The 57,671-nt window shown below is 64.3% G+C and carries 51 protein-coding genes (1 of these 51 running past the window's edge); 20 read left to right on the forward strand and 31 right to left on the reverse strand.

Features of this window, described 5'->3' with window-relative positions:
* The 16 genes from ACTHNR_RS16805 to ACTHNR_RS16880 all read right to left on the reverse strand — a co-directional run.
* A partial coding sequence (locus tag ACTHNR_RS16805) for an acyl-CoA dehydrogenase family protein (RefSeq protein ID WP_440548789.1) occupies positions 1–789 on the reverse strand: 789 nt, incomplete at its 3' end.
* Positions 790–811: 22 nt separating this feature from the next.
* Positions 812–1,447 carry a TetR/AcrR family transcriptional regulator gene (locus tag ACTHNR_RS16810; protein WP_440548790.1) on the reverse strand — a complete coding sequence of 212 codons (636 nt, stop codon included), beginning with the start codon at positions 1,445–1,447 and terminating at the stop codon, positions 812–814.
* Positions 1,448–1,623: 176 nt separating this feature from the next.
* A complete protein-coding gene (locus tag ACTHNR_RS16815; RefSeq protein ID WP_440548791.1) occupies positions 1,624–2,898 on the reverse strand; it encodes a phospholipase D-like domain-containing protein in 1,275 nt (424 codons plus the stop codon).
* Positions 2,895–3,407, reverse strand: coding sequence for a dihydroneopterin triphosphate diphosphatase (gene nudB / locus ACTHNR_RS16820; RefSeq protein ID WP_440548842.1), 513 nt, complete (start codon positions 3,405–3,407; stop codon positions 2,895–2,897). Before nudB ends, ACTHNR_RS16815 begins: the two co-directional genes overlap by 4 nt.
* Before the next feature lie 265 nt (positions 3,408–3,672).
* Positions 3,673–5,475 (reverse strand): aspartate--tRNA ligase, encoded by a 1,803-nt coding sequence (gene aspS / locus ACTHNR_RS16825; protein ID WP_440548792.1) that lies wholly within the window; start codon positions 5,473–5,475, stop codon positions 3,673–3,675.
* A gap of 64 nt (positions 5,476–5,539) precedes the next feature.
* Entirely contained in the window at positions 5,540–6,187 is a 648-nt protein-coding gene (locus ACTHNR_RS16830) for a DUF502 domain-containing protein (RefSeq protein WP_440548793.1), read from the reverse strand.
* Positions 6,188–6,331: 144 nt separating this feature from the next.
* On the reverse strand, positions 6,332–6,664 hold the full coding sequence (locus ACTHNR_RS16835; RefSeq protein WP_440548794.1) for an FmdB family zinc ribbon protein: 333 nt from the start codon (positions 6,662–6,664) through the stop codon (positions 6,332–6,334).
* Between the two features lie 189 nt (positions 6,665–6,853).
* Complete coding sequence (locus ACTHNR_RS16840) at positions 6,854–7,501, reverse strand: methyltransferase domain-containing protein (RefSeq protein WP_440548795.1); 648 nt, start codon at positions 7,499–7,501, stop codon at positions 6,854–6,856.
* A 4-nt stretch (positions 7,502–7,505) separates the two neighbouring features.
* Positions 7,506–9,083 (reverse strand): ubiquinone biosynthesis regulatory protein kinase UbiB, encoded by a 1,578-nt coding sequence (gene ubiB / locus ACTHNR_RS16845; protein ID WP_440548796.1) that lies wholly within the window; start codon positions 9,081–9,083, stop codon positions 7,506–7,508.
* 13 nt (positions 9,084–9,096) lie between these two features.
* Positions 9,097–9,723 (reverse strand): ubiquinone biosynthesis accessory factor UbiJ, encoded by a 627-nt coding sequence (locus ACTHNR_RS16850; protein WP_440548797.1) that lies wholly within the window; start codon positions 9,721–9,723, stop codon positions 9,097–9,099.
* Positions 9,724–9,859: 136 nt separating this feature from the next.
* On the reverse strand, positions 9,860–10,474 hold the full coding sequence (locus tag ACTHNR_RS16855; RefSeq protein ID WP_440548798.1) for a hypothetical protein: 615 nt from the start codon (positions 10,472–10,474) through the stop codon (positions 9,860–9,862).
* A 46-nt stretch (positions 10,475–10,520) separates the two neighbouring features.
* The gene (locus ACTHNR_RS16860) at positions 10,521–11,528 is read right to left on the reverse strand and encodes a TIM44-like domain-containing protein (protein ID WP_440548799.1); all 1,008 of its coding nucleotides are present in this window, start codon (positions 11,526–11,528) and stop codon (positions 10,521–10,523) included.
* 36 nt (positions 11,529–11,564) lie between these two features.
* On the reverse strand, positions 11,565–12,296 hold the full coding sequence (gene ubiE, locus ACTHNR_RS16865) for a bifunctional demethylmenaquinone methyltransferase/2-methoxy-6-polyprenyl-1,4-benzoquinol methylase UbiE (RefSeq protein WP_440548800.1): 732 nt from the start codon (positions 12,294–12,296) through the stop codon (positions 11,565–11,567).
* Positions 12,297–12,339: 43 nt separating this feature from the next.
* A complete protein-coding gene (locus ACTHNR_RS16870) occupies positions 12,340–12,753 on the reverse strand; it encodes a gamma-butyrobetaine hydroxylase-like domain-containing protein (RefSeq protein WP_440548801.1) in 414 nt (137 codons plus the stop codon).
* A 42-nt stretch (positions 12,754–12,795) separates the two neighbouring features.
* On the reverse strand, positions 12,796–13,224 hold the full coding sequence (locus tag ACTHNR_RS16875) for an HIT family protein (protein ID WP_440548843.1): 429 nt from the start codon (positions 13,222–13,224) through the stop codon (positions 12,796–12,798).
* Between the two features lie 62 nt (positions 13,225–13,286).
* Positions 13,287–17,318: a DUF3683 domain-containing protein gene (locus ACTHNR_RS16880; RefSeq protein ID WP_440548802.1), complete on the reverse strand. Its 4,032-nt coding sequence runs from the start codon at positions 17,316–17,318 to the stop codon at positions 13,287–13,289.
* Positions 17,319–17,819: 501 nt separating this feature from the next.
* Between ACTHNR_RS16880 and ilvA the strand changes: the two genes are divergently transcribed.
* Complete coding sequence (gene ilvA, locus ACTHNR_RS16885) at positions 17,820–19,352, forward strand: threonine ammonia-lyase, biosynthetic (RefSeq protein ID WP_440548803.1); 1,533 nt, start codon at positions 17,820–17,822, stop codon at positions 19,350–19,352.
* A 5-nt stretch (positions 19,353–19,357) separates the two neighbouring features.
* Positions 19,358–20,182 (forward strand): NADPH-dependent 7-cyano-7-deazaguanine reductase QueF, encoded by an 825-nt coding sequence (gene queF, locus ACTHNR_RS16890; RefSeq protein WP_440548804.1) that lies wholly within the window; start codon positions 19,358–19,360, stop codon positions 20,180–20,182.
* Positions 20,183–20,190: 8 nt separating this feature from the next.
* On the opposite strand, the gene ACTHNR_RS16895 is transcribed toward queF, so the two are convergent.
* Positions 20,191–21,681, reverse strand: coding sequence for an N-acyl-D-amino-acid deacylase family protein (locus tag ACTHNR_RS16895; RefSeq protein WP_440548805.1), 1,491 nt, complete (start codon positions 21,679–21,681; stop codon positions 20,191–20,193).
* Between the two features lie 157 nt (positions 21,682–21,838).
* Here ACTHNR_RS16895 and ACTHNR_RS16900 point away from each other — a divergent pair, with 157 nt between their 5' ends.
* The gene (locus tag ACTHNR_RS16900) at positions 21,839–23,122 is read left to right on the forward strand and encodes an amino acid deaminase (protein ID WP_440548806.1); all 1,284 of its coding nucleotides are present in this window, start codon (positions 21,839–21,841) and stop codon (positions 23,120–23,122) included.
* A gap of 43 nt (positions 23,123–23,165) precedes the next feature.
* Here the strand turns inward: ACTHNR_RS16900 and ACTHNR_RS16905 are convergent, their stop codons facing one another.
* A complete protein-coding gene (locus ACTHNR_RS16905) occupies positions 23,166–23,684 on the reverse strand; it encodes a MarR family winged helix-turn-helix transcriptional regulator (RefSeq protein ID WP_440548807.1) in 519 nt (172 codons plus the stop codon).
* 25 nt (positions 23,685–23,709) lie between these two features.
* Complete coding sequence (locus ACTHNR_RS16910; protein WP_440548808.1) at positions 23,710–25,341, reverse strand: MFS transporter; 1,632 nt, start codon at positions 25,339–25,341, stop codon at positions 23,710–23,712.
* 105 nt (positions 25,342–25,446) lie between these two features.
* Here ACTHNR_RS16910 and ACTHNR_RS16915 point away from each other — a divergent pair, with 105 nt between their 5' ends.
* Positions 25,447–26,304: an EcsC family protein gene (locus tag ACTHNR_RS16915; protein WP_440548809.1), complete on the forward strand. Its 858-nt coding sequence runs from the start codon at positions 25,447–25,449 to the stop codon at positions 26,302–26,304.
* Here ACTHNR_RS16915 and ACTHNR_RS16920 read toward each other — a convergent pair.
* From ACTHNR_RS16920 to ACTHNR_RS16935, 4 genes are all read right to left on the reverse strand, one after another.
* Entirely contained in the window at positions 26,274–27,233 is a 960-nt protein-coding gene (locus tag ACTHNR_RS16920) for an alpha/beta hydrolase (RefSeq protein WP_440548810.1), read from the reverse strand. The two genes, ACTHNR_RS16915 and ACTHNR_RS16920, sit on opposite strands and share 31 nt — an antisense overlap.
* Before the next feature lie 71 nt (positions 27,234–27,304).
* Entirely contained in the window at positions 27,305–27,739 is a 435-nt protein-coding gene (locus ACTHNR_RS16925) for a CHRD domain-containing protein (RefSeq protein WP_440548811.1), read from the reverse strand.
* A gap of 127 nt (positions 27,740–27,866) precedes the next feature.
* Entirely contained in the window at positions 27,867–28,265 is a 399-nt protein-coding gene (locus ACTHNR_RS16930) for a surface-adhesin E family protein (RefSeq protein WP_440548812.1), read from the reverse strand.
* A 233-nt stretch (positions 28,266–28,498) separates the two neighbouring features.
* Positions 28,499–29,014 (reverse strand): lytic transglycosylase domain-containing protein, encoded by a 516-nt coding sequence (locus ACTHNR_RS16935; RefSeq protein ID WP_440548844.1) that lies wholly within the window; start codon positions 29,012–29,014, stop codon positions 28,499–28,501.
* Between the two features lie 395 nt (positions 29,015–29,409).
* Here ACTHNR_RS16935 and ACTHNR_RS16940 point away from each other — a divergent pair, with 395 nt between their 5' ends.
* From ACTHNR_RS16940 to ACTHNR_RS16955, 4 genes are all read left to right on the forward strand, one after another.
* On the forward strand, positions 29,410–30,633 hold the full coding sequence (locus ACTHNR_RS16940; RefSeq protein ID WP_440548813.1) for an amidohydrolase family protein: 1,224 nt from the start codon (positions 29,410–29,412) through the stop codon (positions 30,631–30,633).
* 538 nt (positions 30,634–31,171) lie between these two features.
* Positions 31,172–32,278: an ATP-grasp fold amidoligase family protein gene (locus ACTHNR_RS16945; protein ID WP_440548814.1), complete on the forward strand. Its 1,107-nt coding sequence runs from the start codon at positions 31,172–31,174 to the stop codon at positions 32,276–32,278.
* Positions 32,275–33,024 (forward strand): DUF6875 domain-containing protein, encoded by a 750-nt coding sequence (locus tag ACTHNR_RS16950; protein WP_440548815.1) that lies wholly within the window; start codon positions 32,275–32,277, stop codon positions 33,022–33,024. The genes ACTHNR_RS16945 and ACTHNR_RS16950 overlap by 4 nt, the downstream gene beginning before the upstream one ends.
* Before the next feature lie 48 nt (positions 33,025–33,072).
* Positions 33,073–34,107: a methyltransferase gene (locus tag ACTHNR_RS16955; protein WP_440548816.1), complete on the forward strand. Its 1,035-nt coding sequence runs from the start codon at positions 33,073–33,075 to the stop codon at positions 34,105–34,107.
* Here ACTHNR_RS16955 and ACTHNR_RS16960 read toward each other — a convergent pair.
* On the reverse strand, positions 34,083–35,048 hold the full coding sequence (locus ACTHNR_RS16960) for a LysR family transcriptional regulator (RefSeq protein WP_440548817.1): 966 nt from the start codon (positions 35,046–35,048) through the stop codon (positions 34,083–34,085). The genes ACTHNR_RS16955 and ACTHNR_RS16960 overlap by 25 nt on opposite strands.
* A 137-nt stretch (positions 35,049–35,185) precedes the next feature.
* On the opposite strand from ACTHNR_RS16960, the gene ACTHNR_RS16965 reads away from it, so the two are divergent.
* Positions 35,186–36,019: an MFS transporter gene (locus tag ACTHNR_RS16965; RefSeq protein WP_440548818.1), complete on the forward strand. Its 834-nt coding sequence runs from the start codon at positions 35,186–35,188 to the stop codon at positions 36,017–36,019.
* A 14-nt stretch (positions 36,020–36,033) separates the two neighbouring features.
* Here ACTHNR_RS16965 and ACTHNR_RS16970 read toward each other — a convergent pair whose 3' ends face one another.
* The 5 genes from ACTHNR_RS16970 to ACTHNR_RS16990 form a co-directional block, all read right to left on the reverse strand.
* Positions 36,034–37,041, reverse strand: a complete 1,008-nt coding sequence (locus ACTHNR_RS16970) for a bestrophin family protein (protein ID WP_440548845.1) — start codon at positions 37,039–37,041, stop codon at positions 36,034–36,036.
* A 42-nt stretch (positions 37,042–37,083) separates the two neighbouring features.
* On the reverse strand, positions 37,084–38,085 hold the full coding sequence (locus ACTHNR_RS16975) for a DedA family protein/thiosulfate sulfurtransferase GlpE (RefSeq protein WP_440548846.1): 1,002 nt from the start codon (positions 38,083–38,085) through the stop codon (positions 37,084–37,086).
* Between the two features lie 73 nt (positions 38,086–38,158).
* Positions 38,159–39,430 (reverse strand): DUF3734 domain-containing protein, encoded by a 1,272-nt coding sequence (locus tag ACTHNR_RS16980; protein WP_440548819.1) that lies wholly within the window; start codon positions 39,428–39,430, stop codon positions 38,159–38,161.
* A gap of 10 nt (positions 39,431–39,440) precedes the next feature.
* Positions 39,441–40,223, reverse strand: coding sequence for a 3-hydroxybutyrate dehydrogenase (locus tag ACTHNR_RS16985; protein WP_440548820.1), 783 nt, complete (start codon positions 40,221–40,223; stop codon positions 39,441–39,443).
* A gap of 40 nt (positions 40,224–40,263) precedes the next feature.
* A complete protein-coding gene (locus tag ACTHNR_RS16990) occupies positions 40,264–41,043 on the reverse strand; it encodes an acetoacetate decarboxylase (protein ID WP_440548821.1) in 780 nt (259 codons plus the stop codon).
* Between the two features lie 905 nt (positions 41,044–41,948).
* Here ACTHNR_RS16990 and ACTHNR_RS16995 point away from each other — a divergent pair.
* The 10 genes from ACTHNR_RS16995 (at position 41,949) to ACTHNR_RS17040 (ending at position 54,183) form a co-directional block, all read left to right on the forward strand.
* A complete protein-coding gene (locus tag ACTHNR_RS16995; RefSeq protein ID WP_440548822.1) occupies positions 41,949–45,521 on the forward strand; it encodes an amino acid adenylation domain-containing protein in 3,573 nt (1,190 codons plus the stop codon).
* Positions 45,522–45,573: 52 nt separating this feature from the next.
* Positions 45,574–46,557 carry an aldo/keto reductase gene (locus tag ACTHNR_RS17000; RefSeq protein ID WP_440548823.1) on the forward strand — a complete coding sequence of 328 codons (984 nt, stop codon included), beginning with the start codon at positions 45,574–45,576 and terminating at the stop codon, positions 46,555–46,557.
* 14 nt (positions 46,558–46,571) lie between these two features.
* A complete protein-coding gene (locus ACTHNR_RS17005) occupies positions 46,572–47,297 on the forward strand; it encodes a hypothetical protein (protein WP_440548824.1) in 726 nt (241 codons plus the stop codon).
* A 61-nt stretch (positions 47,298–47,358) separates the two neighbouring features.
* Positions 47,359–48,210 (forward strand): family 3 encapsulin nanocompartment shell protein, encoded by an 852-nt coding sequence (locus tag ACTHNR_RS17010; RefSeq protein ID WP_440548825.1) that lies wholly within the window; start codon positions 47,359–47,361, stop codon positions 48,208–48,210.
* Between the two features lie 85 nt (positions 48,211–48,295).
* Positions 48,296–49,501, forward strand: coding sequence for an MFS transporter (locus ACTHNR_RS17015; RefSeq protein ID WP_440548826.1), 1,206 nt, complete (start codon positions 48,296–48,298; stop codon positions 49,499–49,501).
* 28 nt (positions 49,502–49,529) lie between these two features.
* Positions 49,530–50,126, forward strand: a complete 597-nt coding sequence (gene cysC / locus ACTHNR_RS17020) for an adenylyl-sulfate kinase (protein WP_440548827.1) — start codon at positions 49,530–49,532, stop codon at positions 50,124–50,126.
* Complete coding sequence (locus ACTHNR_RS17025) at positions 50,123–51,298, forward strand: NAD(P)/FAD-dependent oxidoreductase (RefSeq protein WP_440548828.1); 1,176 nt, start codon at positions 50,123–50,125, stop codon at positions 51,296–51,298. Before cysC ends, ACTHNR_RS17025 begins: the two co-directional genes overlap by 4 nt.
* A gap of 39 nt (positions 51,299–51,337) precedes the next feature.
* The gene (locus ACTHNR_RS17030) at positions 51,338–51,946 is read left to right on the forward strand and encodes a hypothetical protein (RefSeq protein WP_440548829.1); all 609 of its coding nucleotides are present in this window, start codon (positions 51,338–51,340) and stop codon (positions 51,944–51,946) included.
* Between the two features lie 83 nt (positions 51,947–52,029).
* Entirely contained in the window at positions 52,030–52,893 is an 864-nt protein-coding gene (locus tag ACTHNR_RS17035) for a hypothetical protein (protein WP_440548830.1), read from the forward strand.
* 483 nt (positions 52,894–53,376) lie between these two features.
* Positions 53,377–54,183, forward strand: coding sequence for a DUF3800 domain-containing protein (locus tag ACTHNR_RS17040; RefSeq protein WP_440548831.1), 807 nt, complete (start codon positions 53,377–53,379; stop codon positions 54,181–54,183).
* A 278-nt stretch (positions 54,184–54,461) separates the two neighbouring features.
* Here ACTHNR_RS17040 and ACTHNR_RS17045 read toward each other — a convergent pair whose 3' ends face one another.
* Together ACTHNR_RS17045 and ACTHNR_RS17050 are read right to left on the reverse strand one after the other, a co-directional pair.
* Positions 54,462–56,432, reverse strand: coding sequence for a sensor histidine kinase (locus ACTHNR_RS17045; RefSeq protein ID WP_440548832.1), 1,971 nt, complete (start codon positions 56,430–56,432; stop codon positions 54,462–54,464).
* A 76-nt stretch (positions 56,433–56,508) separates the two neighbouring features.
* Positions 56,509–57,186, reverse strand: coding sequence for a LuxR C-terminal-related transcriptional regulator (locus tag ACTHNR_RS17050; protein ID WP_440548833.1), 678 nt, complete (start codon positions 57,184–57,186; stop codon positions 56,509–56,511).
* 222 nt (positions 57,187–57,408) lie between these two features.
* Here ACTHNR_RS17050 and ACTHNR_RS17055 point away from each other — a divergent pair, with 222 nt between their 5' ends.
* Positions 57,409–57,671, forward strand: partial view of a hypothetical protein gene (locus ACTHNR_RS17055; protein ID WP_440548834.1) — the 5' portion only. The gene runs 2,242 nt beyond the window's last position; 263 of the gene's 2,505 nt are visible here — the first part of the coding sequence; it begins with the start codon at positions 57,409–57,411; the stop codon falls past the right edge of the window.

A 57,671-nucleotide genomic window follows, 5' to 3' on the forward strand; every position in this document is an offset into this window, starting at 1 on the left:
CGCGTGGATGCCCATCTTGTGCTCGATCGAACCGCACTTGATGCCGTTGCGCTCGCCCGGCTCGCCGGCCTCGTTGGGAATGAACTTCGGCACGACGAACAGGGAAATGCCCTTGGTGCCCGGAGGCGCGTCCGGCAGGCGCGCGAGCACCAGATGGACGATGTTCTCGGCAAGATCGTGCTCGCCGCTGGAGATGAAGATCTTCGTGCCGGTGATCAGGTACGAACCGTCGCCGTTCGACTCGGCCTTCGTGCGCAAGATGCCAAGATCGGTGCCGCAGTGCGGCTCGGTCAGGCACATCGTACCGGTCCATTCGCCCGCCACCAGCTTGGGCAGATAGACGCGCTGCTGATCGGGCATGCCGTGCGCGTGCAGGCACTCGTAGGCGCCGTGAGACAGGCCCGGATACATCGTCCATGCCTGGTTGGCGGAGTTCAGCATTTCGTAAAGCGCATTGTTCACGAACGCGGGCAGACCTTGGCCGCCGTACTCGGGATCGCAGCCGAGCGCCGGCCAGCCGGCCTCGACGTACTGGCGGTATGCCTCTTTGAAACCCTTCGGGGTCGTGACGACGCCATCGCCCGCATACGTACAACCTTCCTGGTCGCCGCTCTGGTTGAGCGGGAAGAGCACCTCGGCGCAGAACTTGCCGGCTTCCTCGAGCACTTGGTTGATCGTGTCGGCATCGAGATCGGCGTGCTTGGGCATGCCCTTGACTTCGTTTTCGACGTTCAGCAGTTCGTGCAGCACGAATTGCATGTCGCGCAGCGGCGCGGCGTACTGACCCATGACTTCCTCCAATGGTTTGCTGCTATGCGATCGAGCCGTCGGCATCCGTGCGTTGGGAGCGACTCGGCGCGCACTGATATGAATCGATCGTTTTTTCGAGCGCGGCCCACGTCAGACGCTCGGCATCGGGCAGATGCAGAAACCGCGCGTCATGATGCAAGCCGAGCGTGAAGCTATACAGTTCGAACAGCATCAGATCCGGATCCGTGTCCGAACGCAGATGCCCTTCTTCGACCGCCTGCGCGATGGCTCGCAGCAGCGCCGCGCGCCATGTCGAGACGCTCAGCACGAGCTGTTCGCGAACCGGGTTGTCGCCGCGGTCGTCGTACTCGACGGCGCCGCTGATGTAGATGCAGCCCGTCATGACTTCTTGGATGCGCCGCTCCATCCAGCGGCCCAGCATCGCGCGCAAGCGCGGCAGGCCGCGCGGCTCGCGCAGGCTCGGGAAAAACACCTCTTCCTCGAACCGCCGGTGGTACTCGCGCACGACTTCCACCTGCAAATCCTCGCGGGACCCGAAATGCGCGAATACGCCGCTCTTGCTCATCTGCATGCGCTCGGCGAGCAGCCCGATCGTCAAACCTTCGAGGCCGTCTCGACTCGCCAAATCGAGCGCCGCATCTAGAATCGCGGCTCGCGTTTGTTCACCTTTTCGCATAGCGTCTCTATACCGTTCTTATGACAGTCCCACCAAAATCGAACGGCCGTACTATTATTGAGCGCGGCCGCCCCTGAAACAAGGACTTTATTAGAAACCGGAATCTAACCGTGCGGGAGAAGGCGCGGCTGCGGCCCGTCGCGGTCCATTTCCCGTTTTTGTTCCGGGGCTTGGCGCTAGTCGTAGCCGCCGACCGTCAACAGCTTCATGAGCGCGCGGTAGGCCGCGTAGGCGAACCAGTTGATCAGCCGCTCGGGGAGCGGCCGCGCCGCGTAGCGCGCCGGGTCGATCGGGCGGCCTTCGTCGAACGCCGCGAGCATCGCCTCGCGCAGTTCGCCGATCTCCGGATGCTCGATCAATACCACGTTCGCTTCGTTGTTCAGCACGAGACTGAGCGCGTCCAAGTTCGACGACCCCACGGTCGCCCAATCCGAATCGATGACGGCCACCTTGCCGTGCAGCATTGTCTTTTCGTACTCGGCGATACGAACGCCTGCTCTCAAGAACGTTCGATAAAGGTGGGGCACGGCCCGGTCGAGCGCCGCGAATTCTTTTCGGCCGATCAGCACGCGCACGTCCACGCCGCGGCGCGCGGCGCGCACGAGGGCTCGGCGCAGCTTACGGCCCGGCATGAAGTAGGGATTGGCGAGCAGGATTTCGGCTCTAGCTCGGCCGATCGCGACGAGATACGCCTTTTCGATCGCGCGGCGATTCACGAAATTGTCGCGTGCGACGAATGCAATGCTCGGCGCCTTGAGCGGACGATCGGGTGCGCTTGACGCAGACCGCCCGCGCCACAGGCCGTGCCCGGACATCGCCCTCGCCAAGGGGACGAGGGCCCGCGAGACCGACGCCCCGTAGGCGCGGTGACCGAGCGTCAAGCGGCGCCACTGCGTCTCCAAGGCGGCTGCAACGTGGGCGACGACCGGCCCCGTCAGTTCCACCGCGAAATCCCAGCGCGGGTGCGCGAGGCGCCCGCTCGCCATTGCGTAGTCGTCGACGATGTTGATGCCGCCGCAAAACGCGATGCGACTGTCGACCAGGGCAAGCTTGCGGTGGGTGCGCGACAAGCCGAATCGCCCGAACACGCCGAGCCAGCCCGGATTGTAGATGCGGTGTTCGACGCCCGCCTCGACCCACTCTTCGAAGAGCGAGAGCCGCCCCGTTCCCAAGCCGTCGGTGATCACGCGTACACGCACGCCGCGTTGCGCCGCGCGCACGAGTGCGTCGGAGACGGGCCGCCCGGCCTCATCGTCGCAAAAAATATAGGTTTCCAGCGAAACGCTCTCGGTGGCCGCGTCGACGTGGGCAATGAGCGCGTCGAAATAATCGGCGCCGCCGCCGAACAGCCGCACGCCGTTGCCGGCCGTGAATGCGAGCCGCGATGCGCGGCGCCGCGAAACGAGCGCTCTGCCGATGCGCGCGAGGCGACGCGCGCCTTGTCCGCTCATGCGCCCTCGGGCCGGCGCGGCGAAGGGCCGAAAGCCGACGTCTTAGCGCGCAGGCGACGCGGCAATTGCAGAATCGCGTCGCGATTGGACGAGGAAAAGCAGCGTGCCGCGGCTTGCTCGTACGGCAGCCACGAATAGGCCGTGTGCTCCCGCGGCGCGAGCCTCACGTCTAGCCGGTGCGGCACTTCGAGCCCGAACCAGTGCTCGACGTTGCGCGTGACTCCTTCGGCGTAGCGATGTCGCCAGACGGGGTAGATCTCGTATTCGATCTGCTCGCCCCAGTCGATGAGCGCATCGCTCGGCACGAGGGGACCGCCAACGACGATCCCGGTTTCTTCCGCGACCTCGCGAACCGCCGTTTCTTCGAGCGGTTCGTCGAGGCGATCCTTCGAGCCCGTGACCGACTGCCAGAATCCTGGGCGATCCGCCCGTTCGATGATGAGGACATCGAGCTCGCTCGTGTAGATGACGACGAGCACCGATTCGGGAATTTTCGGCGGTTTGAGCATGGTGGTTCTATCGAATTCGTGCTTGCCCGTCAGCATAGCGCGCGCCGCGGCAATGCGCGACAGTGAACGACATCAAGGCGGAGCGCGACGGTCACGGCGGGAAGCGGCGACCCGGCCCCGGCCGAACGCGCAGCCACCGATGCGCCGGCCCGGCGCCGCTCCACACAGAAAAAAAACCCCACGCTCCGAAAAAGAACGTGGGGTTTGACGTCAAGGACGCGAAGGCGCGCGCGTTGTATCGCCGACGCCCGGTGCTGGGCATCCGTTACGCTTTTGGCTGCTCCGGCTGGCGCAGGCGAATATGCAGTTCGCGCAGCTGGCGCTCGTCGACGGCGCTCGGCGCCTGCGTCAGCAGACACTGCGCGCGCTGGGTCTTCGGGAACGCGATCACATCGCGAATCGAATCGGCGCCGGCCATCATCGTGACGATACGGTCGAGGCCGAACGCGATCCCGCCATGCGGCGGCGCGCCGTATTGCAGCGCGTCCAGCAGGAAGCCGAACTTCGCACGCGCCTCGTCGTCGTTGATCTTGAGCGCGCGGAACACCTTGCTCTGCACGTCCTCCTGATAGATCCGCACCGAACCGCCGCCGATTTCCCAGCCGTTCAACACCATGTCGTAGGCCTTGGCCAGGCACCGGCCGGGATCGGTTTCCAGGTATTCGAGATGCTCGTCCTTCGGGCTCGTGAACGGGTGGTGCGCGGCCACGTAGCGCGCTTCCTCTTCGTCGTATTCGAACATCGGGAAATCGATGACCCACAGCGGCTTCCAGCCCGCTTCGACGAGGCCGTTGGCCTTGCCGAAATCGGAGTGGCCGATCTTCAAGCGCAGCGCGCCGAGGCTGTCGTTGACGACCTTCGCGCGGTCGGCGGCGAAGAAAATGATGTCGCCGTCTTGCGCGCCCGTGCGCTCCAAGATCGCGGCGATAGCCGCATCGTGCAGGTTCTTCACGATCGGGCTTTGCAAGCCGTCGCGGCCCTTCGCTGCTTCGTTGACCTTGATCCAGGCAAGGCCCTTCGCGCCGTAGATGCGCACGAATTCGGTGTAGCCGTCGATATCCCCGCGCGAGAGCTCGCCGCCCTTGGGCACGCGCAGTGCCGCGACGCGGCCGTCCTTCGTGTTGGCGGGCGCGCTGAACACCTTGAAGTCGACATCCTTCATGGCGTCGGTGAGTTCGGTGAACTCGAGCTTCACGCGCATGTCGGGCTTGTCCGAGCCGAAGCGCGCCATCGCTTCCGAGTACTGCATGACGGGGAACGACTCGTCGAGCGCGACGCCGATCGTCTCCTTGAAGACGTGACGGATCATCTGCTCGAACAGGTCGCGGATCTCCTGTTCGCTCAGGAACGACGTTTCGCAGTCGATCTGCGTGAATTCGGGCTGGCGATCGGCGCGCAAATCTTCATCGCGGAAGCACTTGACGATCTGATAGTAGCGATCGAAGTTCGCCACCATCAAGAGCTGCTTGAACAGCTGCGGCGACTGCGGCAGCGCGAAAAACTGACCCGCGTTCACGCGCGAGGGCACGAGGTAGTCGCGCGCGCCTTCCGGCGTGCTCTTCGTGAGCATCGGCGTTTCGATGTCGATGAAACCTTGCGCATCCAAGTACTTGCGCACTTCCATCGCCACGCGGTAACGCAAACGCAGGTTGTTCTGCATCTGCGGGCGGCGCAGATCGAGCACGCGGTGCGTGAGGCGCGTGGTTTCCGACAGGTTGTCGTCGTCTAGCTGGAACGGCGGCGTGATCGACGCGTTGAGCACGGTCAACTCGTGGCACAGCACTTCGATCTTGCCGCTCTTGAGACCGGCGTTGACGGTGCCTTCGGGACGATTGCGCACGACGCCCGTTACACGCACGCAGAATTCGTTGCGCACGCCCTCGGCCACCTTGAACATCTCGGCGCGATCCGGGTCGCACACGACTTGGACGAGCCCTTCGCGATCGCGCAAGTCGATGAAGATGACGCCGCCGTGGTCGCGCCGACGATGCACCCATCCGCACAGCGACACGGTTTGGCCCAGTAGGTGTTCGGTCACCAGACCGCAGTATTCAGATCTCATCGACATGGTATTCGTCTTTCGTTTGGCATGAGGGAGCAGCGCGTCGCGGTTCTTCGCGACAAGCGCGGCGTTAAAGGGGCGGCTCGACGGGCCGGCGCACGGGCAGGCTTGCGGGCGCTTGCGGGGCGACCACGCCCATCGAAACGATGTACTTGAGCGCGGCATCGACCGTCATGTCGAGCTCGACGACTTCGGCTTTGGGCACCATCAGAAAAAAGCCCGACGTGGGGTTCGGCGTCGTCGGCACGTAGACGCTCACGTGCTCGTCCCGCAGGTGATTGACGACGTCGCCGCCCGGCGCGCCCGTCAGGAATGCGATCGTGTACGAACCGCGACGCGGGTATTCGATCAGCAGCGCCTTGCGAAACGCGTTTCCGCTGCTCGAGAGCAGCGTGTCCGACACCTGCTTCACGCTCGTATAGAGCGGGCCGACGATCGGAATGTGGCGCAAGATCGCGTCCCACCACGTGACGAGCTTTTGCCCGACGAAATTCTGCGTGAACAGCCCGACGATGAAGATGAACGCGAGCGTGAGCAGCGCGCCGACGCCGGGCAGATGGAAGCCGAACAGCTTTTCGGGCTGCCAGGACGCAGGTAGCAGCAGCAGCGTTTGGTCCATCGTGCCGATGATGAGGCCCAGCACCCAAAGCGTGATCGCCAAGGGCACGAGGACCAGCAAACCGGTCAGGAACACGGATTTCAGCGTCGTCTTTTTCATATCTACCGCCAGGGAACCGCTTGGAAAATAATCGGTGCGTGCGCTCGTGCCTCCGCATGTCGGGGGCCGATACGTGCGGCGGCGCCCGGTCGCATGTCGCGACCGGCGTGAAGCTGGAGGCGGCGGCGCGTGCTAGCGGAGCGCTTACGCGTCGGTCGCGGCCGGCGCGCTGCTCGCTGCCGGCGGCGCGCCGGCGCTTTCCGACTTCGTTTCGGCCTTCGTCTCGGACGTTGCCTCCGGCTTGGCGGCGCCCGTGCCGTTCGACGACGCATTCGCGCCGTTCGAGCTGCCGGAGCCGCCGCGGAAATCGGTGACGTACCAGCCCGAGCCCTTCAGCTGGAAGCCGGCAGCCGTCACTTGTTTCCGGAACGCGTCTTTCTCGCATTGCGGACACTGCGTCAGCGGCGCATCGCTCATTTTCTGGAGCACGTCTTTCTCGAAGCCGCACGATTCGCAACGGTAGGCGTAGATCGGCATGATTCTCTTCCCGACTATTTCCGACAAAAAAACGGTTGATCGCTTGCAAAGCGTTGAATTATAGCCGCAATTGGCCGCGCCCCGGCTCGCGGGACGCGCGGCGTTGCGCGGCCGTAGATGGGGGCGGCGCCGTAAAAATTCAACTGCGAGGCTGGACCGGCGCCGACACACGCGCCGCACCCGCCGCCGTTAGCGCCTGCGCCAGCCCATCCAGCGTTCGCGTCCCGCGAACACGGGCAGCGAATCGGTCACGGGTTCGTCCTCGATCAACTCGAACGCGTCGCCCAGCAGCGCCTCGAGTTCGGTGCGCGCGATGCCGAACGGCGGGCCCTTGCGCGATTCGCCGAAGAAAAACAGGCCCGCGAGCACCCCGCCCGGCGCGAGCAATTGCGCCATGCGCCGCGCATAGTCGGCGCGGCGCGCCGGGGGTAATGCGCAAAGAAACGCGCGTTCGTAGACCCACCCCGGAGCGAACGGCGGCTGATACGTGAAGAAATCGGCCTGCTCGACGACCGCGGCATGAGGCCCGAGCTGTTTGCGCGCCGCGGCCACGGCGTCGGCCGCGAAATCGATCGCCCGCACCGTCCAGCCAGCCTGGGCAAGCCAGGCGGCTTCGTACGCACTGCCGCACCCGGGGATCAGGACGGGCTGGCGCGCGAGACGCCCCGCAAATGCGGCGAAAGCCGCCGGTACGCCCGCTTGGTCCCAGGGTGTGAACCCCTGGCGGAACCGCTCGTCCCAAAACTGCGCCGTGTTCGGATCGCGTGTCGAAAACGCCGGCGCTTCGCCGGCAGGCGGCGAGGACGGGGCCGGCGGCGGCGAGGACGGTTTGTTCATCGCATCATGCTCCATAAGCGAAGGCGAGCCACGCTCGCGCGGCAACGGCGCCGACGCCGACGGCCACGCCGAACAAGAGGAGCGCCTGCAGCAACCGGTTCGTGCGCCTTTGCTCGAGCAGCATCAGCCGGATCGCGGCATCTTGCGTCATGCGTGTGCTGTCGTGGCGTTCGGACAGCAGATGATGCACGAGGCGCGGCAGCTGCGGCAGCGTCTTGCTCCATTGCGGCGCCTCGACTTTCAGTCGCTCATACCAGCCGCGCCAGCCGATCTGCTCGTTCATCCAGCGCTCCAGGTACGGCTTCGCGGTCTTCCAAAGGTCGAGTTCCGGATCGAGCGAACGGCCAAGCCCCTCGACGTTGAGCATCGTCTTTTGCAGCAGGACGAGCTGCGGCTGGATTTCGACGTTGAACCGGCGCGAGGTGGAGAACAAGCGCAGCAGAACCTGCCCGAGCGAGATGTCTTTGAGCGCGCGATCGAAGTACGGTTCGCACACCGCGCGGATCGCGCTCTCGAGTTCCTCGACGCGCGTGGTGGGCGGCACCCAGCCGGATTCGAGGTGAAGCGTGGCGACGCGGTGATAGTCACGCTTGAAAAACGCCAGGAAGTTTTGCGCGAGGTAATTCTTGTCGAAATCGGACAACGCGCCGATGATCCCGAAATCGAGCGCGATATAGCGGCCGAAGTGCGCGGGATCGAGACTGACCTGAATATTGCCCGGGTGCATGTCCGCGTGAAAGAAGCCGTCGCGGAACACCTGGGTGAAAAAGATTTCGACGCCCTCGCGCGCGAGCTTCGGAATGTCGACGCCCGCGGCCCGGAGCGTCTCCACTTGGCTGATCGGCACGCCCACCATGCGTTCCATCACGAGCACGTTCTGCGTGCAGAACTCCCAGTACATTTCGGGCACGAGCAGCAGGTCGAGGCCGGCGAAATTGCGCCGCAGCTGGCTGCCGTTCGCCGCCTCGCGCATCAGGTCGAGTTCGTCGTGCAGATACTTGTCGAACTCGGCCACGACTTCGCGAGGCTTGAGGCGCTTGCCGTCGGCCCAGAGCCGCTCTGCCCAGGTCGCCAAATCGCGCAGCAGCGCCAGGTCCGAATCGATTACCGGCAGCATGTTCGGCCGCAGGACTTTGATCGCGACGTCCTTGCCCGCGTGCTGGCCCGATTTCACCTTGGCGAAATGCACCTGCGCGATGGACGCGCTCGCCACCGGGACGCGTTCGAACTCGTCGAACAGCACGTCGACCTTCGCGCCGAGCGATGTCTCGATGATGTCGATGGCGACGGCCGAGTCGAACGGCGGCACCTGATCTTGCAGCTTGGCGAGTTCGACGGCCACGTCCGCCGAGAGCAGATCGCGGCGAGTGGAGAGCACTTGACCGAACTTGACGAATATCGGCCCCAGGCTTTCGAGCGCCAGCCGCAGGCGCACGGCCGGCGGCGACTTGAACCGGCGGCCGACCGTACCGATGCGCACGAGAAACCGCACGCGACGGTCGCTGATACGGCTCAGCATCATTTCGTCGAGCCCGAATCGCACGACCGTGTACACGATCTTGAAGAAACGCAGAAGACGCATGGCGGGCCCCGGGCTAGCGCACGCGACGCAACGCGCCGGCCTGGCGCGAGGACGATGCCTGCTCGAGCCGCTCGATGCGTTTTTCGACGCGCGCGAGCGCGTCCCGCGCGCGGGCGAGTTCTCCGTTGAAAACGTCGAGCGCGCCCCTGCGGACAAGCTGCGGTCTCTCATCGAGCAAATACTCGGCGATCGAATCGCGCAGGCTGCGGCCCGCCCGGCGCGCCTGTTCGCCCGCGGTGCGCACGAGCTGCGCGGCACGATAGGCCGGTGCATCGCCGATCAGCTTGGCCAAATCCTCCTCGGGCTCCCAGCGAAGATGCTCCGCGAGCTTCGCCAGTTGCGTGGCGAATTCGGCATCGCCTTCGATCTTGACGTGCTTCATGACCGCTGCCTGCCCCCCCTGCATGAAAGCCGGCAACGCATCGGGCCCGATGGCGAGCGAGACGTCGGCCACTTTCGCATCGATTTCATCGACGGCGTTCAGGTAGCCGTCGGACTCGACGGAGAAGGTCAAGACGATCGAGGAGAAGGCAAGGCGGGCTGTCTTGCCGGCGTACGGGGCAAGACGTTCGCGCGCCCACGCTTCGCGGGCGAGCAAGTGATTGACGGCGGCGGCAAAGGGCTTGGCGGCAAGAGTCATCGGGTAGCAATAAAAAGCCCGCGCCGACGGTCGCCGACGCGGGTCTCTATTGTAGCGCCCGATGCAAGGGCGCCAACGCCGGCCGAACGGCCTAGGGCGAGCACCCCATGACGTACGGTGGGCTGCGCCTTCCGATCTAGCTCGACGCACGCCCGGTCAGCGGATTGATTTGCTCCGACGCGGGAACGACCGGCAGCGGCGGACCGCCGAACTTGATTTTGATCTTGCCGTTGTACTCGCTGTCTCGATTGAGGCAGTCCCCTCGGCCAAACTCTTGCGTATCGGATATCTCGCAGGTAGCCGACTTGAAAAGCGTGCCGTTGGTGCAAAGATCCGGCGAGCCCGGTGCGACAGGCTGCGCCGCTTCCGTCTCGATGCGCGTCACGAACTCTTCCTGTGCCTGGTCGTAGCGTCTGAGCAACCGCACGCGGCATTGCCACTTCAGGCCGTCTTGCGGGCGGGACGCTTTGACGAGCCAGTGCAATTCCTTGGTTTCGTACATGCAATCGTCCTCGAACAGCTTGTCGTAATACGAGTAGGCCGGGTTCCAGCCTTGCGCCACGACGAAGTGCTCCACGCCCCCCATGGGCCGCGCGCACGAAGCCTTTTCCTGCTCGAATTCGAAGCGTGGATTATTTGGATCGTAGTTGTCCCAGGTCACCGTGTTGAAGCGTCTTTTCGGTTCGGCGCCGGCTTGTGTCGCGCCGACGAGCACAGCGCCCATCAACATGAGCAGTGTCAATCTACGCATGGGATGTCGTTGAGCGAAGGTGCCCGACATGGCGCGGCCCGGCGGGCTAGTGCAAATGCGACGCGCTTTGTTCGATGCCTGCGAGCAGCCATCCCTCGCCCGGCCGCGCCGACTTCGACAAATTCCAGATTTCCTCGAACGGCTGCGCCGGCCCATCGATCGACTCGCGGATCAAGCCGCTGAAGCGCACGCTCGCGAAGTATTCGGCGCCGGCGTCTTCTAGGCCGATCAGTTCGCCATCCAGCTGAACGACGTCCGTCCGGGCCGATTCGCCGCGGCGCGCATCGATCTCGCTTTTCAACTCGGTGAACATGTCCGGCGTGGTGAACGCGCGAATATCGGCCAGATTGCCGGCGTCGTTGGCCGCCTGCAACCGCACGAAATTGGCCTTGGCATGCTTCAAGAAGGCGTCGACGTCGAAATCGGCGGGCAGCGATAAGGCCGCCGCTTGGGACTGCGGCGACCCCACGCCGGCGCCGGTGGCCATGCCGCTCGCGCTGCTGCGCATGCCGTTCGCGCTCCATGGGGAGGCATCGACCCGCCCGCCTCCCGCCGCATTCGCGCCATAAGCCAGGCCCGGATCGCGCCGAGTGCGCGAGAGCAGCTTGCGAACGAGCCAGATGCCGACCATCGCCAGCACCGCCACGATGATGATGTTCGCCATGGCGCTGGCGAACGCCGCGCCAAGCCCGAAATGCGACAAGAGCGCCGCGATGCCTAGGCCGGCGGCGAGCCCGGCGATGGGCCCGAGCCAGCGCGAGCGGGAAGGCGCGGCCGGCGCGGGCTGCGCGCTGCGCTGCGCTTGCGCGGCGGCCGGCGCTTGCGAACCTGACTGCGCGGAGCGCGTCGACGGCTGCGCCGAGGGCGCGGCGTCGCGCTGCATGGTCGACTGCGATGTGCGCCCGATGCTGCGCCCGCCGCCCATCCGCTTGGCCTCGGCATCGAGCGTCGCGAGCGTGCCGAGCGCGACCATCGTCGCCACAGCGAAGAGCCGGATTCGCTTCGTCAAATGCCTTGAAAGGTGTTTGGAAGAATCTGAATGCGAACCGGACATTTCGGTATTCCTTATGAAAACAATGGGTTAGGGGCCCTAGTACTTCACCCCCACGTGCAAGGCTACCACGCCAGCTGACAAATTGTAATATTTCACGCTGTCGAGGCCCGCTTGCTCCATCATCGTTTTCAACGTGTCTTGGTCCGGGTGCATCCGAATCGATTCGGCAAGATACCGATAACTGTCGGCATCTTTGGCGAACTTGTCGCCGAGCCACGGCAAGACCTTGAACGAGTAGACGTCGTAGGCCTTTTTCATCGGGGCCCACACTTTGGAGAATTCGAGCACGAGCAACCGGCCGCCAGGCTTGAGCACGCGCCGCATCTCGGAAAGGGCGACCTCCTTTCGCGTCATGTTGCGCAGCCCGAATGCGACGGTCGCCACGTCGAAGTAGTTGTCGGGGAACGGGATCTTTTCCGCGTCGCACAGGAGCGCCGGGGTGATCACGCCGCGATCGAGGAGGCGGTCGCGCCCCACGCGCAGCATCGATTCGTTGATGTCGGTCAGCCAAACTTCTCCGCTCGGCCCCGCCTGCTTCGCAAAGGCCTTCGACAGATCGCCCGTGCCGCCCGCGATGTCGAGCACCTTGTAGCCCGGACGCACGTTCGCCTGCGCGATCGTGAATTGCTTCCATACGCGGTGCAGGCCGCCCGACATCAGGTCGTTCATCAGGTCGTAATTGGTCGCGACCGAATGGAATACGCCGGCCACCTTCTTCGCCTTGTCCTGCTCGTCGACGGTCTCGAAGCCGAAGTGGGTCTTGCTCATCGCGTTTATCCTCCGCGTTTTCTTAAATTGGGGCCGATTCGTTTCAATGACACTGCCCGCGCGGCGCGCCGGGGGCCGCCATCGGGGCATCGCGATCGACCCCGGCCTGCGCGAGCTTGTCGAAATAAGCACGCCACAGCGCGTCTTGCTGCGTCGCCAGTTCGTGCAGCAAGTCCCAGGAATAGATGCCAGTGGCGTGACCGTCGGAAAACGTCGGCTGCAGCGCGTAGTTGCCGACGCCTTCGATCGACACGATCGTCACGTCCCGCTTGCCCGTCTGCAGCGTCTCTTGGCCGGGGCCGTGTCCGCGTACTTCGGCCGAAGGCGAGTACACGCGCATCAGTTCGAACGGAATGCGGTAGCTCGAGCCGTCCGCGTACTGCACTTCCAACGCGCGCGATTTTGCATGAACGACGATGCCCGTCGGCACCGGAGTCTGCGAAGTCAATCCGCTCATGGGTAGGTTGCCTCTTGTTCGTATTGCGGTGTTGCGTGGCCTTTAGCCGCCCGCCTGCGCCATTTCCTGCCGAAGCGCCTCGGCGATGAGCGTTGCCTGCGCCCGCCGCTGCGACAGCAGCGCTTCCGAGACGGAGCGCTGCCGCGGCGCCCAGATCGGCAGAGGGAAATGCGCGTCGTTCGAGAACCGCGGAATCACGTGCCAGTGAACGTGCGGCACCTGATTGCCGAGGCTGGCGAGATTCACCTTCACCGGGGCGAGCACGCGCCGTACCGCGCGCTCGGTCGCGTAGACGGCCAGCATGACGCGCTGCCGCTCCGCCGGCTGCAAGTCCGAAAACTCGGCCACGTGCGCGTTCCAGACTACGCGGCAAAAGCCCGGGTAATCGTGCTCGTCGGCGAGGACGACGCGCAGGACATCGTCCTGCCAAAGTACGACTCCGCCCTCTTCACGGCAAAATACGCAATCCATCATCGTCCCTTGGCGTCGACAAACGTCGGTGAGCACCGGCAGCGCGCCGGCGGCGACCCGTATTACACCAGCACGCGCTCGATCCCGCCATTATTCGCGCGCTCGACGTACTCGGCCATCCAATTCTCGCCCAGTACGTGGCGCGCCATCTCGACGACGATGTAGTCGGCTTCGACGCCCGCATCTTCGTTGTAGCGCGAGAGCCCCTGCAGGCACGACGGACAGCTCGTGAGAATCTTGACGTCAGCCGCGCCGTCGACGGCCGCGGCGGCGTCGCCGCCGCTCGCCCCAGCCGAGGCGATCGGGATCTCGCGCAGCTTGGCCGCGCCCTTGCGGATTTCTTCTTCCTTACGGAAACGCACCTGCGTCGAAATGTCGGGGCGCGCTACGGCGAACGTGCCCGACTCGCCGCAGCAACGCTCGTTCTTCGCGATCTGGTAGCCGTCGTTGCTCGAGCCCATCAGTTCGTTGACGAGCTTGACCGGGTCGATCGTCTTGATCGGCGTATGGCACGGGTCGTGATACATGTACCGCGTGCCGGTGACGCCGTCGAGCTTGATCCCTTTTTCGAGCAGGAACTCGTGGATGTCGATGATGCGGCAACCCGGGAAAATCTTCTCGAATTCGTAGCCCGCCAGCTGGTCGTAGCAGGTGCCGCACGATACGACGACGGTCTTGATGTCGAGGTAGTTCAGCGTATTCGCCACACGGTGGAACAGGACGCGGTTGTCCGTCACCGTTTGCTCGGCCTTGTCGTACTGGCCCGCGCCGCGCTGCGGATAGCCGCAGCACAGATACCCCGGCGGCAGCACCGTCTGAACGCCCGCCTCCCACAACATGGCCTGCGTCGCGAGCCCGACTTGCGAAAAAAGCCGCTCGGAGCCGCAGCCCGGGAAGTAGAACACCGCTTCCGAGTCGACCGTGGTCGTCTTCGGATTGCGGATGATCGGCACGATCTTGTTGTCCTCGATGTCGAGTAGCGCGCGCGCCGTCTTCTTCGGCAAGTTGCCCGGCATCTTCTTGTTGACGAAGTGGATCACCTGCTCGACCACGGGCGGCCTGCCCGTCGTTGCCGGCGGGTGCGCCGTCTGCTTCCTCGCGAAGTTCTTCAGCAAGTCGTTGCCCAGCCGCTGCGCCTTGTAGCCGATGCCCATCATCGCCGTGCGCGCGAGATTGATGGTTTGCGGGTTGGTGGCGTTCAGGAAGAACATGCCCGCGGCCGAGCCGGCGTTGAACTTTTTCTTGCCCATCTTGCGCAGCAGGTTGCGCATGTTCATCGACACGTCGCCGAAGTCGATCTTGACCGGGCACGGCGTCACGCACTTGTGGCAAACCGTGCAGTGGTCGGCCACGTCGTTGAACTCGTCCCAGTGCTTGATCGACACGCCGCGCCGCGTCTGCTCTTCGTACAAGAACGCTTCGATCAGCAGCGACGTGGCCAAGATCTTGTTGCGCGGGCTGTAGAGCAAATTCGCGCGCGGCACGTGGGTCGCGCAGACGGGTTTGCACTTGCCGCAACGCAGGCAGTCCTTGACGGAATCGGCGATCGCGCCGATGTCGGACTGCTGCATGATCAGCGATTCGTAGCCCATGAGCCCGAAGCTCGGCGTGTACGCATTGCGCAGGTCCGCGCCCGGCAGCAGCTTGCCCTTGTTGAACCGGCCCTGCGGGTCGATCCGTTCCTTGTACGCGCGGAAATCGGCAATCTCGGCATCGGTCAGGAATTCGAGCTTCGTAATGCCGATGCCGTGCTCGCCGGAAATCACGCCGTCGAGCGAGCGCGCGAGCTTCATGATGCGCTCGACCGCCTTGTGCGCGTCCTGCAGCATCTCGTAGTTGTCGGAATTGACGGGGATGTTCGTATGAACGTTGCCGTCGCCCGCATGCATGTGCAGCGCGACGAACACGCGCCCGCGCAGGACGCGCTTATGGATCGCCTGCGCCTCGTCGAGGATCGGCTTGAATTCGCCGCCATTGAAGATTTGCCGCAGTTCGGCGCGGATCTCCTGCTTCCACGACGCCCGGATCGTGCGGTCTTGGGTGACGTGGAACACCGTCGCGCCGGGCTGAACGTCCACGCGGTCGGCGAATTTTTCCGCGAGCGCTTCGTAGCCGAGCCGAACGAGGTAGTGCTGCGCCTCGCGCAGCGACAAGTCGAGCTTCTCGAGCAGGAAGCTCCAGCGCGCCCGGACGCGCTGCAAGAGGTCGAGCGCTTGCTGGACGCGGTCTTCGAGCAATTCCGCGCTCGGGATTTCGTTGGCGTCGTCGGTCTTGCCGAGCGGCAGATTGCCGCCCTTGAAGAAGGCTTCGAGCGCATCGACGAGCTGCAGCTTGTTCTTGATCGACAGCTCGATGTTGATGCGCTCGATGCCGTCCGTGTATTCGCCCATTCGATTGAGCGGAATCACCACGTCTTCGTTGATCTTGAACGCGTTCGTATGCTTGGCGATCGCGGCCGTGCGGCTGCGATCGAGCCAGAACCGCTTGCGGGCCTCGGCGCTCACGGCGACGAACCCCTCGCCGCTCTTGCCGTTGGCCATGCGCACGACTTCGGACGTGGCGGCGGCCACGGCGTCGGCGTCGTCGCCGACGATGTCGCCGATCAGCACCATCTTAGGAAACGCGTTGCGCTTCGATTTGGTGGCGTATCCGACGGCGCGCAGATAGCGCTCGTCCAGGTGCTCCAGACCGGCGAGGATCGCCCCGCCCTGCTTCGACGTTTCGAAGAGGTAATCCTTGATTTCGACGATGCTCGGAATGGCGTCGCGCGCCTGGCCGAAGAATTCGAGGCACACGGTGCGCGTATGCGCCGGCATCTTGTGCAGCACCCAGCGCGCCGACGTGATGAGGCCGTCGCAGCCTTCTTTCTGCACGCCGGGCAGCCCCGCGAGAAACTTGTCGGTGACGTCCTTGCCGAGGCCTTCCTTACGGAAGCGCCGGCCTTCGATCGACAGACTCTCGGTGCGCAGCAAGCGCTCGCCCGGCGCACAATCGCCGTCGAACCATTTCAGCTCGAAGCGCGCCACGTCTACATCGTGAATCTTGCCCCGATTGTGCTCGAGCCGCGTGACTTCGAGCCAGTTGCCCTCGGGGTCGACCATCCGCCACCAGGCGAGGTTGTCGAGCGCGGTGCCCCACAGCACGGCTTTCTTGCCGCCCGCGTTCATCGCGACGTTGCCGCCGATGCACGAGGCGTCGAGGGAGGTGGGATCCACGGCGAACACGTAGCCGGCGGCCTCGGCGGCTTCCGTCACGCGGCGCGTCACCACGCCGGCACCCGAGAAGATCGTCGGCGTCTTGGCCGGCACGCCCGGCAGTTCGGTCAACTCGACCGCGCCCAGCTGCTCCAGCTTTTCGGTATTGACGATGGCCGAAAACGGCGTGAGCGGCACGGCGCCGCCCGTGTAGCCGGTGCCGCCTCCGCGCGGAATGACCGTCAGCCCGAGTTCGAAACACGCCTTCACGAGACGCGCGATTTCGGCTTCCGTATCGGGCGTGAGCACGACGAATGGGTACTCCACGCGCCAGTCGGTTGCGTCGGTCACGTGCGAGACGCGCGACAGGCCGTCGAAGCGAATGTTGTCCTTCTGCGTGCAGCGGCCCAGCACTTTCGTCGCGCGGCGACGCAGATCGGCCATGGCGCCGAATTCGGCCGCGAAGGCCTCGACTGCGCCGCGCGCCGCCACGACCAGCGCTTCGACGCGCGAGGCGCGCTCGAGCCCTGCCTCGTCGCCGTGCTCGATCATGTCCGCGCGGCGGCGCTTCTCGATCTCGTTCAAGCGGTGGTTCAGCGCCTCGATCAACAACGCACGGCGCTTCGGGTTGTCGAGCAGGTCGTCCTGCAGGTAGGGGTTGCGGCGCACGACCCAAATGTCGCCGAGCACTTCGTACAGCATCCGCGCCGAGCGGCCCGTGCGGCGCTCGGCCCTCAGCTCGTCCAGCACCTTCCAGGCTTCGTCCCCTAGCAGGCGGATCACGATCTCGCGGTCGGAGAACGAGGTGTAGTTGTACGGAATTTCACGCAAGCGCGGTTCGGGCTCGGCCGCGACAACGGCCGCGGCGCCATGCGGATCGAAAACTTGAGGTGCGTTCATGGTCGGACGGATCGATAGGCCGGGCACAGCGTCGATCGACGATGGCGGCCGGCAGTGCGCGTCACGCGCAATGATTTTTGGAAACTGGGCGTTGGGAGCGAGAGCGCGCAGCGCCGGTAGGCGCGCATCAGCCTGCTCGAATCAGAAGGGCGCTAGCCGCACGATCGTGCGTGACGGGCATGCCGCTGCGCCGCGGGACGCGCTTCCCGCGGGGCTGGGGTCGGTGGGGCGGTCCGTGGCTGCCAGCGCATTATCCGGTCCTGGTCGTAAAACGGAATTCTACCGCATCATCTCGATACGCGTTGAGGGCCGATCGAGCGTGTGCGCGCGCGCAACGCGGCTTCGGGCGCGGCTTCGCCGACCGTCCGTCCGGTCAATGAGCAATCGGCCGCCCACGACGACGAGACGGCCCACTCGTGCATCAAAAGCGCCCCCCGATGGCGCTATCATTGACGTTTTCGCATCACGAACGCCACGCTTGACGCCGCGCGCACCACGTCCATGTCCTCGACCTCCCACGACTACCTGAAGAAAATCCTGACTGCCCGCGTCTACGACGTGGCCCGCGAAACGGAGCTCGAACCGGCGCGCAACCTCTCGGCGCGGCTCGCCAACCGCGTATTCCTGAAACGCGAAGACAACCAGCCCGTCTTCTCGTTCAAGCTGCGCGGCGCCTACAACAAGATGATCCATGTCGACGCCCAGGCGCTCGCACGCGGCGTCATCACGGCCTCCGCCGGCAATCATGCGCAAGGGGTCGCCTATTCGGCGGCGCGGCTCGGCGTCAAAGCCGTCATCGTCGTGCCCATCACCACGCCGCAAGTGAAAGTCGACGCCGTGCGGGCGCACGGCGGGCCCACCGTGGAAGTCGTGCAAGCCGGCGAGTCCTACAGCGACGCCTACGCGCATGCGCTCGAAATCCAGAAGGCGCGGGACTTGACGTTCGTGCACCCGTTCGACGATCCCCACGTGATCGCCGGCCAGGGCACCGTGGCCATGGAGATCCTAAGCCAGCACCAAGCGCCCATTCATGCGATCTTCGTGCCGATCGGCGGCGGCGGTCTCGCGGCAGGCGTGGGCGCCTACGTGAAAGCGGTTCGCCCGGACATCAAAGTGATCGGCGTGCAAACCGAGGATTCGTGCGCGATGGCGCAGTCGGTGCGCGCGGGCGAACGCGTCACGCTGCCCGAGGTAGGCCTGTTCTCCGACGGCACCGCGGTCAAGCTCGTGGGCGAGGAAACGTTCCGGCTGTGCCGCCAGTATCTGGACGAGATTCTCACCGTCAATACCGACGCGCTGTGCGCGGCGATCAAGGACGTGTTCCAAGACACGCGCAGCCTGCTCGAGCCGGCCGGCGCGCTGTCGGTGGCCGGTGCGAAACAGTATGCGGAGCGCACGGGCGTGACGGGGCAAACGCTCGTGGCGATCACCTCGGGCGCGAACATGAACTTCGACCGGATGCGCTTCGTGGCCGAGCGGGCCGAGGTGGGCGAGGCGCGCGAAGCCGTCTTCGCCGTGACGATCCCCGAGGAACGCGGCAGCTTCAAGCGCTTTTGCGAACTCGTGGGCGGCGAGCGCAGCGTCACCGAGTTCAACTACCGGATCGCCGACGCCAGCGCGGCGCATATCTTCGTCGGCGTGCAGATCAAGAGCCGGGGAGAATCCGCAGACATTGCGCGCACGTTCGAGGAACACGGCTTTCCGACCGTCGATCTCACCGGGGACGAACTCTCCAAGCAGCACATTCGCTACATGGTGGGCGGACGCTCGCCGCTCGCGCATCACGAGCGCCTGTTCCGCTTCGAATTCCCCGAGCGGCCCGGCGCGCTGATGAAGTTCCTATCGTCCATGGCGCCCGATTGGAACATCAGCCTCTTCCACTATCGAAATCAAGGCGCCGACTACAGCTCGATCCTCGTCGGCGTCCAAGTTCCGCAGGCGGACGACGCGGCCTTCGCGCAATTCTTGTCGACGCTCGGCTACCCGCACTGGGACGAGACCCGCAACCCCGTCTATCGGCTCTTTCTTGCGTGATGGCGATGACACCCGAACACTCCCCGCTCGGCAAGGGCACGACCTACACCGAGCAGTACGATCCCACGCTGCTGTTTCCGATCGCCCGCAGCCTTGCGCGTGAAGCGATCGGCATCGGCGCGGCCCTGCCGTTCTTCGGCACCGACATCTGGAATGCTTACGAGCTGTCCTGGCTCAACGCGCGCGGCAAACCGCAAATCGCGATCGCGACGTTCTTCGTGCCGGCCGAATCGCCGAACATCGTCGAATCGAAGTCGTTCAAGCTGTATCTAGGATCGTTCGCGCAGACGCGCATCGATTCGATCGACGCGCTGCGCGATACGATCAAGCGCGACGTATCGGCGGCTTGCGGGGCGACGGTCTCGGTTCGACTGACGGCGCCGACCGAGTTTTCCAAGCTGCAATTCGAGGAATTCGAAGGGCTCTCGCTCGACCGGCTCGATCTCGACGCCGACATATACGAGCCCGATCCGTCGCTGCTCAAGGCCGCCGTCGATGAGGCGCCCGTCGAGGAGACGCTGTACTCGAATCTACTGAAATCGAATTGCCCGGTAACCGGGCAACCCGATTGGGGCAGCGTGCAGATCCATTACGTCGGGCCGCAGATCGATCACGCGGGGCTCTTGCGGTACATCGTCTCCTACCGCTCGCATACGGGCTTTCACGAGCAATGCGTCGAGCGCATCTTCGTCGACATCTTGCGCGAGTGCCGCCCCGTCAAGCTCGCCGTCTACGCCCGTTATACGCGCCGCGGCGGGCTCGACATCAATCCGTTCCGCACGAACTACAATTTGCCGATGCCCGACAACGCGCGCACGGCGCGGCAATGAGCGCGGCGTCAGAACGCGCCGGGCTCGCCCGGCCGGTCGCCGGCCGCATTGCCGGCGCGCGGCACGAAGCGGCCCGCACGCTCGCCCGAGGGCGCGCGGTCGCGGTACGAGAGCACGCCGTTGACCCACACGGCATCGATCCCATCGGCCACTTGGCGCGGGTTTTCGAACGTGGCGACGTCGCGCACGCGGGCCGGGTCGAACAGGACGAGATCGGCGTGAAAGCCGACGTGAATCTCGCCCCGGCGCTCGAGCCCGAAGCGCCGCGCGGATAGCCCGGTCATCTTGCGCACGGCCTCCTCCAGCGGGATGAGCGCCACGTCGCGCGCGTAATGCCCCAGCACCCGCGGAAACGTGCCCCATAGGCGCGGGTGCGGCAGCGGGTCGTTCGGCAGGCCGTCCGAGCCCACCATCGTGGCCGGATGGGCCAAAATCCGGCGCACATCGTCCTCCGACATGTTGTGATAAACCGCGCCGGCCGGCTGCAGGCGCTGAGCCGCTTCCTGCTGCGACACGCCCCATTCGCTCGCGATCGCCGAAAGCCGCTTGCCCGACGCTTCAGGGTGCGGCGTCGACCACGTCACCGTAATTTCGATATCGCCGGTGACCTGCTTCAGATCGAGCGTCGTGGAACTCCGATCGTACGGATAGCAATCGCAGCCCACGCGCTGCGTCGCCCGCGCGCGTTCGAGCGAGGCGAGCACTTCCAGACTACGTCCCCAATTGCTGGGGCCCGCGCATTTCAGATGCGAGACGACGACGGGCACGCGCGCGTGCCGGCCGATCCGGCATGCTTCGTCGAACGCATCGAGAATCGCATCGAACTCGCTGCGCATGTGCGTCGTATACACCGCTCCCGCTTGCGCGAGCGGCTCCGCCAGCGCCATGACTTCCTCGGTCGGCGCGCTGAACGCCGACGCGTAAGCTAGGCCCGAACTGAGCCCGAGCGCGCCGTGCTCCAGCGCCTCGGTCAACTGAGCGCGCATGGCGTCGATTTCGTCGGGCGAAGCGGCGCGATCGAGCCGGTCCATATGGTTGCTGCGCAGGGCCGTATGGCCGACGAGGGCCGCCACATTGACGGCCGGATGCGCGTGGTTGACGGCCTCCACATAGGCGCCGAACGTGGGGAAGCGAAAGGCGTCGCGCTCGCCGAGCAGGTTCATCGGATCGGGCGGATCGCCGCGCAGCGCAACGGGCGACGCGCTGATGCCGCAATTGCCGACGATCACGGTCGTCACGCCCTGCGAGAGTTTGGGCAGCATTTGCGGCTCGCGAATCACGTGCGTGTCGTCGTGCGTATGCACGTCGATGAAGCCGGGCGCCAAGGCGCGGCCGTCGGCCTCGACGATCTCCTCGGCGATCCAGTTCGACAGATTGCCGACGGCGGCGATTTTATCGCCGCGAATGGCGACGTCGCGCACGACGGGCGGTTTGCCCGTGCCGTCGTAGAGCGTTGCACCGTAGATCAGCGTATCGGCGGCTTCGGGATGAGAATGCATGGGATCGTCTCCGGGGGCGGGTGCGTGCACGGGCAACAACGACCGCAAGAAAACGCGGCGGCGCCGACGTTGCGAAGAATCCTACTCGGTCTTTATGTACCATGGGAACCTTGACGTCGGCTTTGGCGCCGGCGCCCGCTCTCACCAGGACACCCCGATGACATTGACGATCACGAGCTACTCGAGCGCCGCTATCGACCCGCTCGGCAAGGGCCTCGGCACGGTGCCGAGCGCGAGTGTGCCGCTCGACGCCGCCGCGAATCTCGAATGGAACCTGCTCGCCGAAGACGTGAGCCTGCCCGCCGCCGTGCTCTACGCAGACCGGATCGCGCACAACTTGAAATGGATGCAGGATTTCGTCGCCGAATACGGCGTCAAGCTTGCGCCGCATGGCAAGACGACGATGGCGCCGCAGCTTTTCCGGCGCCAGATCGAAACGGGCGCCTGGGGCATCACGCTCGCTACGGCGCATCAAACGCGCGCCGCCTACCACGGCGGCGTCGAGCGCGTGCTGATGGCGAACCAGCTCGTCGGCAAGCACAACATGGCGATGATCGCCGAGTTGTTGTCCGACCCGGATTTCGAGTTCTTCTGTCTCGTCGATTCCGTGGACGGCGTGGAGCAGCTCGGTGCGTTCTTCCACGCGGCAGGCCGCCGGCTGCAGGTGCTGGTCGAACTCGGCGTGGCGGGCGGGCGCACGGGCGTGCGCGATGACGCGCAACTCGAACAGGTCGTGTCGGCAATCGGTCGCTACGACGGCACGCTCGTCCTCGCGGGCGTCGAGATTTACGAAGGGGTGCTCGGCGACGAGCAGGCCGTGCGCGCCTTCTTGCGCCGAGCCGTTCAGACGACGCGTTCGCTCGCGGCCGCAGGCCGCTTCGGCCGCGCCCCGGCCGTGCTGTCGGGCGCGGGCTCGGCCTGGTACGACGTCGTGGCCGAAGAGTTCGCCGCGGAATCGAAAGCGGGCGAGATCGAGGTCGTGCTGCGTCCGGGCTGTTATCTGACGCACGACGTCGGCGTGTACAAGAAGGCGCAAACGGACATCCTGGCGCGCAATCCCATCGCCAAAAAGATGGGCGAGGCGCTGCTGCCGGCGTTGCAGCTTTGGGCGTACGTGCAATCGATTCCCGAAGCGGACCGGGCGATCGTCGGGTTCGGCAAACGCGATGCGGCCTTCGACGCCGGCATGCCGGTCCCGGCGCGCCACTATCGCCCCGGCGCGAGCGAACCGCGCGCGGTCGAGCCCGGCGAGGGTTGGGAAGTCACCGGCATGATGGACCAGCACGCCTATCTGCGTATCGCGCCGGGCGCCGATTTGAAGGTCGGCGATATGCTTGCGTTCGACATCTCTCACCCGTGCCTGACGTTCGACAAGTGGCGTCAGTTGCTAATCGTCGATTCGAGCTACCGTGTCACGGAAGTCGTCGAAACGTTCTTCTGAGGGCTGAGCGGCGTGCCGCCATGGCGGCAGCGCGCCGCGCGTCTCAACGCAGGCGGCTTGGCATTGCAGCGTGGCCGCCGTCCGCCATGGCCGGCTCCTTCCCGTCCGCGCTGCCGGCCGTCTCCACGGATAAAGCCGAACCGGCCACGTCGCCGATGCGCGCTTCGAGCTTGGCCAGCGCATCGGACAAGGCCGCAAGCGCCTCGTCCGGCAGCGAGCCCATCGTCTCGAGCAGAAACGCGTTGCGCTGAGGCAGGCTCGCCTCGACGGCGCGACGCCCCTCCTCGGTCAACTTCACATTGGTGATCCGATTGTCGCGCGCATCGACGCTCCGCTCGATCCAGCCCAGGGCCTCGAGCGTTTTCAGTTGACGGGTGAGCGCTCCCGGATCGACGCGCAACCGTTCGACAAGCCGCTTTTGCGACCATTCGCCGCCGGGCTCCGTCAATGCGAGCAGGATGCGCCAGCGCGGCATCGCATGCCCCACTCGGGCCTCGAAGCCGGACAGGAACGCCCGGTATGTGCGGCCGAACTGCTGAACGATGCCTACGTAGTCTTCCATGATGCAACCCTGATTTTCTGTGACGCTATTCGGCCGCGGGCGCGCTAACCGCCTCGGCCCTGCGCCTGATGCTCACGTGCGGCACGCGCCGGCATTGCCACAGCGCGATGAGCGCGACCACGGCCGCGACGGCGATCCCCGCGTGAATGGCGGCGACGAGCGCCTCCCGCGCGAGTTCGAGCAACGCCGCGCCGTCATGCCCCGAACGGGCCAGCGTATCGAGCAGCGTCTTTTGCGCCGCGTGATTCACGAGAATCTGCGGATCGCGCATCGTCGGCCACCACTCGTTGGCATGATCGGCAGCGAGCGCATCACGCACGCCGCGCGCGTAAAGATGCGTGATCAGCGTGCCGGTCACGGCCGTCCCGAACATGCCGCCGATCATCCGCAGCGATTGCAGCAGCGCGGTGGCGATGCCCAGGTGTTCGCGGCCCGCCGTTTCCTGCGCGAACACGGTCAGGTTCGGCAGCACGAAGCCCAGGCCCACCCCGCCCAGCATCATGAGTCCCATCAGCAGCCAATGCGGCGTGGAACGCGTGGCCAGCGCCACGCCGGCGCAGGCAAGCGCGAGCAGCGCGCTGCCCGCATACAGCATGGCGTTCGGACGCGGGATGCGCGTGACGATCCGGCCGTTCAGAATGCTTCCGATCGTGATGAAAACGACGAGCGGCGTCACGAGAACGCCGGCATCCTTCGGCGAAAGCCCGAACCCGCCTTGAAGCAGCAACGGCGCGAAGAAAATCAGCGAGAACATCGAAAATCCGCCGAGCAGCGACAGCGTGAACAGCGCGGAGAGGCTGCGGTTGGCGAACATGTCGAGCGGCAGGATCGGCTGTTGCGCGCGCGCCTCCCACTTCCAGAGCGCCACGGCTGAGACGACCGAGGCAACGGCCAACGCCGCGACGCCGACAGAGAAGCCGTGCTGCGACAACGATTCGACGAGCAGTTGCAGCGAACCGAGCGCGATGGCGATCAACAGCGAGCCGGGCCAGTCGAGCCGAATCTTGGCGCGCGATTCGATATGCCGCATATGCGGCAGGTAGCGCCAGACGAAAATCAGCGACAGCAGCCCGACGGGCAAATTGACATAGAACGCGGAACGCCAGCCGTAGTACTGCGTCAGAAAGCCGCCCAGCGACGGTCCGATCGCATTGGCGATACCGAATGCCGAACTCATGAGCACCTGCCAGCGCAGGCGCACGACCGAATCGGGAAACAGATCGGGAATACAGGCGAACGCGGTGCCGACCAGCATACCGCCGCCAATTCCCTGCAATGCGCGGGCGACAACGAGAAACAGCATGCTGTTGGCGGCCCCGCACAGCACGGACGCGCCGGTGAAGACGACGATCGAAGCGATGACGAACGGTTTGCGCCCGAAGTAATCGCCAAGCCGCCCGAAAATGGGCACGGTGATGACCGAGGTCAGCAAATAAGATGTCGCGACCCAGGCATACAGCTCGAAGCCGCGCAGTTCGGCGACGATCGTCGGCAGCGCGGTGCCGACCACGGTCTGATCGAACGCGACGAGCATCGTGACGAAGGAGATGCCGAGCATCGCGAGCAGCGACTCTCGGAAAGGCAGCAATTGCCCACGCGAATGGTGAGCTGCGGTGTGAACGGCCATTTTTTGCAACCGCAATCGTTGACGTGTCAAAGAATGCGAAATGATAGCATGACCGTATGTATTACGCAGCCGGCCATTGGGCCGCCGCCTTGCTCGGCAAGCATAAACGTCGCGCTTCTTCACCGAATTTCTGATATGGAACCGATCCCGTTCGTCGAGCCAAGTCTGTCGCCGGAAGACATGGCGACGCTTGCGCTCGCCAAGCGCACCCTGGAAACGCAGCCGCTGGCGATGAAGCTCGCGGGGGCTGTCGGCGCCCCGATCGAACGGCTGATGTCGAAACTTCCGGCTGCCGCGCACGATACGATCGCGCAGGCGACACGGCGCGCACTCGACAAGAGCCTTCAGGCCGCCGTCGCAACGCTCGGCGCACCCTATCTGATTGCCGATGAAAGCGCGGCGGTCTCGGGCCGAGCCTTGGGCGCCGCACCGCGCGACTGGCTCCACAAGGTCGCGGTGGCCACGACGGGCGCGGCCGGCGGCGCCTTTGGCTTGCTCGCGCTGCCCGCCGAATTGCCGGTCACGACAACGCTCATGTTCCGCTCGATTTGCGACATCGCGCGCAGCGAAGGCGAGGATCTGCGCGGGGTCGAGGCGCGGCTACAGTGCCTCGCGGTCTTCGGTATGGGCCGGGGCGTGCAAGACGAGGACGCCGATCTCGGCTATTTCATTGCTCGCGGCGCACTTGCGCAGGCCATCTCCAAGGCGTCGTCGGAACTCGCGAGCAAGGGCGTCGCCGCGCACGGCACGCCGGCGCTCATGCGGCTGATGAACACGATCGCCGCGCGCTTCTCGGCCCAAGTGAGCGAGCAAGTCGCGGCGAAATCGATTCCCGCGATCGGCGCCGTGCTGGGCGCGGTCGTCAACACCGTTTTCATCGATCACTTTCAACAAACGGCGCACGGACACTTCACTGTACGCCGCCTCGAACGGCGCTACGGCAGCGAGGCCGTCCAAGCCGCCTACCGCGCCGCGGCGTCGAGCGCGACCTGAGGGGTGCGCTCGCGCGCGTGAGCTCGGACGAACTGGGCGGCGCGCTCGAGCGCTTTCGTCGACTCCGGGACGAACGGCGCCCAAAGATGCCAGACATGAGGCATGTTTGGCCAAACCTCGAATTGCACCGGCACGCCGCACGCGCGTGCACGCTCCGCCACGCGACGGGCATCATCGAGCAGCACTTCGGTGCTGCTCGCTTGAATGAGCAGCGGCGGCAGCCCCGCGAAGTCGGCGTAAAGCGGGGAGAGATAAGGGTGAGTCGGGTCCGCGTCGGCTACATAGAACTTTGCCGCGCGAGCGATCGCCGCGCCGCAGAACATCGGGTCGAGGCCGTCGTTCGACACGATCGTGCCGCCCGTGGCCGCGAGGTCAGTCCAAGGAGAAAACAGCACGCCCGCCGCCGGCAATGGGTCGCCCGCATCGCGCAGCGCGACGAGGGTCGCCAAAGCGAGGCCGCCCCCGGCCGAATCGCCGGCGACGACAATCGAATCGGGCGCCGTGCCGTCCGCGAGCAAACGCCGATAGGCCGCCAGCGCGTCGTCGAGCGCGGCGGGGAAAGGATGTTCGGGGGCGAGGCGATAGTCGAGCGAAAACGTGTGCGCGCCGCAGCGGGCGGCTAGCCCGAAAACGAGCGGGCGATGAGACGACGGCGAGCAAAAATAATAGCCGCCGCCGTGGCAATAGAACAGCGTCCGCACGGGCGCGCCGCGCTCGCGGTCACCCTTGCGCTCGAGCCATTCGCCGCGCAGCGGCGCGTCGGATGCCCGATCTCGCACGACGAGCCGCCAACCGGCCGGCACCCTGGCTCGGCGAAAGCTCGACGCGGCATGCGCGCGAGCCCGCTCGACGCTCACGTGCGGCTTGAGCGTCTCGGGACGAAACTGCTTTTTGAGCAGCCAACAGGCGACGGCGCTTTGCCAGCTCATCGCGGGACATTTCCCATGGAACGCTAGATCGAGGCATGCCCGGCGCAAAGCCGGGCGTCACCGTGCACCCTTCAGTTCGCGGGAAGCACCTGCCCGCGGATTTCACCGGTCTTGTTCTGAGCGGTATGGACGTTGAAATACCACTTGCCGCTCATGAGTTCGGTTTCCTGCGGTCCCGTGAGCGTCGCCTCGCCTTCGATCGGGCTCGCGAGCTTTGCCGGCGGAATGGTCACGACAGGCGCGGCGTTCACCCCGACGGGCGCGGGACCATGGAAGTGAGCCATCGTAGCCGGTCCCGTGAGGCCCGCGTAATCGATCGTCCATTTGAGCACCTTCGTCGACGTATCAAAGGTCGCTTTCAGGTCGCCGTGGCCTTTCGAGGTATTGGGCGGCACTTCGCTGGAAGGCTCGAGGTCTGCCTTCAGCATCACCGTGTCCGCGAACGCGGCACCGGTCGCCATTGCCCACATGAGAACGGCGACGTTCAGCTTACGCAATACATGCATCGTGCACTCCTGTTTGTTGGCCGCCCCTTTTCAACGAGGTCCGCACCCCGAACAAGGCGGTCCCACATACTAGAGCAAGTCGCGCACGGGCGTATGTCGCGCTCGCCGATGCGTACGTGCTCTCGCCTCAGCAGACCTTGCGGAACATGGTGTCGACGACGGTGCCCGGGCTGACGGCCACCCAAGGCGAATCGGGCGAACGCACAATGCCTGCGGGCGCACCGTCCGCACCGAGATAGCGCGTATCGAGTGTGCGCCACTGTTTGCCGGCGCAATCGATCTGGTAGCGCGTGACCGAGACGGCGACGGGCGCACTCGCGCCGGGCATCATCGCCGGAGCAGTCCAGTTCGTTTTCGCGGTGTATTCGATGTAACCGTTGGAATCGGTTACAACACTGTCGGTGTCGACCGAATAGGCCAAGTCGCTCGCGCTCTTGAGGGCGGTCCATTGCGTGGCGTCGGCTTCGGCATAGGCCATCGCGCCGAGTGCGACCGAAACGATAATTAATGGGCGGAGCCAATTCATATTCTGTTCCCTGACTGTTCGAAATTGGCCCGGCTTTGCGTATTCGCTAATTATTTTGGTGTCCTACATATCCCACTTGCACGACGGTCAGATTCTAGCAGAGCATGCGAAAGAAACGCGACGCAACATGTCGTGAATTGCGCTGCAATGGCGCAAAGTGCCGGGGTGGGCCGCTGCCTCGGTCGAAGCGATGATGTCCGCTGCTTACGACATCTGCGCGTCGACCGCCGACGTCATTGCGGCGAAGGCGCCTCGGCCGCATCGGCATCGCTGGCCGCATCAGCCGTTTGGAAATCCTTGGCCCGCGTGCTGACTTTGCGCGCGTACGCCGTGGAACCGCCATAGCTCTTGAGCGCGGCGCTCACGTCGCCACGCGCCGACTCCAAATAGCCGTGCAAGATGGCCGAACCGGCTTCGATATTGGCGGCGGGTTCGGTCAAGTCGATATTCTTGACGAGCCGCTTGTGCGCCGCCGGCACGACTTGCATGAGGCCCGTCGCTCCGTGGGCGCCGCGGGCATGTTCTTGAAAACGCGATTCGATCGAAATGATCGCGAGCACGAGCGCGGGCGGCAGCGAATACTTTGACGCCGAGGACATGACCGCCGAGGAGATTTGCTCCGCTTTCGCGCGCGCAAGGCCGAATTTTTGCGTCAGCAAATCGCGAATTCGATGCATTTGCCCCTGCACGACGCCGCTCTCGACAGCGGGTACGTCGACCGCCGACGCGGCCACGGCTGCCATCGGCATCGATGGCGACGGCGACGATTTGGCGGCGGATACAGGCTGGATCCCCGGCCCTTGTGCACCGACCGACGATGCCTCGCCCTGCCCGAGCGCTCGGGCGCCGATCGCGCTCGCGGGCGTGTGCCCCGCCTGCGGCTGTTGCGCAAACGCGGTTGCGGATGCAAGCAGGCCGAGCGAGACAAGCGAAGCGGAAAAGAATCGGGGCATGAACAGTCGAAGTAGCGCAATGCGCCGCATTATAGCGATCCAAATTGCGGCCTTCAGGGGCCCGATCGAATTCGTCTGTCGATTGGTTTCCTGCGTCCATCGCTTTGGGTCGGCCGGCCTGCCATGACCGGCGTTCGGCACGATCCGTGCGAAGCATCCGTCACACGCGCAAGACAAAAACGGAGGAGGGCATGCGCATCGCCGGTCAACATTGCCCGCGGTGGGTTATCGCCGGCGCCATCTACTTCAATCACGAGGCGCATCGATTCATAGCCGCGGACATCGAGATCGAAGGCGACCGGATCGCCGCAATCAAGGCGGCGGGCTCGTCCAGGGTGGCGCGGACCATGGACGCCCGCGGCTGCGTCTGCACGCCGGGCTTGATCCGCGCCGGAACCGGCCAGCCGGCGCCGCGGCGGTTGGACGACCACTTACTCAGAGCGGGCATCACGACGCTCGGGTACGTGTGCGCCACAGCGCGCGAATGCATTCGCGCCGCGCACGCGACGCGCGGCCGAATCGTCGCCGGCTTGACGCTCAACGCGTTTTCCAGCGAACGCAATGCGCAGCGACACGCGGATGCGCGCGAGTCGGTGCACGAGCTTCGGATTTTCGAGCGCATCGCCGCACACGTGGCGAGTGCAGGCGCGCACCTTACTCCGGCCGTGCGTTGTGCCGCCATTCGATCCGCGCATGAACTCGTCTACGCCCACCGCTTCGCCGCAGCCCTGGGACGCAAGCTCGCGATCGCCCTGTCCGATTCGCCGTCGGCCGCGCAAGCCTTTCGGGAACGCTTTTTTTGCAGCGAAATGGAACTGCTCGCCTATCTGCACTTGCTGGGACCGGAGGTAACGGTATGGGGTTTGTCGCAACTGACGCGCCGCGATGTCGACATTCTGCGCGCGTCGGGCGCCGCCGCATTCGGCGCCGGGGGGCAGTTGCCGAGCACGCGGCGACAGCGTGCACCCGGCGCGTCGGAGCCCCATGCGACGCGCCTGTGCGCGTTCGGCTCGGGCCTCGCCGTCATCGGCGGCTCGAACTGCGCGGGCGGATTCGGTCCGTCGCCGGGTTTGAGCGCTCCCCGCGGCGCCGAGCGGGTAAGCGCCGCCGACGCCCGAGTCGATGCGTTGACGGTCTGCGCCGCGGCAGCGTTGGGCGACCCGACCTGCGGCCGCATAGCGCCGGGAATGCGTGCCGATCTCTGTCTGTTTTCAGGAGCGGCAACCGCTGTGCGCAGCCTCGGCAGCGAGGCTTTCCTGCGGTTGTTCGCGCGCGGTGAACCCGAGGCCGTCGTGGTGGGCGGGGTTCTCGTGGCGGGCGCCGCCCGTGCCTCGGTCGATGAGACCGCCGTTTCGCCGCGCCGCTCGGACTCGCGCGCCCTACGTCGCGTTGCGCATACGCCCGCCTCGTCTTGACCGTCGCGCCCGCTCGCACCACGCCTAACATAGGCGCGGCAGCCTAATTTTAGTTAATCCGAATGCTCGCACGGTCTCGCGAAACGATAAATCGACCACGCAAATGCGCAATGCGTGCAAGGTTGGCTCGGATGTTTATTGCTCGAACGCATCCGCTTCAACCTGCGGGCGATTTAGCATTCATCCGATATATATCGAGCCGGCCCCGCCAATTCTCCCGGCCGGGCACGCAGCTGCCCCCAAGGGGCAAGCCCACCGCGGGCGACGCTCCGCTCGACGGAACCGTCTTTGAACCGATTTAGCGGGCATGCCGAGGTGGTTCCGTGATAACCGCGCCCTTATGAGTAACAAGGCTAAACAATTTCCTAATTCTGTAAGTAAAGATTGCTTTGTAACAAACCGGCGAATAACCACGGCATAAAGCGCCAAACGTTCCCGACTTCCGGCTCGACTTATTGCTCGCCCTCTGCCGCGATGGTTCTATCTGTCTGCAACACAGCGACCTCAAAACATACGATTCAACGCGAAGGGACAGACCATGCCGAACGTAGCCGAACCCGGTGCGCAGCCGACGAGCCCGATCGAACGGCCCCGCTGCGACGGCGCAGCGCTCGCCGTGCCTGGGCCCGTCCTCGCCGTCCGGACGGAGCACTTCTCCGAACCGGCAAGCAGGGCGCAGGCCGGCGGTCTCCTCGGCGCACAGCAAAAACGCGGCGATACGCCGAACGCCGCGCTGCGCGCGCTATGGCGCGGCGCCAAGCGCGTCATGCCCGACGCGCTGTTTCTCTGCCTTTCGCATTGGCGCCACGTCGGCCGTTTGCCGAATCTCATCGCGCCGAAGACGTTCAACGAATTCATCTTGCACCGCTGCCTGCATCCCGAGCCGCAATGGAGCTGGCTCGCCGATAAGCTGGCGGTGCGCGAATTCGTCAAGGAGCGGATCGGCGAGGAGCATCTCATCCCGCTGATCGCGGCGCCCGATGTCTTCACCGAAGAGGTTTTCGAATCGCTGCCGAGCGCGTTCGTCATGAAGACGAATCACGGCTGCGGTTACGTCAAGATCGTTCAAGACAAGCGACACACGTCCTTCGCCGAATTGAACGGCCTCGCTCGAAAGTGGCTGGCCGAGGATTTCTACCGCGCATCGCGCGAACGGCATTACCGGCCGATCAAGCCGCGGCTCTACTTCGAGCAATTGCTGCAGGATCGCGCCGGCCATATTCCGAACGACCTGAAGATCAATATGTTCGGCAGCGATGCGGCCGGACCCATCGTCTACGCAGGCATCGTCTCCGATCGGTTCGGCACGCCGCACGGCGACGTCTTCGACGCCCATTGGAATCGCGTCGACCTGGCCATTGGACATTACCCCCAAAGCGCCGTCCCGCCCGCGCCGCCGCCGCACTGGGACGAAATTCTTCGCCTTGCGACTCGCTTGGCGGACGGGCTCGGCTATGTGCGCGTGGACCTTTACGTGCCGGACGGCAAGGTGTTTTTCGGCGAACTGACGTTCACGCCCGGCGCGGGCGTCTTTCCATTTCATCCGCACCGATTCGATCACGAATGGGGGCGCCTTTTCAAAAACATGCTCGAGGACGACCGACGCGTCGGCCGCAATGACTTCAAACAAGGAAGCGCCGCATGAACGAGCAGAACACAGGCACATCGATGCCGGAACCGGTTTCTCTTGCGCTGGCCGACATGGAGCGATCGCTGCGCGTCTCGACCGAGATCGACGCCATCGCCGACACGCCGTTGCGCGATCTCTACGCCACGGGTCTCGCGTGGATGCAGCGCTTCATCATGCGGCCGCATGCCGATCTCGGCCGCAAGGGCGCGGTATGCCCTTTCGCAAAGCCCGCGCATGAAGAACGCGCACTGCTGTTTTGCTCGTTCGATGCGGCCGAGATGCCGTTCGATACTTACATCGACACCTTGATGCGTCTGCCGCGCCTGTTCGAGCGCTTGGCCAAGGAGCGCAGCGAGCCCTCCGAGCTGCTGTCGCTCGCCGTGTTTCCGATCGGCTTGCAGGCCGGTGCGCACTACAAGTTCATCGACTGCGCGCACGCGATCTTGAAGCCGTTTTTCATGGAATGCGGGTTGATGCTCGGCGAGTTCCATCCCGCGAGCACGGTGCGCGGCGCGCACAGCGATACGTTTCGGCCCATGCGCGCCGATGTGCCGCTGTTCGTGATCCGCGCCATGGCGCTGCACGACATCTTGTTCATCGACGGCGAATCGACGTCGACCGTGATGCGCGTGCATGAACTCGAATGCTACCTGCGCTGGAACGCCGGACGCTTATCGCCCACGGAAGCGCAGCGGATCGCCGATCGGCTCGCGCAGCGCAAGAGCCAATTGGTCGGCGACGAGATCGCCCTGCCGGCTTGACGAATGGATGGAGGATGGATTGACGACGATGATGGGAGGAGAAGCGTGATGGACGAGCTGTCGTGGGAAGAATGGCAATCGCTGTGCGAAATGATGAACGGTTTCATCAAGACGCAGGTGTTGTCGAGCGCATGCGATCTCGCGGTATTCGACGTGATCGAGCGCGGCGCGACGGTCGCGTCATTGCCAAGCCAACTCGAAATCAACGAGCACGGATGCCGCGTCCTGCTGCTCGGCCTGAAGCAATTGAAGCTCGTCGAAGTGGACGAAGCGGGCGTCATCAAGAACGCCCCGCTCGCGCGCCGTTGTCTGCTGCGCGGCTCGGCGCAGTCGATGGTTCCGTTCGTTCGCCTGAACGACAAGATTCAGCATCGCGCTTGTTTGCATTTCACACAGGCCTTGCGGGAAGGACGCAACGCGGGGCTCGACGAATTCCCTGGCGACGCGCCCACGCTGTACGGCCGGCTCGCCAAAGACCCCTCGCTCGAGCGCTTGTTTCATGAAGGCATGGGCGCCTATACGCGGCTGTCGCCGAGGATGATGGCCGTCAAGGAGTTCGCCGACGTATCGAATTTGCTCGATGTGGGCGGCGGCGACGGCACCAACGCGATTCGGCTCTGCGAACGCTATCCGTCGCTGAAAGTAACGCTGATCGATTTGCCTTCGGTGATCGAGAAAGCGCGCGCGAACATCGAAGCGCACGGTCTATCCGATCGCGTGACGTGCCAAGCCGTCGACATGTTCGCGGACCCCTGGCCGCACGGGTGCGACGGCGTCATCTTCTCGCATGTGCTCGAGATCTTTTCGCCGGAGACAATCGGCCTCCTCTACAAGAAGACGCGCGCCTACCTCGATAGCCAGCGCGGCGGACAGCTCTTCGTGTGGTCGCTGATGTGCGATCCGGACGAGGCCGGAGGCTTGCAGTCGGTCAAATCGTCGCTGTACTTCGTGACGGTGGCGAGCGGCCAAGGCATGGCCTACCCGCTGCGCGATCACGAGGCCTGGCTGAGGGATGCCGGCTTCGACGTGGTCGCCACGTACGACGCCCGCACCATCGATCATTGCGCGCTGGTCGCCCGCTGAGCCGGAGCACCACGCCCGAGCGCGTCTTGCTCGGCCCGATATTGTTTGACGTGATCGATGAACGCCCGCAGCTTGGGCATGATCTGTCGCCGGCTCGGGTAGTACAGGCAAACGCCTGGCATCGTCGGCGCGAACGGCGCGAGCACCTGTGCCAGCCCGGAGCTTTTCAACGCCGGCGCCACGACGGCCTCGGGCAGCTGAGCGAGGCCAATGCCTTCCAATGCCGCCCCGAGCAGGGTCGGAAAATCATGAGCGATGAGCGGGCCGGCCACGGCAATCTCCAACGCCTGCCCGCCGTCGTTGAATGACCACGGTTCGATGACGCCGCTTGCGCGCCGCCACCGCAGGCAGGCGTGCTTGCGCAGATCGCCCAACGTGCCCGGACGGCCGCGACCTTCGAAGTAAGCAGGACTTCCCACGACGACGAAGCGCAATGGCGGCGTCAGCGGCACGGCCACCATGTCGGCCGCCAGAAACCGTCCCATTCGGATGCCCGCATCGAAACCGCCCTGGGCGAGATCGACCAACTCCTCGCTGGCGGCAACCTCTACCTCGATTTCCGGATAAGCCTTGCAGAACGACGCGATCAGCGGTTCGAGCAGGATCGGCACCACCGCGCGCGGCACCGACAGCCGCAGCAAGCCGGCCGGCCGCTGACCGAGGCCACGCGCCACTTCGCTCGCCGCCACGAGTTCCTCGAAGGCGGGCTTGGCGCGCGAAAGAAACCGCTCCCCGGCTTCGGTCAAGCCGACGCTACGCGTCGTGCGCGTGAAAAGCGCCGCACCGATGCGCGCCTCGAGCACGCGCACGGCCTGGCTGATGGCCGACGGCGTCACGCCGAGCGCGGCGGCCGCCCGCCGAAAACTTCGGTGCTGAGCCACGCTCAGAAACGCCTCCACCCCGTCGAGGGCGCCCTGCCTGACTGTGAAGTTTTGCTTCATGGCCCGTCAACATTGTGAGGAATATTCGCCCGCGAGCGGCCATGGTACACCTATGCCCATCCGCTGAAACGCCCGGCGGATGCTCGCTCGAGCGAGCCGGAAATCGACCCGCCCCGGCTGTCCATGGAGAACCGAAGATGACCGCTGCCCCGCTTTCAATCGACACCGCCTCGCCTCGTTCACCGTGGCGTTCCGTCCTGTGGCTCGTCCTTGGGACGGCAGTGTGGACCGCGCTGATCTATCGGCTGCCGATCATCCCCATGAGCGGCGTGCCGACCACCACGCACCAGCTGAGCGTGCACCTCGTTGTCGCGCTCGGCGCGTGGCTCGGCCTATCGCGAACCGATTTGAGCGCGAGTGAGCGCCGTACGCTCTGGTTGGCGCTGATGATTCCGTACACGCTCTGGTTCGCGCTTGTCTGGAGCGCCTCGATCAACGGCGTCTTTCACGCCGACCTGCCCTCGCGTGTGCCCCTGCTGCCGCTCGCGATCTTCCTGCCGGTCGCGATCGGCGCACCGCTGCTGCTGCGCTCGTCGCGCGTGGGACGCGTGCTCGACGCCATGCCCGCGACCTGGCTCGTTGCGCTTCAGGTCTATCGCGTGTTCGGCAGCTTCGCGCTCGCCGCGTGGCTGCGCGGCGCGATGGCCGGCGCATTCGCGCTGCCGGCCGGGGTGGGCGACGTGCTGACCGGTCTCCTCGCCCTGCCGGCGGCCTTCGCCGTTGCGGCCGGCACGGCGCAAGGCCGCAAAACCGCGATCGCATGGAATGTTCTCGGCCTCGTGGATTTCGCCGTTGCGATCACCATGGGGATGATCACGTCGCCGGGTCCGCTCCAATTGATCGTGCCCAGCGTGCCCAGCATCGGCGCGGGCGTCTATCCGGACGTGCTGACACCGGCGCTCGTCGTGCCCAGTTCGATCTTGCTGCACGCGTTGTCGTTGCGTCAGCTGCTTCGGCGTTCGAACGGGTGACTTCGGCAGCAAGATCACAGCACGACGCAGGCATCGGGCTCCGGCGTCGACAGCGCCATGTCGTCGCCTAGCATTTCCTTCATCTCGCGTTCGATATTTCGGCAGAGCATCGAAATGGGCACGTCGTTGGCGCCGCCTTCGAACGGGTTCTCCGTACTGCCTCCCACTTGCTCGAGCGACGTGTACATCCACGAAACCATCACGCTGAAAGGCACGACGAGCCAAATCATGTTGCCGTGCATGAGCCCTGTCACGCTGCGATTGAGCGCGTCGAATTCCTGCAGCAGTCCGAACGGAAACACCAAGCAGAAGAAGCGCACGAACAAGGTATTCACCGTCGCATACTGGCGTGGGTAAGGGAAATTCTTCAGGCGCTCGGCCTTGGCTTGCTGGTCGATCAGATCCCGCAGCGCGCGCTCCATTTCCATGTAGAAGTTACTGCCGATCTGCCCCGACGCGTGCAGCCTTCGTATCGCCGCGCACTGCAAGCTCATCACCTTAGTGGCCTTGCTGGCGCTCGACAAAACCGGCATGAGTTCGGCTTTCGGCAAGTACTCGGGCATTAGTGCGTCGATGGCTATTTCGCGTTCGGGAATGCGGTAAAAGCGCAGGTATTCGATGTTGAACGACTGATTCATGCTCTCCCAGACACGCGGCTGCCGCAGTTCGTAGCGCAACGCAGTCATCCACGCCAAATGACGATTGACGAGCTCCTTCGAGCGTTCGACATCGCCGAGAAAATCCCTGGCGATCATGCCCCAGAGGCGGCTCCCGCTCTGGATCGAGGTCCAGACCGCTTGCGCTTCCATGGCGCGGTTATAGGTCTGGACGTTCTTGAAGCCGACGATGAACGACGTGGCCGTGCCGAGCAGCGCGACGACCGGCATCGGCACGGAAAGCCAGGTCAAGCCCAGGCATTGATACAGTACGACGGGCACACTCGCCCATACCAAGAGCCAGTAGATCTGCCGTCTGGTCCAGATCACGAACTCGGAGAACTTGTACGCTTTTCCCAAATGCATGGTGAATGGGGCAAGCACGCCCCCCCCGATAAATCGCCGGCCTCATTGCGCGACGAGCTTGCGCACGTCTTCGCCGGCCACGGCGTCGTTGATGGTTCGCATCGGATCGAGTTCGAAACCCGCCAAGCGCCACGCATCGATACCGCCCGCAAGCGGCAGCGCGAGCTTGACGCCGGCCAGCCTCAAGCGCTTGGCCATCCACGCAGCCGAGATCTCGTTCGGGCAGGAGCAATAGATGACCAGCGTTCGATTCGCACCGTATCGCGGCACGATGTCCTGCAGTTGCCGTTCATCGGCCAGCACCGCACCCGGTATGACAAACGGATCGAGCGAGCGCCGCTCGGGCGAACGAATGTCGAACACGACCGGCCGCGGATGTCTCGCCAACAACGCATGCAGTTCGCTCGCGCTGATGCGCGCTTTTTCGAGGGCCTTCGCAAGCAGAATGCGCCGGCAGTACCGATACAGCACGTACGATGCGAGCGCCACGCCGATCACGCCGAACGCTTGCCAGCCCAGATGCGCGACGTGCTGAAAGAGCACGTCGATCTGCGAGGCGAACACCGCGCCTACCGCCAAGCCGACGAGCGACCACAGCGCCACCCCCAAACAATCGTGCACGATGAATGAGAGTAACTTCACCGCCATCGCCCCGCATAACGGCACCGCGACGAGCGACAGCCCAGGCACGAATCGCGCCACGACCAAGACGCGAACGCCCCATCGTCCAAAGAAGCGCTCCGTCTTTTTCACGCAGGTGTCCCGCGACAGCGAGAGCTTGCAGACCGTGTGCAGCGTGCGTTCGCCATAGCGCTTTCCGCCTTGGAACCAAACGAGGTCTCCGATCACGCCGCCTAACACGGCCGCGCCTAAGAGCAGCATGAAATGCAGCGCGGTCGAGGAAAATCCCCCCGCCGCCACGGCGATGCTGGCGCCGATCGTGATCAAGGTCGGCATCGCGGGCAACGGCAGGCCGACCGAAGCCCCCAACACGTTCAGGAACACGACCGCAACGGCGTACCTAGCGATCAACTCATGGGTCAACATGATGCGGGTGCTCCTTCGTGCTCGTTCATTCGATCCGCAAAGCGCTGCTTCGCGGCACTCGCTCGCGGCGCTACTTCGCGGCCGACATCTCCTCTTGCGGCGAAGCGTCGGTCCTCGGCGAAGCCTGTTCCACGGGCTCTTTGGCTTCGGCCTCCTCGGGCTTGAAGCGATGCACGTCGCGCGTGACGAAGCCGACGTCGCGACTGGGAATCTCGAACCACTCGGGGTGGCCGAACGAGCGTCGAATATCTTCCAAGCCGCTCGCCCAGTGCTCGCGCATCGTGCTGGCACTGAATTCGTAGTCCTTGTAATGCCCCTCGAACGTCTTGTTCTTGTAGATCAGGTGCACGACGTTCACCGCGCTTCCGTTCGCCGTTTTTTGCGCCTCGCGAAGCAGCGGATGTGCAAGTCGCGTCTTTTCCGGGATATGCTCGAGCAGCGCCCGGATCATCTGTCCATACTTCTGGTGCTGCGACATGAACGCGGTGATGGCTCGGGTTCGGCTTGAATACTGAATGTCCTTCGTGCGCTCGCTCACGTCCAAGAAATTGCCGGGCAGCTTGCCCCGCGAACTCCATAGGTCGACCTGAAAGACGAGCGTGTCCTTGTGCTGACACTCCCTGACGATCTCGGTCAGCGGCGTGTTCGAGACGAGCCCGCCGTCCCAATAGAATTCGCCGTCGATTTCCACCGCCGGAAAACCGGGCGGCAGCGCGCCCGATGCGATGAAATGTTCCGGAGCGAGCCGCATCAGCGAATTGTCGAAGTAGACGAGATTGCCGGTGCGGACATTGACGGCGCCGACCGACACGCGAATGTTGCCGTCGTTGATACGATCGAAGTCGGCGAATTTCAGCAGCGTCTCGCGCAGCGCGGCGGTGTCGTAATAGCTCACTTCATCGGGACGCTTGCCCACAAGAGCCGCGAACGGCTCATGCATGCGCGGAGAAAAGAATCCCTGCTGACCTTCGAACAGGGTGCGCGTCGCGGCCCACGCGCTCGACCAGCGACGCGTCATGTCCTCGAAGCCCGGCCATGCCGGAAGGCGCGCGCTCAGATGCGCGAATATATCCGCGCGCTGACTGATGGTGCGCCAAAACCCGCTCAGTGCCTCGACCCGGTCGGCCGGCGCGTTGCCGGCAATGATGGCGGTATTCAATGCTCCGATGGAGATGCCCGATATTCGGCTAGGTTCGACACCGACTTCCGCCAAGCCTTCATAGACGCCGGCTTGATAGGCGCCTAACGCCCCGCCTCCTTGCAGAACGAGTCCGATCTCGTCATAAGCGGGAAGCGTCACACGGTTCGGCTGTTCGAGCTTGTTGCGTCGACTCGTCTGCATGGTCGTCTCCTTATTGCATGAACCAGCCGTGACTGACCACGATCGACTGGCCGGTCAGCGCGTTCGATTCGAAGCCGGCGAGGAATGCGACGGTGTCGGCGACATCGGCGACCGACGTGAATTCGCCGTCGACGGTGTCCTTCAACATCACGTCGCGCACGACTTGCTGCTCGGAGATGCCGAGGGCCTTCGCCTGCTCGGGAATTTGCTTATCGACGAGCGGCGTTCGAACGAAGCCCGGACACACGACGTTCGCGCGCACGCGACGCGGCCCGCCTTCCTTCGCCACGACGCGCGCGAGGCCGAGCAAGCCATGCTTGGCGGTCACATACGCCGATTTGAGTTGCGACGCCTCGTGCGAGTGGACCGATCCCATATAGATCACGGCGCCGCCTTTGCCCGATGCGTACATATGCTTGATCGCAGCCTTGGTCGTTAAAAACGCGCCGTCGAGATGGATCGCCAGCATCTTTTTCCAGTCGGCGAACGCGTAGTCTTCGATCCGGTTGACGATTTGAATGCCGGCATTCGACACGAGCACGTCGAGACTGCCCAGGCGGCTCACCGTTTCGGCCACGCCGGCCTCCACCGCTTCTTCGCTCGTCACGTCCATTGCAACGGCCATCGCCTTGCCGCCCTGTTCGGCGATGCTCTCGGCCACCTTGCGTGCGTTGTCGATATTCAAATCCGCGATGACGACCGTCGCGCCATCCGCCGCGAGCTTGCGCGCGCATTGTTCTCCGATACCGCTTGCCGCGCCCGTCACGAGCGCAACTTTGTCTTTGAGTGACATACGTCCTCCTTTAAGAGGTAATGAGGGGGTAACCGTGGCGCTATTGGTTCACCGCGAGTTTCACGGGTTCGGCGGGCGCGAGATAGTCATAGGCGACCTCGCCCACGTCGAGCGTCAGATTTGCGACGATGTGACGCGCGCCGACGATCCTGCGCACGGGCAGATCGGCAACCGATGCCAGCGCATGCGGGTGCAATTCGAGCGCCGCGGGCCCTTCCCACGCGCCGATGACGTCGACGTCGCGCAAATAGAAGCGCACGAGTTCGCACACGCGCGTCGAGCCGTCGACGTGCGGAATGACCTTGAGCAGATAGTTCGGCGTATCGGCGAGCTTGCCGCGCTCGGCCGCCGTATCGATCTCGCGATACTTGTAGCCCATCGTTCCGGTGGCGATACGCTGGCTGCCGTAATCGAGCGTGCCGAGCAGCGTGTCCTTGCCGTCGATGCAGAGCTTCGGAGAAGCGAGCTTCTTCGGAAAGCCCCAGATTTCGCGGCCGCCAGCGATGGGGCCTTCGTCGTCCAAATACATGGCGTGCGTGAAGTTGGCGCGATTGCCGTCTTCGTCGCGGACCGAGATGACTTGACCGCTCTCGGTGTAGTCGCCGAAGCCCGACGAGTCCGGCATGCGAATGAACTCGTAGTGAACGATCGCCTTGTCGACCGTCAAAGGCTCGGGCACGACGGCCCTGACGGCGTCCATGTCGCTTTCGTAAGAAATGATGAAGTACTCGCGATGCATGAAGCGAAACGGCGGACGCGGATACGCCGGATTGAGCACCGGCATCGCAAACGCGTTTTCTCGGATGTCTTGTTCTTTCATGGGGCGGCCCTCGGTATGGAAGCGATGCGTGTCGAACATCGCAATGGCGGGTACGTCGGGACGAATCGTAGGCGGGCCGCTCGGTCGGCGGTAGCCATTGGCGCGAGCGCACAGTGTTGTGCGGGCAACAACAATCGACGCGGGCCGTCGCGAACCCGCGCGCGAGAACGCTTTTGGCGCGCACTTCTTTAATCGCTCAATGAACGAACGTTCGCATAGGCCAATGTCATGTTCGGATTTTTGAAGCGGCTGCTGACTTTTCACCGAGGCGCGTCGTTTGGCTCGGGCGTATTTAGAAGCACGAGGTCGTAACCGGTTTCAAAGGTCGTCCCCGCTTTCAATCATCGGCTCCCCAGCCCGTCACTACGACAACTCGTGGCCTCGGGATATCGCAACCGCTGCGTTTCAGGTGCATCGGCAGGGCGAAAAACCAAGCCAGCATCCGCTGTTACTAAGCTGCACTATTGCCAAATAAAAAATGGCATGATCCAATCCGCCCAGCCATTCCTATGCACATTAAATAAAAGGACGACCTAGCGGTTCGAAAAGGTGCAGTACGTGAGCTTCATACCTGGGCCGGATGAAGCAATGCGGCGTTGACACGCCCCTGACATGAAAGAGCAGTCTCGCAGTGGAAAGATTCGACCTCCGGATTCGACCGGGGCGTTGAAGGTATTGGCACGTCTCGAGGCCGCGACCGATTGGCACCCACAAGGGCCATAACGGTCGCGTTAATCAGCAGCGTCATTCTTTTGCGTCGCCAACATAAAATGGCCAAAGCGCACTTTTTACCTGTAGAGAATGAGGATGTAAATGTTTCCATTGCCGCTGACGAAGCGGTAATTGCATCCTCCGTACAAATGCTGGGCCATTACGCGAGATCGATGCGACGGGTCGATCGGGTAGTGGAACGCGATTCCCTTATTTTGATTGCTGCATTAGCCGCGATCGAAACGAGCGCGCGACTGGGCCGCTATTTGCCGATCAACGTCGATAGTCGGCATTGGCGCGGCGCCGTGGGCGCGCGTCTCGCGCACTCGGGCGCGAAAAGCGCCGCCGGCTACGAGCTCGCGCATTGGACGCAATGGCCCGACGACGCCATGAGTCGCCTGCCCGTGGCCCAAGCACTCTCGGTGCTCGACGCCGCGCGCGCGGCCGAACCCTCCGCTCGCGCGTTGCAAATAGACCTGATCGATCGGCCCGTCGAACTCAATGCCGGCTCCGCGGCCATGCGCATTCTTTGTCGACTCGGCGACGAGATGCTCTCGGTCATCGCCGTCTGCGCCGAAGACGACACTTGGGCGCAAGCCTGTGACGCCGTCGCCGAACTCTATGCGGAAATCTTCCACGCGTTGCTGACCGATCCGGACACCGCCGCGGGTCAAGCGCGCGGTCTCGGCCCGTCGTCGCGCCAAATGGTGCTGGGCGAATTGGCCGGCAGCGCCCATGACTACGGGCCTTGGTGCGCCATTCCGCGGATGATCGAGCGCAATGCCCTGCGCCACCCGGATCGCGTCGCGTTCTCGTTCGAGGAGCGCGCGCTCGGCTATCGTGAGTTCGACGGCTTGGCCAATGCCTATGCCGCGCAGCTGGCGGCGCGCGGCGTGGGCAAAGGCGCGATCGTCCCCGTGCTGCTCGCCAACAGCCTGGAGATGCCCGTGGCCTACCAAGCGCTCATGAAGCTCGGCGCCGCCTTCGTTCCGCTCGATCACGCCTGGCCGGACGAACGTTTGCTGCAGGCGCTCGAGGTGCTGGACAGCGAGGTCGTGGTCTGCACCGGGGCGCACGAACTGCCCGCCGCCTTCCGTCGTTGCGCCGCCGCAATCGATATCGACGCGCTGACGCCGCAACCGGCCGGGCCGTGCGTGGACGTCGAACCGAACGATGCGATCTACGGCATCTTCACCTCGGGCACGACGGGCAAGGCCAAATGCGCGCTCAATCTTCACGGCGGGCTCGCGAATCGCTTTCACTTCATGTCGCGCTACTTCAACCGTGACGAGGGCGAGCGGCGCATCTTGCAGAACAGCCGCCACACGTTCGATTCGTCGGTGTGGCAGCTGTTTTGGCCGCTGACGCTCGGCGCGCACGTGGTGATCCCCAAGCAAGGCGCCTTCCTCGATCTCGAAGCGACGATCGACACGATCGCGCGGCATCGCATCACGATGACCGACTTCGTGCCGAGCGTGTTCAATCAGATCGTGGCGCTGGCCGAACGCGATCCCGCTGTCGGCGCCAAGCTCGCCACGCTGACGGAACTGATCGTGGGCGGCGAGGAAATCACGCCGCCGATGGTGCACAAGCTGCGCGCACTGCTGCCTCAGTTGCGGATCACCAACGCCTATGGCCCGACCGAGACATCCATCGGCATGGTGTTTCATCCTGTCGAAGCGGCCGACGGCATGGCGATTCCGATCGGCCGGCCGATCGACAACTGCTATGTCGTGATCGTCGACGACGCGCTGCGGCCGCTGCCGCTCGGCGCCAGCGGAGAAATCCTCGTCGGCGGGGTGTGCGTGGGTGCGGGCTACGTCAAGCAACCCGAGATCACCTCGCGCGCCTTCATCGAGAACCCGTTTCCGACGATTCCGGGCAACCGCCTCTATCGCACGGGCGACCTCGGCTATTTCGATAGCCGCGGCAATCTTCGCTTCGTCGGCCGCAAGGATTTTCAAGTGAAGGTGGGCGGGGTGCGGATCGAACTGGGCGAGCTCGAGGCTGCCGCCGAGCGCTGCCCGCAGGTTCACCATGCCAAGGCGCTCGTCGCCACCCACGCCGGCGCGAAGACGATTGCACTGTTCGTCGCGGGCGAGCGCGAACTCGATCGTGCGACGCTCGAACGGCATCTGCGCGGCGTGCTGCCGCGGGCCAGCCTGCCGCGTCACTATTTCGTGCTCGCGTCGATGCCGGTCACCGATAACGGCAAAGTGGATCGCAGAATGCTGCAAGCGCAACTCGACGCGTATCTCGCCAAGCAAGACGAGACACACGCGCGCACGGCGCCTTCGTCGCGCGAAAGCGTGACTGAGCGCGTACTGGCCGTGTTGCGCAAGCTGCTCGCGCAGCCTGACCTTACCGCGCACGACGATTTCTTCCAAGCCGGCGGCGATTCGCTGCAAGCGCTCGCCGCCACGCTGGAGCTCGAACGGCTTTTCTCGGTGCGCTTGCCCATTCACGACTTTCTCGCTCACGCGACGGCGGCGAAGGCCGCCGCGCGAATCGAGAGCCTGCTTGCGGGCAACGAATCCGGCGAAACCGAAGAGGCCGCGATCGAGCGCGATGCGCGCTACGTTCGCGCCGCACGCGCCGAACTCTTCGGTTCGGCTTGGCATGCGAGCCGTGCGCTGTCTGCCCGCTCGCACGCAGGCGCTGCGCCGCGTGCCGTGCTGCTAACGGGCGGCACGGGCTTCGTCGGCAGTTATCTCGCCAAGGCGCTGTTGGATCGACGCGACGATCTGGAAATTTACGTGCTGATGCGGGCGGAAGGCGATGCCCAGCGCGCGCTCGTCGAGGTGTTCGAACGCAAGCGTCTTTGGAGCGATCGGTACGCCGGCCGCCTGCACGCGGTTAAAGGCGACCTCGCCGCACCGGGGCTGGGCCTTCACGCCAGCGACTACGACAAACTGGCTTCGCGCTGCGACACCATTCTGCACTGCGGCGCCCTCGTCAACTTCGTCTACGACTACCGAGCGCACCGCGCGGCGAATGTGCTGGCGACGCAATCGTTGCTGCGTCTGGCCTGCGCGGGGCCCGCGAAGCCGTTCTTCTTCATCTCGACGCTAGGCGCCCTCGAGGCGCAAGCCGAACGCCACGGCGCCCCGCTCGATGAAGCATTCGATCCCGAGCTGGCGGCGCGGCCCAAGTCGGGTTACAGCCGCTCCAAATGGGCGGCCGAGCGCATGCTGCTCGATGCACGCCGGGAAGGTGCGCCCGTCACCGTATTTCGGCTCGGCGAAGTCATGCCCGCCGCGCGCGAGGGACTGCCGAACGGCAGGGCGCTAACGCATTTCCTGATGACGGCGTTCGCGTTGCTCGAAGCGCGCCCGGCCACGGAAATTCGTTCGGATTGGTCCCCGGTCGACTATGTGGCGGCACGCGTCGTCTCGGCGATGTTCGATGCGGACGCCTGGAACCGGACCTACCACGTGTTCCATCCGCAAAGCGTCTGCTTCGCGGGCGCGCTCGGGCAAGCAGGCATCGAACTCGAGACGCTGAGCTGCGAGCAATGGCTAAGCGTGTTGGACGCGCGCATCGCACAAGGCGGCCCACGCGAGCTGAGCTATCTGCGCAACCTGCTGCCGCGCGAGCGCCGCGACGAAGCGGCCTTAGCGAGGGCGTTCGCTAACGTTTTGACGAACAACCCGGCGCTCTTTGCCCGCACGCAATGCGAAGCGCTCGAGCGTGTGCACGCGCTGGCGGACGTCGATCTCTCCGATGCGATCGGCGCATACGGCCGTCATCTCTCGCGGGCAGGTTGAACAGCGTTTGTTTTGTCGAGCAGCACTAGTCGTCAATGACGAAGGAGCATGTATGCACTACCGGAGAATGGGACGCCTCGGCTGGGAAGTCAGCGAGATCGGCTACGGGATGTGGGGCATCGCCGGCGGCCCGGGCAATTTCACAGGGGCCGACTACGACACCGCGCCGCTTTGCCTGAACGCCGCCGTCGAGGCCGGCTGCAACTTCTTCGATACGGCATGGGTGTACGGCCGCGGCATCAGCGAGCGCATGCTCGGTGAGCTGCTGCGCGCGCATTCGGACAAGCGCCTCTATGTCGCGACGAAGATCCCGCCGAAGAACCGCGAATGGCCGCCGCGCCCGAGCGATCGGCTCGAAGACGTCTTTCCCGCCGATCACATTCGCGAATATACCGAGCGCAGCCTCGAGAACCTCGGCGTCGCCAAGATCGATCTGATGCAGTTTCATGTTTGGGAAGACCGCTGGGCCGAAGACGAAACATGGCAGCGCACGATGAGCAGCCTGCGCTCGCAGGGGCTCGTCGACGGCATCGGAATCAGCGTGAACCGCTGGGAGCCCGCGAACTGCCTGAAGGCGATCGAGACAGGCCTCATCGACGTCATTCAAGTCATCTACAACATCTTCGATCAAGCGCCCGAGGACGAGCTTTTTCGCGTCGCGCAAGAGAAGGACATCGGCATCATCGCGCGCGTGCCGTTCGACGAAGGCGGCCTTACCGGCACGCTGACGAAGGCGACGACGTTCCCCTCGGAAGACTGGCGCAGCACGTACTTCGGGCCTGAGAACCTCGGGCCGACCGTCGAGCGCGCCGATGCACTCAAGCGCATCGTGCCCGCCGGTTCCACGCTGCCCGAACTCGCGCTTCGCTTCATCCTCGATCACCCGGCCGTCTCGACGGTCATTCCGGGTATGCGCAAGATGGCCCACGTGCACGCCAACATGGCCGTCAGCGATGCGCCAGCCTTGCCGCGCGAACTCGTCGCTGAGTTGCGCAATCACCGCTGGGACCGCAAGCCGACCGCCTGGTCGCAATAAGCAAGGGGACGACGTTGAACAAGATCATTGCGATGTGGGCGCATCAACGGGCGATGTCGACGGCATTCTTGCGTATGGTGATCGAGCGCGGCGATGTGACCGTCATTCACGAACCGCTCGTCACGCTCATCGACGAAGGCCGCGTGAGCGTGCCCGACGGCGCCGGCGGCACGGTGGAAGTCGATTCCGAGGCCGCGCTGTTTCAGCACATGCGCGAGCTTGCGCGTACGCGCACCGTGTTCTTCAAAGACACCGTCGAGCATCGGTACGAGCACCTCTTCGCCCACCCCGAGGAGATCGCCGATTTCGAGCACACGTTCATCGTGCGCGAGCCGCATCGAACCATCGCCTCGCTTTACCACATGAAGCCGACGATCACCTGCCCCGAGGTCGGCTACGAGCATCTGTTCGAAATTTTCGAACTCGTCCGCGGGCTCGAGCGCCGGCAACCGATCGTCATCGACGCCGAGCGTCTGCTGTCGAGCCCGCGCGAGGTGATTAGCCGCTGGTGCGAGCAAGTGGGTCTGCCGTTCCTCGAACATGCGCTGACCTGGGCGCCCGAGGATCGCCCCGAATGGCAACGCACGAAACAGTGGCATGCGGCGGTCGCGCAAAGCTCGGGGTTTTCCGCGCCGACCCGCGAGTACGACGCGACGGCCGACAACCATCCGATGCTCAAGCAGTACTTCGACTATCACCTGCCGTTCTACGAAAAGCTGATTCGTCATGCCGTTCGTTGATCGCGCGAGCCCTCTTCGTTTCTCTCCTCTCCTTCGTTTCTTTGCATAGCGAGGCCTTTTCATGTCCGACACCCTCCGCGCCGCGGCGCACGACGAGCGCTCCTCCGGCGAAGTTTTCGCCAAAGCCTTCATGGCGCAGGGCGCGAAAACGGAAGTCCATTTCGACTACACGATCACGGAAGCTTTCAAGCCCACGCAAGACCGGCCTCGGCTGATGGTGAGCCAGCTGTTCAAGAAGCGGCTCATCGAGGAGCCGACGAGCCGCTTCTGGTCGGAAAGCCGGCCGCCCAAGGACGAGGCGAGCGGCATCTTCGAAGGCGGCCTGCGCCAGGAAGCCACGTTCCGCTTCGGCACGAGCGAGGCGAGCGTGCGGCCCATCAACGCGTGGGTGCAGATCCCGCAAGCGTTGTTCGGCGATGAGCGTGCGATCGCCGAGTTCATCGATTATCGGTTGCTGGTGCGGCTCGCCACGGCCGAGAACCAGGCGCTCACGCTCGGGCCTCACGGTCTCTTGAATTGCGAGGGCGTGACGAAGCTGCGCTATGCGGGCAGCTACACCGAAGGCGTCATGGCCGCGTGCAACGAGATCGAGCAAAACGGTGCGACGGCCCACGCCATGATCGTCAACCCCGTGGACTACTACCACAAGATGATGGCCAACGGCGGCCTGCTGGCCGATCTGAAAGCGAACGGCACGCTGATCGTGCGTACGCGGATGGTCGCGCCTGGGTGCGCCCTCGTCGGCGATTTCGCCGTGGCCGCGCGCCTGCTGCATCGGGGCAAGTCGGTGATCCGGGTGGGCACGCCGCCCGAAGGCACGTTCGCTTCGGAAGGGCTCGCCGTCTGCGCGGAAATCTACGAAGGGCTGGCCGTGCATCTGCCGACGCACTTCTTCCATGCCATGCCGGGCTGACCTTTTTGCGCTCGAGCTCACGCGCGAGCGCTTCCCGCGGGCATCGAACACGGCCGACGACGGCGCAAGGAAATAGGAGGCAACGATGAATAGGAGCGCGCAAGGGGCGTCGAACAACGGCGCGAGCGCGGCCGCGAACACGGGGCTGCGGTTCTATCGGCCGTATATGCCGCTGTTTCTCGGCCTGTTTTGCTGCCACTTCGGGATCGGCGCGACGCTCGGCGCCCTGCCCTTCTATGTCAAGGGCGTGCTGGGCGGCAGCGATGTCGAAGTCGGCACGGTGGTAGCGGCGATCGCCGTCGCGGTCGTGCTGACGCGGCCGGTGGCTGGGCGCCTGTCCGATCGCATCGGGCACAAGGTGCTGATGCTCGCCGGCGCGCTGCTTTGCGCGCTCGCGGGCGCCGCCTACGCGCTCGCGGCCGGCGTACCTTCGTTGATCGCCGTACGCGTGCTGCACGGCATCGGCGAGGGCGCCGTGTTCACGGCGGGCGCGACTTGGCTCGTGGCCATTGCCCCGCCCGAGCGGCGCGGCAAGATCGTCGGCTTGTATGGCGTGAGCATGTGGACCGGCTTGACGCTGGGTGCGCTCGCCGGCGCCGCGCTCTCGAAAGCGGTGGGTTTCGGGCCCGTGTGGACCGTCTGCGCGGCCGCGGCGCTCGTCGGTCTGCTGCTGATCGCGACCAAGGCCGGGCCGGCCCGATCGCATTCGACGAAGAAATCCGCCCTCTTTCCGAGCACGGCCATGGTGCCCGGCGTCGCGCTCGCGCTCGCGTCGATGGGATACGCGGCGCTCGCCTCGTTCGTCGCGCTCTACATGGCGAAGAAGGGCGTGAGCAATGGCATTCTCGCCTTCAACGTGTTCGGCTTCGCTTATGTCGGCTCGCGGCTCTTTCTCGGCCATTGGCCCGACAAGCTGGGCCCCTATCGCGTCGCATTCGGCGCCGCGCTCGTCGAGGCGCTCGGGCTCGCGCTCGTCGGCATCGCGCCGAACCTCGCGGTTGCCGTGGCGGGCGGCTTCGCGATGGGCATGGGCCTGTCGTTGCTGTACCCCTCGCTCGCCCTTGCCGTGATCCGCGCAACCGATGCATCGCAGCACGGTGCGGCCCTCGGCATGTTCACGTCGTTCTGGGATCTGGGCGTGGCCGCCGGCGGCGTGGTGGCCGGATTCATCGCCAACCGGCTCGGCTATTCGGCGATCTACGTCGTCATGCTTGCACCGGCGCTCGCCTCGGCGGCGCTCGTCCTCTCGCTATGGGCGCCGCGCAGAACCGCGACCGCCTCACAGTCTTGAAATTCGCGTCGACACACAAGGACTCGCCATGAGCGGAACCCACGTCGTCTGGCAAGAAGTCACGATCAACAAAGCGGCGCGCGCCGCGCAAAAGAAACAGCGGCCCTTCGTGCTCTGGTTCACCGGGATTTCCGGCGCGGGCAAATCGACGATCGCCAATCTCGTCGATGAGCGGCTCTTCGAACACGGTCGCCACGCGTTCGTGCTCGACGGCGACAATCTACGCCATCGGCTCAACCGCGACCTCGGCTTTTCCGACGCCGATCGCAGCGAGAACGTGCGGCGCGCGAGCGAAGTCGCGCGGCTCATGGTGGATGCGGGGCTCATCGTGCTCGTCACCTTCATCTCGCCGTTTCGCGACGTGCGGCTCGCCGCGCGGCAGCTGTTCGGCGAACACGAATTCGTCGAGATTCACGTCGATACGCCCATCGACGTGGCGCAAGCGCGCGATCCGAAAGGACTCTATCGGCAAGCGCTCGGCGGTGCGATCAAGCAGTTTACGGGCATCGATTCGCGTTATGAAGCGCCCGAGGCTCCGGAAATACGCATCGATACGACACGCCTCACCGCCGACGCATCGGCCGATGCCGTGATCGACTACCTACGCGCCGAGGGATTGATTTGAACGTCGAGGTCGTGGTGGTGGGAGGCGGCATCGCGGGCGCCGCCTGTGCCTATTTTTTGGCGGAGCATACGAGCGTCGTCTTACTCGAAGGCGAGGAGGCCTACGGGTATCACACCACAGGACGTTCGGCCGCCTTGTTTTCGGAGTACTTCGGCAACCGGGCGGTCCGATTGCTGACCGCGGCGAGCCGTGCGTTCTTCGATACACCGCCCTCGGGCTTCACCGCCGAGCCGCTGCTGTCGCCGCGCGGTGTCATCGCGCTGGCCAGCGCGGAGGACGTGGAGACGGGCCGCTTTGACGAAGCGCTCGATTCCGGGCGCGATGCGCGGATCGCCGCGTATGAAATTTCGCTCGACGATGCGCGGGCGATGTGCCCGATCCTTGCACCGCATGACTATGTCCGCGCGATCGCGCGCCCTTCGGTCAGGGACATCGATGTCGACGCGTTGCATCAAGGCTTCCTGCGCGGTGTGCGGGCCCGCGGCGGAAAAACGATTGTCGGGCGGCGCGTCAACGCATTGCAACGCGAGGCCGGGGGCTGGCGCGTGACCACGGGCGACGGCGCGCAATACCTTGCCCGCCGTATCGTCAATGCGGCGGGCGCATGGGCCGATGAATTGGCGACGCTCGCCGGGGCCGCGCCGATCGGGCTCGTACCGAAGCGACGTACCCTTGCACTCGTCGAAGCCGCCGCCCATGCGCCCAACCGCGAAGTCGCATCGAGCTGGCCGATGGTGACGGACATCGTCGATTCGTTTTATTTCAAACCGGAAAGCGGCAAGCTGATGGTGAGCCCTTCCGACGAAACGCCCAGCACGCCCTGCGACGCCCAGCCCGAGGAGCTCGATGTCGCGACGGCCATCGATCGCCTCGAGTCGGTGACGACATGGCGTGTGGGCCGGGTAAGCCACAAGTGGGCGGGCCTGCGCAGCGTGGTGGCCGACGAAACGCCCGTGCTGGGCGAAGCGCCGGACGCGCCCGGATTCTTTTGGGCCGCCGCGCTGGGCGGGTTCGGCATTCAAACGGCGCCGGCAGTGGGCCGCGCGGTCGCGGCGATCGTCACTGGCGGTAAGCTGCCCGACGACCTATGCTCGAACGGCGGCGAGGCATTGTGCGAAGCGGCGTTCTCTCCCGCACGTCTCATGCACATGAGCGACGAGAATCTGAATTGAAGCTCTGAAATCCGAAATCTAACGAGGACCCACAGCAAGATGAGCGCAAAAAGAGCGATGCAAGTGAAGCGCCTGATGTGCAGGGCTGCATGGCCGATCGCGGTCGCCTTGGCCAGCCACGCAGCGCTGGCCGACAGCGCGGACCGATCGAACTTCGGTAACGACCCGTTCTTTCAAATATCGAGCGCGGTCGCCAACTGCCCCGTTCCCCTCGGGCCGTTCCAGACGAAGGAGGAATTCAACGAGGAAAGCCATTACCGCATCGAGCGAGGCAACAGCTGCTGGATCGAGGGGCGCTGCCGGTTATCGAACAGCTATTACTACGACAAGGAGATCGCTGAAGCGGTACAGCGGCGGCTTGCGAACATCAGCTATACGACTCACTGGCGCGACCATACGTCACTGTGGCTCATGTTGCAGCGGCGCTTCATCTATGTGGAAGGATGCGTGGCGCCCGACTTCGATAAAGACAAATTCTTGTTCGAGCTGGGCAAGACCGCTGATGTCGAACGGGTGATCGACAATACGACGACGACGCCCGACGCTGCGACGCTGCCGTATCGGACGCGGGCCGAGCCGAACAAGTTGCCGGCGCCGCCGGGGTACGACGGCAATGCGGTCAATGCGGCTAATGCGGGCAAGCAGTGAGTCGGACGTTTCCGTTTGTTGCCTGCTCGCAGGATTTGGCCAACGTCAGCATCGAATCGGCGTGCTCGCCTCCGGGAAAAACCATGATCGATTGGACAATCCTTGTGCTTGTACATGTGGAAGGCTTGGGGGACGTCAACGTGCGCGGGAATCAATACGCCGGCGCCCCGGGGAAAGACAAACCGATTAACGGCTTTCAGCTCGGCTTCTCGACGGGGGGCGGGGTCGGGTTGCGGTATATGGCCCATTTGAGCGGCAGTGGCGATACGAACTGGGTCCACGACAGGGTATTCCTGGGTAGCCGTGACTCGTCCACGCACGTCGAAGGATTCGCGATCGAACTGACCGGCTCGAACTTCGCAATGTTCGATATCCAGTACAAGGCGTACAGCCGCGCGGGCGGCGAGACCGGTTGGTTCGGGAACGGCGCGTTCTGCGGCACGCGCGGCCAATCTTTGTCGATCGACGCCATATTCGTGAAGTTCTCCCGGCGGACGCCCAATTACGTCACGATCGCGTCGAAGGCCCAATCGCGATCAGGCCGGCCGTTGCTCATCACCGGGCATCCGGACCGCAGGACGTTAACCGTGGATGTGCGGAACGACGGCGATTGGCAGGTTTGGGATAAGCGGCCGGTTAACGCCGGGAAGGGCTATTGGTTGATCAGCAAGGCCGACCCGAACAAATGCATCGTGCAGATACCCGTTCCGGACCAAAGCTTGGTGGAGCTTTCCGAGCTTCGGTTCTTCATCGGATCGGATCGCACCGTTTGGCGCGACGACACGGTACCGGGCCCCTACAATGCGATCAATTTTTGGGGCGACTGGGAGTCGAAATTCAACATGCGCGGCGATCCCCCTTACCGAGACAGCAACGAGCTGCTGCTCCGCCCATGGAATCGCGCAGCGGATAACGAGCTTTGGCTCACGGCGCCAGTGACGGTTTGAGGGTGTCGCTTGGTCGCCCGCACGGGGGCAGGTCGGCCGTTGGGCGGCGCCCCCGCCGAGCCCATACAGTCCGCCCGGCCATCGGCGTAAGCGCCAAAATAGTCGCCAAGCTAGTCGCAACGATTTCGGGATGCCGCCTGTAGGCACTTGATAGATAAAGGCTTTTGCCGCTCACACAAGCCTTTCGCTGCCGCCAAATTAGTCGCCAAAGGAGGCATGGTGCCACATCAGCCAGTGCCCGGGCTCCCGCAACGACGTGCGATTAAACACAACGCAGGGCCCCCTATCGTCGGCCGCCATCGATATCAATGCGACGCGGCAAAAAAAATGCAGCTATCCGTCCGAAATCGGCTGGTCACGCCACCATTGCGGAATCAAATGCCGGAGACTATCTGTCCCAAACAAAGGATGCAGAGGCGGCGATGATCGACAATAGAAATGCGGAATGAACGGCGACCCAACGCCCGGAGGCAGCAGTTTTCAGTGTTTGACGACCGCCCCTCACCTGACGCAGGTGAGACGGCTTACCCGGGACGCTACAGCAATTTCGTGGTGTACGTCGACGAAAGTGGGGATCACGGCATGCAAACATTGGACGCCAACTATCCAGTGTTCGTGCTTGCGTTCTGCGTGTTCTACAAACGCCACTACAGTGAGAAGGTCGTGCCGGCGCTACACAAATTCAAGTTCAAGCATTTCGGCCATGACCTTGTAGTGCTCCACGAGCATGAGATTCGCAAAGAGAAAGGGGAATTTCGATTCTTCGTCAATCGGCAGCATAAGCAGCAGTTCATCGCTGAACTCACCAACGTCATCGAGTTCAGTAACTTCATCCTTATTAGCTGCATCATTGACAAGGTCCGGCTTCGCGACAGGAGGGAAACGGGCAACAACCCCTACCATCTCGCTCTTGGCTTCTGCTTAGAGACGCTCTACGGGTTTCTCCAAGAAAAAGACCAGGATGACGCCACCACGCACGTCGTGGTCGAGTGCAGAGGCAAGAAAGAAGACAACGATCTTGAACTTGAGTTTCGCCGAATTTGTGGCGGCGCAAACCGACTCGGCAAGCGCCTGCCGTTCGATATCATTTTTGCCGATAAGAAAGTCGACTCGCCCGGCTTGCAGCTTGCCGACCTAGTAGCACGCCCTATCGGGATGAGCGTCGTGCGTCCCGGCCAGGAAAACCGAGCATTTGAGGTGCTGAAACGTAAGTTCTATTGCAGCGGCGGACGAGAGCGCCTCGGTCAAGGGTATGAAGACTGGGGGCTGCACGTTTTCCCCGCAACATAAAGCGAAAAGCCCCGGTGAAACTCACCGAGGCTTAGACGCCGACCGGGCACTCCCAGTCCACTTGGAATCTATTATGGGCGTAGTCCGCGTGACTGACAAGGCCTTTATTCAGGCGGCGCCGGACCTATCCCTATTTCGCCCCGGCCCTCACCTTAGGGCAAAGCGGTCAACGCGACTAGTGCGGCCAAGTAGTGGACAGGAGCACGCAGCGCACCGATGCTGCCCCTCATCGTCCATGAACAGCCCGGACGGTAATCCGCAGCAGCGCCCCCGCGGCATCACCTAGCCATCGACGCCCCAGTCTCCCGCTGCAACGGAAGCCAAAGCGCAAACCGCGTCCCGTGCGGCCCCACACTCCAACTCACGTCCGCCTCGATCGCACGCGCGCGGCGTTGCTGGTTGCGCAGGCCGCGCCCCTTCCCCGCGCTCAATGCTTGCTCCACGTCGAAGCCCTGACCGTCGTCTTCGATCACGACCTCCACCCCGCCGTCCGCGAGCGATGTGCTGACGCGAATCGCACTCGCGCGCGCATGCGCCAGAACGTTGGCGATACTCTCTTGGACAATGCGCAGGATGTGCAGCGCGCTGGATGGATCGAGCCAAGGCAGCGTAGGCACCGTTTGCACGTCCCAATGCAGCGTCACGCCGGAACCGTCCAGCCGCGGCTCCAAGCGAAACCGCAGCGTCGCGAGCAGCGCCAGCAAATCGGCCTCGACCGGCTCCATCGAATCGATCGTCAGCTTCAAATCGTCGAGACAGCTTTTAAGAATGTGCGAGACGCGAGCGCCGCTGGCATCGCCGCGCTCGACCGATCGAATCGCACTGATCAGCGACGAGCCCAATCCGTCGTGCATGTCCTGCATCAACCGCCTACGCTCGTCGCTGATCGTGCGCCTGCGCTCCGCTTCGCGCAGCAGCCGGTGGCTCTCCTCGAGTTCGGCCTCGCGCGCGGCAAGACGTTCGGCGAGGCTGACGTTGAGTTGCTCGACCGCGACGATCGCATTGACGTAGCGCCGATAAATGAGCAGCCCGAACCCACCGAACGTCACCGCGTTGATGTATGCGCCGAGAAACCATCCCTCCAAGCTCACCACATTGTTGTGCATCGCCCAATCGGATATGCCGAGCAACGTGCACAGCCCCACCGCGGCGGCAACAAGCCTAGCTTCCCACGAGCGGCGCCAACCGGCCGTCACGCCCACGGCGGCCACGACCGCGCTCATCACGATCGCGACCGCATAAATGAGCGGCACGACGACCGGCGTATTCGGCAGCACCGGCAATAGCGCAACCGGAGGCAAGGTCAGCACGGATATCGAACCGCTCACGCCCACCACGGAGCAGGTCAACCAACGAACCGGGTGCCCGTGCGTTTGGCGCAAGAAGAAATGGACGACCACGACCATCCAGAAAAGCCCGTTCAGGGTCAGCCATGCAAACCAATCGTCGGTAATCGGCAAACCCGCGTAGTAATGCATATGCGCGACGAACGACGTAGCCGCGAGATTGAAAAACAGCAGATAGCCCGTTTCTCGCCTGCGCCGGAACCATACGAACAACGCAAAAACGCCCACCATCAAAAAAGCGGCGCTGAGCGTGGCCGGCAATTCCCGCTGCAGCCATTGACGCGCGTAATAGCGCCCGCGCAAAGCGTCCGCCGTGCCAAGCCATACCGAAGCGAAGCCCACGCCGGTCACGCGCGTATGTTCGAGTCGAACCAGGATCTCGCGCGGCGGCGGCGCGCCTTCGGGGCGGTCCAGTTCGATCCATAGCGGCGTAAACAGGCTATTCCACAACGGTCCCTGTCGCTGCGCGCGGTAGGCGAGTGCGCCGTCGACATAAACGGCGACGGTGCCGTCGGTCTTGACGCGGCTGACATACAGCACGAGCGGTCCCGACCGCACCTGCGACGCGTCAGTCGCGATGCGAATCCAAGTCACGGCGCCGATGGTCGTGGTGTCGGCGAGCGAGCGCCCCGCGGCCAAATCCGGACGCATTCCCGCCGCCGGGGGCAACGCATGCGGCAACACGGTGTGACGCCACATGCCGGACAACGTATCGCTGTCGACGACGCGCGGCGGAGCAGTCATCCCATTGGCCGTCGTCGTCAGCCAGTCCGCCTGGGTCAAATGCAGACTCGCGTCCGATCGTCGCGCGCCGTCGCCAGCGATGTACCACGACCCCGCGCCGACGAGCAATGCGATCGACACGAACAACAAGACCCCGGTGGCGACAGTCGCGCCGCCCACGGGGAGGCGTGCCCGCTTACGCGCATTGCGCAGCCAATCCCCGATCCGAACGCCGCATGAGGCAGACGAACGTTCGTCACTCGCGCGACAGCCCGAGCGCTCTAGCTTCATAAATGGCTTCCGCCTTGGATGTGACCTTCAGCTTGCTGTAGATGCGCCGCACGAAGCTGCGCACCGTGAAGTGCGACAGCGCCATCAGCTTGGCGATTTCCTGTGTCGTAAAGCCCTTGACGATCAAATCCAAGACTTCCGCTTCACGGGGCGACAACGGCGAAGGCCCTCGCGGCGCCGAAGCGGAATCGCCCTGCTGTAGCCGCAACAAGATTTGTCGAGCGATGACCGGACTAATGGGGCTGCCGCCGCTAGCAACGCTGCGGATCTCGTCCGCAATGCGAGCGGCCGAGCCGTCCTTCAGCAAATAGCCCGCGGCGCCGGCCTCGATCGAGCGCATGACATGCGACTCGTCGCCGAAATGCGTACTGACCATGATGTTGCAGTCCGGCCACGCGTGAACCGCTGCGCCGATGACGTCGATGCCCGAGCCGTCCGGCAATCCGAGATCGACCAGCAGGACGTCGGCCGACGGCCCGCGCAGCAAGGCGAGTGCGTCGGCCTTCGTCCCCGCCATACCGACGAGACGAAAATCCGGCACAGCCTCGATGATCTTTCGCAGGTCGTCGCAAAACCCCGCATCGTCTTCGACGACTGCGACGCGGATCGTGACCGACACGGAATCGGAAAGCGTGGATGGCATTTGGGGCGAATTGTAATGGGGACCGATCGATCCGTGTAGCACATTTGCGCTACAGAAACGGACCTATTCCCCTGAATATACTTCGCCCAAACAGAAGGTACGGAAACGGGGCCGTCACCTCACGCCTTAATTCCCCTGTCGTCAATTAATCCGACGCCCGCGCCGCTGCGAGTCATGGCTGATTCTCGCGGCAGCGGGCGCGCACGCCCATGAGATCTAAAAATGACCACACCTAAATTCGCAGTGCTCGTTCATGTCGAAGGTATCGGGGACGTCACCGTCGGTCCGGACGAGTATGCCGGCGCACGCGAGAAGAACAAGAGCGTCGACGGCTTTCAAATCACGCTTCCCCAATCGGCCCGTTTCGGGCTGCGCTACATGGCGCATTTCGCCGGCAGCGGCGATACGGACTGGGTCAAGGACGGCGTATTTATCGGCAGCCGAATCGCACACACTGCTTTGGAAGGCTTTGCAATCGAATTGAC

Source organism: Trinickia sp. (assembly GCF_051954495.1).
GTDB lineage: Bacteria > Pseudomonadota > Gammaproteobacteria > Burkholderiales > Burkholderiaceae > Trinickia.

What these genes read in the sequence shown, in the direction of transcription:
- ACTHNR_RS16810 (WP_440548790.1), bottom strand. Translation starts at nt 1,447, where the DNA reads ATGCGAAAAGGTGAACAAACGCGAGCCGCGATTCTAGATGCGGCGCTC.
- ACTHNR_RS16815 (WP_440548791.1), bottom strand. Translation starts at nt 2,898, where the DNA reads ATGAGCGGACAAGGCGCGCGTCGCCTCGCGCGCATCGGCAGAGCGCTC.
- nudB (WP_440548842.1), bottom strand. Translation starts at nt 3,407, where the DNA reads ATGCTCAAACCGCCGAAAATTCCCGAATCGGTGCTCGTCGTCATCTAC.
- aspS (WP_440548792.1), bottom strand. Translation starts at nt 5,475, where the DNA reads ATGTCGATGAGATCTGAATACTGCGGTCTGGTGACCGAACACCTACTG.
- ACTHNR_RS16830 (WP_440548793.1), bottom strand. Translation starts at nt 6,187, where the DNA reads ATGAAAAAGACGACGCTGAAATCCGTGTTCCTGACCGGTTTGCTGGTC.
- ACTHNR_RS16835 (WP_440548794.1), bottom strand. Translation starts at nt 6,664, where the DNA reads ATGCCGATCTACGCCTACCGTTGCGAATCGTGCGGCTTCGAGAAAGAC.
- ACTHNR_RS16840 (WP_440548795.1), bottom strand. Translation starts at nt 7,501, where the DNA reads ATGAACAAACCGTCCTCGCCGCCGCCGGCCCCGTCCTCGCCGCCTGCC.
- ubiB (WP_440548796.1), bottom strand. Translation starts at nt 9,083, where the DNA reads ATGCGTCTTCTGCGTTTCTTCAAGATCGTGTACACGGTCGTGCGATTC.
- ACTHNR_RS16850 (WP_440548797.1), bottom strand. Translation starts at nt 9,723, where the DNA reads ATGACTCTTGCCGCCAAGCCCTTTGCCGCCGCCGTCAATCACTTGCTC.
- ACTHNR_RS16855 (WP_440548798.1), bottom strand. Translation starts at nt 10,474, where the DNA reads ATGCGTAGATTGACACTGCTCATGTTGATGGGCGCTGTGCTCGTCGGC.
- ACTHNR_RS16860 (WP_440548799.1), bottom strand. Translation starts at nt 11,528, where the DNA reads ATGTCCGGTTCGCATTCAGATTCTTCCAAACACCTTTCAAGGCATTTG.
- ubiE (WP_440548800.1), bottom strand. Translation starts at nt 12,296, where the DNA reads ATGAGCAAGACCCACTTCGGCTTCGAGACCGTCGACGAGCAGGACAAG.
- ACTHNR_RS16870 (WP_440548801.1), bottom strand. Translation starts at nt 12,753, where the DNA reads ATGAGCGGATTGACTTCGCAGACTCCGGTGCCGACGGGCATCGTCGTT.
- ACTHNR_RS16875 (WP_440548843.1), bottom strand. Translation starts at nt 13,224, where the DNA reads ATGGATTGCGTATTTTGCCGTGAAGAGGGCGGAGTCGTACTTTGGCAG.
- ACTHNR_RS16880 (WP_440548802.1), bottom strand. Translation starts at nt 17,318, where the DNA reads ATGAACGCACCTCAAGTTTTCGATCCGCATGGCGCCGCGGCCGTTGTC.
- ilvA (WP_440548803.1), top strand. Translation starts at nt 17,820, where the DNA reads ATGTCCTCGACCTCCCACGACTACCTGAAGAAAATCCTGACTGCCCGC.
- queF (WP_440548804.1), top strand. Translation starts at nt 19,358, where the DNA reads ATGACACCCGAACACTCCCCGCTCGGCAAGGGCACGACCTACACCGAG.
- ACTHNR_RS16895 (WP_440548805.1), bottom strand. Translation starts at nt 21,681, where the DNA reads ATGCATTCTCATCCCGAAGCCGCCGATACGCTGATCTACGGTGCAACG.
- ACTHNR_RS16900 (WP_440548806.1), top strand. Translation starts at nt 21,839, where the DNA reads ATGACATTGACGATCACGAGCTACTCGAGCGCCGCTATCGACCCGCTC.
- ACTHNR_RS16905 (WP_440548807.1), bottom strand. Translation starts at nt 23,684, where the DNA reads ATGGAAGACTACGTAGGCATCGTTCAGCAGTTCGGCCGCACATACCGG.
- ACTHNR_RS16915 (WP_440548809.1), top strand. Translation starts at nt 25,447, where the DNA reads ATGGAACCGATCCCGTTCGTCGAGCCAAGTCTGTCGCCGGAAGACATG.
- ACTHNR_RS16920 (WP_440548810.1), bottom strand. Translation starts at nt 27,233, where the DNA reads ATGAGCTGGCAAAGCGCCGTCGCCTGTTGGCTGCTCAAAAAGCAGTTT.
- ACTHNR_RS16925 (WP_440548811.1), bottom strand. Translation starts at nt 27,739, where the DNA reads ATGCATGTATTGCGTAAGCTGAACGTCGCCGTTCTCATGTGGGCAATG.
- ACTHNR_RS16930 (WP_440548812.1), bottom strand. Translation starts at nt 28,265, where the DNA reads ATGAATTGGCTCCGCCCATTAATTATCGTTTCGGTCGCACTCGGCGCG.
- ACTHNR_RS16935 (WP_440548844.1), bottom strand. Translation starts at nt 29,014, where the DNA reads ATGCCGATGGCAGCCGTGGCCGCGTCGGCGGTCGACGTACCCGCTGTC.
- ACTHNR_RS16940 (WP_440548813.1), top strand. Translation starts at nt 29,410, where the DNA reads ATGCGCATCGCCGGTCAACATTGCCCGCGGTGGGTTATCGCCGGCGCC.
- ACTHNR_RS16945 (WP_440548814.1), top strand. Translation starts at nt 31,172, where the DNA reads ATGCCGAACGTAGCCGAACCCGGTGCGCAGCCGACGAGCCCGATCGAA.
- ACTHNR_RS16950 (WP_440548815.1), top strand. Translation starts at nt 32,275, where the DNA reads ATGAACGAGCAGAACACAGGCACATCGATGCCGGAACCGGTTTCTCTT.
- ACTHNR_RS16955 (WP_440548816.1), top strand. Translation starts at nt 33,073, where the DNA reads ATGGACGAGCTGTCGTGGGAAGAATGGCAATCGCTGTGCGAAATGATG.
- ACTHNR_RS16960 (WP_440548817.1), bottom strand. Translation starts at nt 35,048, where the DNA reads ATGAAGCAAAACTTCACAGTCAGGCAGGGCGCCCTCGACGGGGTGGAG.
- ACTHNR_RS16965 (WP_440548818.1), top strand. Translation starts at nt 35,186, where the DNA reads ATGACCGCTGCCCCGCTTTCAATCGACACCGCCTCGCCTCGTTCACCG.
- ACTHNR_RS16970 (WP_440548845.1), bottom strand. Translation starts at nt 37,041, where the DNA reads ATGCATTTGGGAAAAGCGTACAAGTTCTCCGAGTTCGTGATCTGGACC.
- ACTHNR_RS16980 (WP_440548819.1), bottom strand. Translation starts at nt 39,430, where the DNA reads ATGCAGACGAGTCGACGCAACAAGCTCGAACAGCCGAACCGTGTGACG.
- ACTHNR_RS16985 (WP_440548820.1), bottom strand. Translation starts at nt 40,223, where the DNA reads ATGTCACTCAAAGACAAAGTTGCGCTCGTGACGGGCGCGGCAAGCGGT.
- ACTHNR_RS16990 (WP_440548821.1), bottom strand. Translation starts at nt 41,043, where the DNA reads ATGAAAGAACAAGACATCCGAGAAAACGCGTTTGCGATGCCGGTGCTC.
- ACTHNR_RS17000 (WP_440548823.1), top strand. Translation starts at nt 45,574, where the DNA reads ATGCACTACCGGAGAATGGGACGCCTCGGCTGGGAAGTCAGCGAGATC.
- ACTHNR_RS17010 (WP_440548825.1), top strand. Translation starts at nt 47,359, where the DNA reads ATGTCCGACACCCTCCGCGCCGCGGCGCACGACGAGCGCTCCTCCGGC.
- ACTHNR_RS17015 (WP_440548826.1), top strand. Translation starts at nt 48,296, where the DNA reads ATGAATAGGAGCGCGCAAGGGGCGTCGAACAACGGCGCGAGCGCGGCC.
- cysC (WP_440548827.1), top strand. Translation starts at nt 49,530, where the DNA reads ATGAGCGGAACCCACGTCGTCTGGCAAGAAGTCACGATCAACAAAGCG.
- ACTHNR_RS17030 (WP_440548829.1), top strand. Translation starts at nt 51,338, where the DNA reads ATGAGCGCAAAAAGAGCGATGCAAGTGAAGCGCCTGATGTGCAGGGCT.
- ACTHNR_RS17035 (WP_440548830.1), top strand. Translation starts at nt 52,030, where the DNA reads ATGATCGATTGGACAATCCTTGTGCTTGTACATGTGGAAGGCTTGGGG.
- ACTHNR_RS17050 (WP_440548833.1), bottom strand. Translation starts at nt 57,186, where the DNA reads ATGCCATCCACGCTTTCCGATTCCGTGTCGGTCACGATCCGCGTCGCA.